The following is a 41670-nucleotide window of genomic DNA, read 5'->3' as shown; positions in this document are numbered from 1 at the left end:
GGCGGCGGCGATCAGGGCCGCCGCGACGAGGATTCCGGGCACCAGCGGGCGGGCGATCCGGGCGGCCAGGCGCTGGGCGGCGCCCTTGCGCGCCTGCTCGCGCTCGACGATGTGCACGACGCGGGACAGGGAGTTGTCGGCCACCCGGGCGGTGACCCCCACCTCCAGGGCGCCGCCGCCGTTGACGGTCCCGGCGAACACCTCGGTCCCCACGACGGCCTCGACGGGGACGGACTCACCGGTGACGGTGGAGGTGTCCACGGTGGAGCGGCCCGAGCGGACGACGCCGTCGGTGGCGATCCGCTCGCCGGGCCGGACCAGGAGCAGGTCCCCGACGCTGAGCTCGGCGGGGTCGACGGTGGCCTCGCGGCCCTCGCGCAGCACGGTGGCGCGGGGCGGGACCAGGTCGAGCAGAGCGCGCAGACCGTGGCGGGTACGGGCCACGGCATGGTCCTCCAGGGCCTCGGCCAGGGAGAACAGGAAGGCGAGCATGGCGGCCTCGCCCACCTCGCCGAGCAGGACCGCGCCGGCCATGGCCACGGTCATCAGCGTGCCCACGCCCAGCTTCCCGCGGACCAGGGCGCGCAGGGTGCCGGGGACGAAGGTCCGCCCGCCCGCCGCGACCGCCCCCGCGAACAGCACGGTCGGCAGGACCGGGGTCTGCGTGAGCCACTCGCTGACCAGTCCGGACAGCCACAGGGCACCGGCCAGGCCCGCCCACCGGACGGTGGCCGAGTTCCACCACGCACCCGGCGCACCCTCCGGTTCGGGAGCGTCCGCGCCGCAGGTGGGGTCGCCGCAGCCGTCGGTGTCGGCCGCCGCCCCGGCACCGGCGTGACCGCCGCCGGGGGTGACCGGGCGGGGGCGCCCGCGGGCGTCACCGCCCGAGCAGCAGGAACACGTGACCGAGGCGGGCGCCTGGGACGTCGGTGCGGGTGTCAGGTTCAGCGGTGGGCGGTCCCGGCGGGGCTCAGGTTCCTCGCCGCCGCAGCACAGGTCGGACACGGTTCAGCCCTCTCTGACAGCTGGTTCGGAGTCGGGCAGCAGCAGTGCCAGCAGGGTGTGTCCCGCGTCGGTGAGGCGGTACATGACGAGCTTGCCCTCGCGTCGGGAGGACGCCAGCCCGGCGGTCCGCAGCTGGCGCACGTGGTGGGAGACGAGGTTCTGCGAGGCCGAGCAGACCCAGGCCAGGTCGCACACGCACAGTTCGTCGCCGACCGCCAGAGCGCTGGCGATGCGCAGCCGGGTCGGGTCGGCCAGGGCCCGGGCGCGGTCGGCGGCGAGCCGGACGCCCTCGTCGGCGGGCACGCGGGCGCGGACCGCCTCGGCCTGGGGGAGGTCGAGGCAGAGGAGTTCGCAGGAGTCGGAAGACATACCAACAAACTAACGCTCGTTGATATGTTGGGTCAACGGGAGTCCCCGGCCCGATCAGGAGAAGTCCTCCCTCCCGACGTGCTTCCCGCACCGAGGCGGGCCCGACGCCCCGGCGCCGGTCGCCCGCCCGGGCCGGGGCGGCCGTCCCACCCGGCCGCCCCCGAACACCGCGGCGGTCCGCCGGTGGGGAGCGGAACGGTTCAGGGGGTGAGCAGCGCCTCGGTGGCGCGGCGTTCGTCCACCGCCCTGCTGCTCGACGCCGCGGCAGGGCCACAGGTCGGAGCCACGGACACAGGCCGCGGTGACGCGGTCTCCGGGGCCGTGCACGACGACGGCGCGCGTGCCTGCCCCCACGGTTCTCTGCCTCCTCGGCCCCCACCGCACCATCTCTCCCCCGTGGGTGGAGGTCCCGCCTGAGGGAGGCACTGCGAGGGGCTCCCCCGTGCCCGGGTCCCGGCTTACCGTGGACGGTATGGACGACCGAGCCGACGTGCGGGAACCCCTCGTCTCACGGCGAGCCAGGGTCAGCCCGGAGCAGGTCGGGCTGCCGACGGGCGGGAACCGTCGGGTGGAGGGTCTGCGCCGCAGCGAGGTCGCCGTCCTGGCCGGGGTGAGCGTGGAGTACTACACCCGGCTGGAGCGCGGAGCGGTCAGCGGGGCCTCCGGGCGGCGGGTCACCACGGGCGCGTCTCCCGTCAGTCCCGCGTGGCGGGCTCGGTGACGGGGGCGAGCCAGAGGCCGGTGAGGGCGTCGGTCAGTCCGACGGCGGCCCGGTGCCAGGAGTCCCTGGGGGTGTCGGCCCCCTCGGCCAGGGCCCGCTCGCGCTCGGCGATCGTGTGGACCATGAGCTGACGCGCCATGTCCTGGCGCTCCCGGCGGACCTCGGTCGGCATCTCGGGAAGGCACCTGAGCAGTTCCTCCCCCACCCGGACCAGGGAGGGGGAGTTGAGGGCCTCACCGGCCACGGTCTCACGGTAGGCGGGGTCGCTCATGGCCTGGGCGCTGAACCTTCCGTACCAGCTGGGCGTGCCCAGGTCGGCGAGGTGCTGGGCGAGGGGTTCCACCATGCAGGCGATCCAGTCCCTCACCCGGTCGGACCCGTCGAACCTCAGCACCATGCGCAGGCGCAGCTTCTCGATCTGTTCGTTGTGCCTGCGCACGATCGCGCACACCAGGCCGTCCCTGGAGCCGAAGTGGTAGCTGACCGCCGTGTTGTTCCCCTGCCCCGCCTCCTGGCTGATCTGGCGGTTGGAGACACCGGCCAGTCCGTGCTCGGCGAAGAGCCGCTCCGCCGCCGCCAGGATCGTCTCCCGCGTCGCGGCGACCCGGTCCGACCTCGTCACCCTGCCACTCACAGGGACCACCGTACCGATCCCGGACTCCGGCCGCCCACCGGCTCGGGCCGCGCCGGGGCCTGACCCCGTCCCCGTCCCCGGCCCCGGTCAGCACGGACGCTCCCCGCCGGATCGCGGGAGCCGTCGCCGAACGATCCGCCCACTGTGGCCCTCCTCACCTCTCCACCCGACAGCGGGCGCTGTCCGGGTACGTACTGTTAGTGTAAGTCATGCGCCTGACTTAAAAGTGGGCGCTTTCGTACGTCCGGAAACGGGGACCCACTCCTATGACCCATGCCCCTGGCGGAGCAGCAGCGCCCGGCGACGCCGCTCCTCCCGTGCGGCCGAACGTGATCGTCGCCGTCCTGGCCTTCGGCGGGATCGTCGTCTCGCTCATGCAGACCCTGGTCATCCCGCTCGTGCCCGTCCTGCCCGACCTGCTGGGCGCCACGGCCGGGGACACCGCGTGGGCGATCACCGCCACGCTGCTCGCGGCCGCGGTCGCCACCCCGACGGTCGGCCGTCTGGGCGACATGTACGGCAAGCGCCGCATGCTGCTGCTGAGCCTCGCCGTCCTCGTGGTCGGCTCGGTGCTGTGCGCCCTGGCCCACAGCCTGGTGCCGATGGTCGTCGGCCGCGCCCTCCAGGGGCTGGCGGCCGGGGTCATCCCCCTGGGCATCAGCATCATGCGCGACGTGCTGCCCCCCGAACGGCTCGGCGGAGCGACCGCGCTGATGAGCGCCTCGCTCGGGGTGGGCGGCGCGCTCGGGCTGCCCGCCGCCGCCCTCGTCGTGCAGGAGGCGGACTGGCACGTGCTGTTCTGGGTCGCCGCGGCACTGGCGGCCGTGGCCGCCGTGCTGGTGCGCACCCTGATCCCGGACTCCGGTGTCCGTACCGGCGGCAGGTTCGACCTGCCCGGGTCGGTGGGCCTGTCCGTGGCGCTGCTCCTGCTGCTGCTCGCGGTCTCCAAGGGCTCGGACTGGGGCTGGGGCAGCGGTGTGCCCGCCGCCATGCTCGCCGTCGCGGTCGTGGTGCTCCTGGTGTGGGGCTGGTGGGAGCTGCGTACGCCGCACCCGCTGGTCGACCTGCGCGTCAGCGTGCGACGCCAGGTGCTGCTGACCAACACCGCGTCCCTGGTGTTCGGCTTCTCCATGTTCGCCATGTCCCTGGTCATCCCGCAGCTGCTCCAGATGCCCGAGGTCACCGGCTACGGCTTCGGGCAGACGATCCTGGTCGCGGGCCTGGTGATGGCGCCCAACGGGCTGGTGATGATGGCGATGTCGCCGGTCTCGGCGCGTATCTCCCGGGCCCTGGGACCGAAGACGACCCTGATGGTGGGCGCCCTGCTGGTCGCGCTCGGCTACGGCCTGAGCCTGGTGTTCATGTCCGCCCTCTGGCAGCTCGTGATCGCCTCCACCGTCATCGGCGCGGGTGTGGGCCTGGCCTACGGGGCCATGCCCGCCCTGGTCATGGCGGCCGTGCCCCGAACCGAGACCGCGGCGGCCAACAGCCTCAACACCCTGATGCGCTCCATCGGCACCTCGGTGGCCAGCGCCGTCGCGGGCGTGGTCATCGCCAACGTGACCATGACCGCGGGCGGAGAGGTCTTCCCCGCCCGGGAGGCCTTCACCCTGGTCCTGGGCCTGGGCGCCCTCGCCGCGCTCACCGCCTTCGTCATCGCCGCCTTCCTGCCCGGGCGCAAGGCGACCGCCGAGCGACCGGACCGGCCCGAGCCCCTGCCCACGGCCCCCGACCTGCGCGAGGAGCCCTCTGAGGATGGCGGGGCCGGGCGCGACCAGGCGCGGGAACAGCCCGGCAAGCTCAGGTCAGTTCCTCGGCCCTGAAGGGACCGAGCGTGCAGCTGCACCACCCCGCTGGGCGCGGGGGAGCCCGCCGCGTCTGACCCGGCCACTCCGCTGGGGGTGGTCGGGTGGGACGTGTGACCTGCGCCCCGCGTCCCACGCCTCCCGGCCCCTGCGGGCCAGGACACGGGAAGCACCGCGGTCCGCGTGCTGGGCGACGCCGCAGCCCCGGCAGCCGAAGACGGCCTGTGAGGCCCGGTTCCTCCGGTCCACGTGGCCACGCCCCTGGCGTGCCGCGCTTCTCTACGGCGGCGCTTGTTGAGCAGGCGCTTGGCGGAGCGGGTGCCCTCGGCCTGTCAGGACCGGTCGGGCAGGTCGACCCCGGTGCCGCCGTGTCCGTGGTCAGTCTCCTCATGGGTGGCGGCGAGGGTTCCCAGCAGGGCGAGGGCGTCAGCCGAGGGGGTACCGGGTTCGACGGTGTAGGTGACGATCCACAACCGCTCCTCACCGGCCGGTTCGAACACGTCGAAGGTGACCTCGACGAGGCCGACGTCGGGATGGCGGAACGCCTTGGTGCCGGTGCGGTGGCTGTGGACGTTGTGGCGGTCCCAGTCCTTCCTGAAGGTGGTGCTGAGCGCCGACAGCTCCCCGATCAGCGCGGTGAGCTCCCCGTCCAGCGGGTTGCGCCCGGCCTCCAGGCGCATCATCGCGGAGGTGGTGCGCCTGGCCAGGGGCCAGTCGACGTAGTAGTCCCGGGCACGGGGGTCCAGAAAGACGAACCGCGCCATGTTGGGCGGGCGCCGTTCGGTGTCGAAGTGCGGCGCGTACAGGGCCCGGCCCAGGCGGTTGGCGGCCACCAGGTCCTGGCGGGCGTTGTGGACGATGGCGGGTGTGTCCATCGCGTCCAGCATCCGCTGCACCGAGGGCCGCACGGCCGGGACCGGCGGCTCGGCGGGGCGGGCACGGGCGCCGGAGGCGGCGCGGGCGAGGTCGAACAGGTGGGCGCGCTCGACATCGTCCAGCATCAGGGCCCGGGAGATCGCGTCCAGCACGCTGTCGGAGGCGCCGGCGATGTTGCCGCGCTCCAGCCGGGTGTAGTAGTCGATGCTTACCCCCGCGAGCATCGCGACCTCCTCGCGGCGCAGCCCGGGCACCCGGCGGTCGTCCCCGTAGGCGGGGATCCCCACCTGCTCCGGTGTCACCCGCGCTCGTCTGGTGACCAGGAACTCGCGCACGGTCTTCTTGTCCATAACCCCAGGTTAGGCAGGGCCGCCACGGAGTGGCAGGCCCTGCCGGACCCCCTCAGGTGAGGCTCCGGCGGAGCCCGCCGGTCGGCGCGTCCCCGGGCTCACTCCGTGAGGGCGCCGACCGGTTGCCTGAGGATGGTGCGCAGCTTCTCCGGCGCGACCCTGCGAAAGTCGCTGAGGTAGATCTCGTGGTGCCTGCCGAGCATGCGCAGCCCGTGGTCCGGGATGAACTCGTGGTGCATCCGCCGGAGCACGTCCGCCTCGCCGTCGAAGGAGCCGACGTGCAGCGTCTGCACGCAGCGCCCCTCCGCCAGCGACTCCAGGCGGACGTCGCCGAGGCGCGCGGGCCTGTTCTTCGCCGCGACCCGCTCCACGGCGGCGGCGAACATGTCCTGGCCGATCCAGTCCGGGACCATGATCATCATCGTCCAGTCCCACTGCGACTTGTCACGCGCCGCCGTGAAGGCGTCCATGTCCTCGGCCCACCACAGGCCCTCCAGGGGCATGACGACGTAGTCGCGCCCGAGGTCCCGCCTGCTGGCGAACTTGAGCTTGTAGGCCACCGGGTAGAGCGCCTCGACCGCCTCGGTGAAGGCCGGGGAGGTGTTGGGGTCCCCGTGGCCGTCGATCATGAGGTAGCGCAGGTCCGGCACCTCCGTGATCCGGAACCGGCCCCGTTTCGCCTGGTAGGCGTCGAGGGTCCTCTTGAAGTCAGTCTTGTCCGTCATCGGGCACCTGGACTCGGCTGGCGAGCCACGACCTCTCCGCCTCAAGGAGGCTCAGTGAGTACGAGAACACCTCGCGCGCCGCGTGCGCGAAGGGGGCCTGCGCCCGCTCGGCCTCCCGGACCGCGGCGATGCGCTCCTCCACCCGGGCCAGCCGGGCGCGCAGCGCCCCGGCGTACTCGCGCTCGGAGAGCAGGGGCAGGTTGGCCACACCCGCCAGCAGCGGATGCGCCACCGGGCGCGGCTCCCGGATGAGGTCGAGCGCGCCGCGCCGCGCCGTCCGCCTTCCGGCTTCGGTGGCGTGGAACACGCGGCGGGACTTCGCGGCGGCGGGGGTCTCCGGGACGTGGACCAGTCCCCGCTTCTCCAGCTTGGTGAGCAGGTAGTAGATCGAGGAGAAGCCGATGTCCGTCCACTGGCGGACGCCGCGGCGCTCGATGACCTGTTCCAGGTCGTAGCCGTGTTGGGGGCGCTCGATGACCAGGCCCAGGACGGTGAGTTCGGCGGGTGTCAGTTCCACGCAGATATTCTAGTACTAGAATAGAACGGTGGAGAACCCCTCCGCGAAGAGTTCTCGACCCCGCGGGACGCGTGGCGGCCCTCTGGCCGCAGGGACCCGCCGGACGGGGACGGACCCCGCGTCCTCCGCGCAACGGACGCACCCGCGCGGAGGGACGCGGAAGAGCCCCCTCAGCGGCTGTTCGCCTCGCGCACCCAGCGGTGCGTCAGGAGGCGGTCACCGTGGCGGCGCCTGCGGTTGTCGGCTTTGACGTACTGCTGCCACTCCGCGGTGCATCCGCGCCTGTGGCACCCGGAACAGCATCTGTGGCTCATCACCACCGAGTCAGGGTGGCTCCACTGGCACCGCGTGTCGGGCCTCGCACGCGTCGGTTCCGGCGGCAGGTCGCAGGGGCCGTGGCTGTGGTCGTGCAGCGCCACCGCCCCGTGTTCGCGCTGGCGCACCCACAGCGGTTTGGTCTTGTCCGTACGGGACATCTCGTTCCTTCCGGAACCCGCCGCCCTCTCCCGGACCCTCCGGGCGGGCGGCTAGGCCAACATCCCCATCACGACCACCTCCTCCTACGGCGTTCACGGAACGGACCAGCACACCCTAGGACATCCGGGCCCACGGCGACAGTCCGCTTCCGGAGGCCAGTCCCAGGACGTGCTCTGACCGGTGGACACGTCCGTGGGCACACTGCCGAAGCGGGCCTCGGGGAGTTCCGCGGGAGGTCCAGGCGCCCTCGGCCGCGACGCTCCGCGCGGTGGCGTGCGACCCGGCGCCGCCGCGATCCGGGACCCGGTCCACGGGGACGCGTCCGGCGCGGAGTCCGGCTTTCGCCGGGACCGCCGCGCCCCTCCCCGCCAAAGGCGCGCACGGAACGTAGCCTTGTGGTCACTTCACCTACGGGAGGACCTCGTGCCCCAGCCCGCACAGCAGCAGACCCCGCCCGGCCGCACCGACGCCATGGACCCCAGGCCCGACCACGGTGAGGAGACCTACCGGGGATCGGGGAGGCTCACCGGCAAGGCGACCGTCATCACCGGCGCCGACAGCGGCATCGGGCGGGCGGTGGCCATCGCCTTCGCCCGCGAGGGCGCCGACGTGCTCATCGGCTACCTGGACGAGCACGACGACGCGCGGGAGACCGGGCGCTGGGTGCGCGAGGCGGGCCGCAGGGCCGTCCTGGTCCCCGGCGACCTGGCGGACCCGGCCCACTGCCGCGCCCTCGTCGCGAAGGCGGTGGAGGAGTTCGGCCGGGTGGACGTCCTGGTCAGCAACGCCGCCTTCCAGATGACCCACGAGACGCTGGAGGAGATCCCCGACGAGGAGTGGGACCACACCCTGGCCACCAACCTCAGCGCGTTCTTCCACCTCGCCAAGGCCGCCGTGCCGCACATGCGGCCCGGCTCCTCGATCATCGGAAGCACGTCGGTCAACTCCGACGCCCCGCCGCCCACCCTGCTGCCCTACAACGTCACCAAGGCGGGCATCGCCAACATGACCGCCACGCTGGCCCAGATGCTGGCCCCCAAGGGCATCCGGGCCAACTCCGTGGCGCCGGGACCGATCTGGACCCCGCTGATCCCCTCGACCATGCCGCCCGAGCAGGTGGAGGGCTTCGGCTCCCAGGTGCCGCTGGGCCGCGCCGGACAGCCGTCCGAACTGGCTCCGGTGTACGTGATGCTGGCGTCGGACGAGGCCAGTTACGTCTCCGGTGCCCGCGTCGCGGTCACCGGCGGCAAACCGGTCCTGTGACGGGGACGGCCGTGGACTGGTACCCGCTGAGGGTGAGCGCTCCGGCCCGGCAGCTGGTGTTCGGCGGCCACGCCATCGCCCGCCACCTGGGCAGGGAGGGGCTGCCTGACTGGGCGATCGCGGAGACCTGGGAGGTCAGCGACGTCGACGGAAACGGCAGCACGGTACTCGACGGGCCCCTCGCCGGCCGGTCGCTGCGCGAGCTCGTCGCGCGGTGTCCGGAGGAGCTGGTGGGCGAGGGCTGGTCCGGGGAGGTCTTCCCGGTGCTGACCAAGTTCATCGACGCCTCCGGGACGCTGCCGGTGCACCTGCACGCCGACGACGCCACCGCCCGGCGGCTGGAGGGGCAGCCCAACGGCAAGACCGAGGCCTGGCACATCCTCGACGCGCCCCCCGGTGCCACCGCGCTGTGCGGGGTCAGGAGCGGGGTGTCCGGGGAGGAGCTCCACCGGGCGCTGCTCGCCCAGGACTTCGACGCCGTGCTGCGCCGTCTGCCGGTGCGGCCCGGCGAGACGGTCTACGTCCCGGGCGGCACGGTGCACAGCTTCGGCCCGCGGACCCTGGTCTACGAGATCGAGCAGACCTCCGACATCCAGCAGCACGCGATGCGCTGGGACATGGAGGACGGCTCACCGGTCCCGGACGAGCGGTGGCGCGCGAACCTGGAGGCGCTGATGGCCCAGGTCCGGCCGGAGCACAGGCCCGACTTCCACCCGGGGCTGAGGATCGGGGTCGGCGACAGGGTGGAACGGGTGTTCTGCTGCGCCGGACCGCACTTCGCGCTCGAACGCTGGCACGCTGGCACCGCAGAGCCCCTGCGCCACGCGTTCGCCACCGCGCAGGTCCTCACCAACGTCGGGGCGCCCGTCCGGGTGCGCGCCGGGGACTGGCAGGGGGAGCTGGGCCGGGCCCGGACGCTGCTGCTCCCGGCCGCGGTGGGCGAGGTGGAGATCGCGGGCCCGGCCGACGTGCTGTTCGGCTATCTGCCCGACCTGGTCCGCGACGTGGTCACCCCGCTGGCCGCCGCCGGTTATCCTCCCGAGGTCGTCGCCGCCCTCGGCGAGGGCCTGTGAGCCGACGGGCGGACCCCTCCCCCGCCCTCGCGGCGGCAGGGGTGGGAGCCGCCCGCGCGGTGGCGCGTCGGCGCCGCCGGGTTCAGCGGTCGAGGGCGTCGACGAAGCGGGCGGCCTCGGCCTCGGTCATCCCGGTCTCACGGGAGACCGTCGTGACGGCGTCGGCCGCACGGTCCTGGGCGAGCATCTCCCGGGCCCGGGGCCGAGGAGACGTTCGAAGAAACCGGCCATGGTCGGTGGTGCCTTCCCAGTCGGCCTCGGCGATGTGAGCGCCGCGAGGGTGCTCCGGAGCGTCCCCCGGTCCACCGGCGCGATCCCTGCGGCCACACCTCCGGTTCCCGAGCCGCGGCCCTGCTCCCGGAGACCTTCGGAGCGTTCTTCGCCGGACGCGGCACGGCCGTCGGCCTCGACCCGGCGTCGGCCTGGAAGGGCGGCAGCCGCCCCACGCGTGGTGGGTCGTACCGGCGCGCCCCTTACGGCCTCGCGGAGCCCGGCGCGGACATGGGAGAAACCCGGGCGGGCCCCAGCCGAAACCACACCAACAAACCCCTCGCATTGCCACCCCAAAGGGGAATAGCAATCAATAACCCCGCTGCGGGAAAACCCACAAGGCACCCCGGGGTTGGAACCTCGCGGCCTCCGGGAACACTCGACGCCGCGCGCCCTCATCACATCGCGGGCGTTCAGTGATCCTTCGAGGAAAAACCATGCCCGCTCGTCCGCTTTCCACAGCCGACGGGAACGGGCCCAAAGGGTGACCCCCGGCCACCGCACCGGAGTCGCGCAAACCTGACAGACACGACAGAGGGGGGAAATTGCCAAAGGAAGAGATCCAGGACATCGAGGAGTTCGTCGACCTGATCGAGAGCTGGTACAGGGAGGATTTCGAGGGCTTCGCCACCATGTACGACGCCGCGATCAGGCACGTGAAACCGATCCCCGAGGACGCACCGGAGGAGGTCCGCTACGACTGGCGCGGAAAGACGATCAACGACCTGTGCGAGTTCTTCCGGGAGTGGGACAAGTGGCGGCCGGGGGTCTCCAGCGGGCTGGACTACATCGAGAAGTTCAGCTGGATCAACTACGAGAACGACTACGGCATGGTCTTCGTCACCTCCGGCCCCGGGTACAGGATGACCGCCCTCTTCACGGATCTACAGGGTCGCTACATGGACTCCGAGGCATCCCTCGGCCTGGTGGACGAGTGGACGAGGGAACTCGGGCCGAAGATGGACGACTACGTCGTCCCGCCCGGCGGCTACAAGAACTTCAACGAGTTCTTCGTCCGAGGGGTCAAAGAGGGCAGGCGCCCGGTCAACGCGCCCGAGGACGAATCCGTGGTGGTCGCCCCGGCCGACTGCGTCATCAACATGATCGTCGACGAACTGACCGAGGAGACGCGGATCCCGGTCAAGACGGCCGCCATGAACGTCAGGCAGCTGCTCGACGGGTCCGACTACGCCAGCAGGTTCGTCGGGGGCACCGCGGTGTCATGCGTCCTGCTGCCCAAGTCGTACCACCGGTACCACTCCCCCGTCGCGGGGCGCGTGGTGGAATCACGCGACGACATCGGCGGAGTCTACTACGGAATGCGCAACTTCCCCGACTTACTCAACAAGGGAAACGTCGGATACGGGTACGACTACAGCATGTTCGAGTGCTTCCGCCGGGGTTATCTCGTCATCGCCACGCGAGGAGACGACAACGGTCTCGTCGGCATGGTCCCCGTCGGCCTGAACTCGATCGCCTCCGTGGAGTTCAGGCCGGAATTCGCCAAGGTGACTCCCGAGAACCCCGTCGACGTGGACAAGGGGGAGGAGATCGGTTGTTTCAAGTACGGCGGTTCGCTGAGCATCCTCCTGTTCGAGAAGGGCAGGTTCCCAGCGCTTCAGCTCCTCCAGGGCCAGCGCATCGGGAACTTCGAAGACCCGGAAGTGTCGCCAGCGGTCTTCACCGGTTCCTGGCGCACGCCCTCCCGGCGCTTCAGGGCCTGACCGCGGCCAGGCCCCGTCGGGCGGGGCCTGGCCGCCCTGCGTCAGTGGCGCGGGGCGGCCACGGCAGAGCCGGGAGGGGCGGTCAGCCACGCCGGTGCGGGCGCTGCCGACGCAGGCCGGGAGGTGGTCGGCCTCGCACCCACACCAGCGGAGCCGACGACGGCGCCCGGACCACCATGCCGCAGCGCGTTGGGCCACCGTCGCGCATCAGCCCGCGTGGTCTCCGAGGGCGGGCGACCGTAGCGTTCAATTCCCATCCATTGCAACGCCCGGGGTGGAGTTTGTTGCATTAGAACCAAAACCATTGCAACAATCTCCCCGCTACCACCTGCTGATACAGGGTTTTCACGCAAAGTCCCTGTTGCCACAACAATGAACGCAACGTAGCTTTTCCAACATCAGAAACAGCGGGCCGCACCAGCGCCGCTGAAGAAGAAGGAAAAACACGATGCACACCCTCCCCACCCCCGCCCCCATCACCACCGTCCTGAACCTCCCCGCCGCACACATCCACATCATCGCCGCCGACCGCACCGACACCACCGTCCAGATCCAGCCCGCCAACCCCTCCAAGAACCGCGACGTCCAAGCCGCCGAACAGACCACCATCACCCACGACGACGGCGTCCTGCACATCCAGGCCCCCACCCCCAAGCACCAGGCCTTCGGCCCCTCCGGCCGCGTCCACAACGCCCTCAAGGACGACGGCGCCACCGCCCTCGACATCCACGCCACCACCTCCCACGGCGACATCACCGCCCGCAGCCTCTGACCGGCGGCACGGCGATCCCCTCCCCTCAGTCCAACCGCGTCACCATCTCGAAGGAGCACCACCATGTCCGTCACCCCCAACGAGCAGAACCGCCCGGAACTGCACAAGACCATGCAGGAGATCGTCGACTCCGGTTTCGTTGGAATGCAGCTGCGCGTGCACGACGAGCGGGGCGAGTGGGTCGGCAGCGCCGGGGCGCGCGGACTGGGCGAGTCGGAGAGGCCGCCGACCGACGGGCACTTCCGGATCGGTAGCGCCACCAAGAACTTCGTCGCGACCACGGTGCTCATGCTGGCGGCCGAGGGCAGGATCGGGCTGGACGACCCGGCAGCCGACCACCTGCCCGAGTTCGGGCTGGACCGGCGGATCACGGTACGGATGCTGCTCCAGCACACCAGCGGAATCTTCAACCACACCGGCGAACTCTACGAGGACGGGACGTTCGCGCCGGGGGTCACCTGGGCGGGCCGGGAGTGGGTGGAGGACCGGTTCCGGACCTATCCGCCCGAGGAGCTGGTAGGGCTGGCGCTGTCCAAGCCGTCCCGGTTCGAGCCGGGGACGGACTGGAGCTACGCCAACACCAACTACGTGGTGGCCAGGCTGCTGGTCGAGCGGGTCACCGGCCGCTCGTTCTCGGAGGAGCTCCAGCGGCTGATCCTGGGACCGCTGGGAATGACCGGCACCGTGGCGCCGGGCACCTCGCCGGAGGTCCCCGAGCCGCACGCCCACGCCTACTACCGGTACGAGGAGGACGGCCGGGAGAGGACGGTCGACGTCACCCGCCAGAACCCCTCCTGGATCTCGGCCGGTGGTGACATGATCTCGACCACCCGGGACCTGCACACGTACTTCTCCGCGCTGATGGGCGGCAAGCTCCTGCCGACCGAACTGCTGGACCAGATGCGCACGCCGGAGGCGAAGGTCGGCTACGGCCTGGGGGTGTTCGTCCAGGAGACCGACGGCGGCACCGTCTTCCACCACAACGGCGGCATCGCGGGCTCGGCGGCGCTGATGTACGCCACGGCCGACGGCAGCAGGACCCTGACCGCCTCGCTGACCTATGTCGACGACGCCGGGATGTCCCTGGCGCAGACGTTCCAGGAGACGACGCGGAGGCTCGTCGGGGAGGTGTTCGGCGGCGGGCGGCCCGAGGCTGGTGACGAGGCCGTCGAGCAGGGCGCCGAGGCGGCCCAGCCGAGGGGTTGAGCGCCTCGGATCCGCGACCGCTGAGGACGGACTCCTCGCGGCGACGCACCGGGCACGACGTGAACCGGGCCGCGCCGGACCCGACGGGTTCGGCGCGGCCCGTCCCCTCTGCCCCGGGCGCCCGGTCGGGCGCACCGGCGGCTACGGGGACGAGCCCTCATGGCCGTACCCCCACCCCTGCGGAGAGGGCGTCGGGGAGCCGGTCGAAGCACCCGCCCAACGGCACTGCCCGGGCCGTGCTTGACACCGACGCTCCCGCTCGGGCATTCTCCCCGAGCGACACGAAACGGCCCGTCTCGCGCCGCCCCCTTGGAAGGAAGTGCATGGACGCTGACGTGATCGTCGTGGGCGCCGGTCCGACCGGCCTGATGCTGGCCGCCGAACTGCGCCTGGCCGGGCTGCGGCCGCTGGTGCTGGAGCGGTACCCGCAGCGTCGAAGCACCCCCAAGGCCGGTGGCCTCGGCGGTCAGATCCTGGAACTGCTGCGCCACCGGGGTCTGCTGGAGCGGTTCGAGGCAGCCTGCACCGGTCCCGTCCCGGCTCCCCGGTTCCCGTTCGGCGGTGTGCACCTGGACCTCACCCAGCTGGCCGATCCCCCGATGCACGCCCTGCCCCTCCCCCAGCAGCGGCTGGAGCAGCTGCTCGACGAACGCGCCGCCGAACTCGGCGTCGACGTCCGTCGCGGACACGAGGTGGTCGGGCTGAGCCAGGACGACGCCGCGGTGACCGTGGACGTGCGCGGTCCGGACGGGTCGTACCGGGTGACCACCCGCTACCTCGCGGGTTGCGACGGTGCGCGCAGCCGGGTCCGCGAGCGGGCCGGTATCCCCTTCCCCGGCACCACCTACCCGGAGGTCAACCGGCTGGCCCAGGTCGCCCTGCCCGACACGGTGACCGTGCTCGACAACGGCGACCTCGACGTTCCCGGATTCGGCACGGTCCGCGCGGGCTTCACCCGGACCGAACACGGCCTCCTCGGGGTCAGCGCGTCGTCGGACTCCGGGGTCGCCTCCCTCTACACCGTCGAGGACGAGGCCACCGAGTACGACGACGACACACCGATGACCGTGGCCGAACTCCAGGGCAGCCTCCGCCGCGTGCTCGGCGTGGACATGCCCCTGGGAGAACCGGTGCGGCTGTCGCGGTTCACCTTCAGGGCCCACCAGGCCGAGCGCTACCGTGACGGACGGGTCCTGCTGGCCGGTGACGCGGCGCACCTGTTCCCCGCCACCGGTGTGGCGATCAGCGCGGGCATGCTCGACGCGGTCAACCTGGCCTGGAAGCTGGCCGCCGACGTCCACGGCTGGGCGCCGGAGGGCCTGCTGGACACCTACCACGACGAACGCCACCTCGCCGGTGCCCGCACCATGCTGCACACCCGGGCCCAGGTGGCGCTGCGGCGCGGGCACGACCCGGCCGCCGAGGCGCTCCGGGAGGTCTTCCAGGAACTGCTCGCCGACGAGCAGCCGCTGCGCCGCATGGGAGCGCTCGTCGCCGGGTCCGACATCCGCTACCCGGTGCCCGGCGCCGACCACCACGCGCTGGTCGGCGCCTTCGCACCCGACCTCACCCTGCACACCGACCAGGGCATGACCAGCGTCGCGGAACTCATGCACACCGCGCGTCCCGTGCTCCTCGACCTCACCGGCCGCGGGGACCTCCACGAGACCGCCCGGGCCTGGCACCCGCGCGTCGACGTCCACACCGCCAAAACCGACGACCGGCCGGTCGACGTCCTCCTGATCCGCCCGGACGGCCACGTCGCCTGGGCCGCCGCCGTCGACGAACCGGCTGACGGCGCCGCGTCCAAGCTGCGCGAGGCGCTCTCCACGTGGTTCGGCGCTCCCTGAGAACCGGCCGTGCCCACCACCGGTGGCGGACGCCGGAACCCGCGTCCGCCGTCTCCCGGACCTGGCCCGGTGGGACTGGCCACTCCAGCACATCACCGAGCACGCCCGCACCATCATGTCCGGCGGCGTCGACGAACTGGAGGGCGCGGCGCCCGGGCGGGTGTGAAAGACGTGCCGGGGTCCGCCGCCCCGCCGGGTGGCGGACCCCGAGCAGTTCCGGCCGGCTCAGTCCAGGGTCGGGGGAACACCAGAACGCGGACTCGCGCCGGACTCCGGATTCCGCTCCGCTGTTCCGCGGCTTCCCAGACCCCCCGAACTCCCCCCTACTCCTCCAGTCCGCGGCGGATCTGCCCGGTGATGCTCGCGTCCTCGATGGCGCTGTCCCTGGCCAGCATCAGTGCCTTGGACAGGATCAGCGCCAGGCGGCCGCCGTCCTGTTCGAAGGGCAGGAACACCCCCGGCCCCCTCCCCCTGCCCGAGGGCACCACGCAGAGGTAGGAGTCGTCCGGTTCCATCAGGATGTTGGCGCTGCCCAGGTGGATCCGGTAGGAGCGCAGATCCCCGCGCACACGCAGGAAGCGTCCGTCGACCTCCAACCGGTCGGCCACGCTCAGCCGCGGCAGCAGACGCGTCAGGGCCTCGCGTCGTACGAGGGCGCTCTCGGTGAGTTCGCCGAAGGCCGCCCGACGCCAGTAGGGCAGGTGTGCACTCTCTCCCCGGTCGACCCACTGGGGGTCGGCGGCGATCGAGGACACGCCCACGGCCAGGTCCACGTCGCGCATCGCCTCGGACAGCACCAGCGCCGACACCTCCGTCAGCGGTGCGGGCTCCCCCTCCCCCGCGCGGTGGAAGCGGACCTGGTCGGTGCCGCAGTTGCGGACGGGATCGTTGTCGTCGTCGACCAGGGCGATGTCGAGGGTGACGCGCCATGAGGCCCCGCTCTCCCGGTCGGTGTAGACGCGCTCGGCGGGGCCGTCCTCGCCGCCGTGCCAACCGCCCAGCTGGTGAACGCTCCACCCGCGCTCGTTGAGCAGGGCTTTGGCCTGCCCGTACTTGAGGATGTGGGCGGCGTAGCGGTTGGAGTAGACCCGGGTGGCCTCCTCCGCGGGGGTGAGCAGGTAGATCTCCCGGTACGCCTGCTTGAGGGGCTGGGCGATCTCACGATCGGTCAGGTGCTCCCGCCACCGCCGCACCGTCTCCGGCTGGCTCCGCACGGGGTGCCACAGCCGCACCTGGGCGCCGTCGTCCACGGTCGCGGTGTGCGCGACCTCTGTCCCGTCGGGGTCGGTCAGACGCCAGTGGCCCCCGTCGGCCCCGGGCAGCCCGCACACCCAGGTCCGGCCGTCGTCGGCGCTCACCTCCCACAGCAGTCGCCGGGCGAGCGCGCCGGTGACCGGGTGGTCGAGGTAATAGCGGATCCAGGACGCGGCGTCCCACGCCCGCCCCTGGATCAGGAACTCCTCCAGCCGGACCCGTTCGGCCGCCACCACCTGGCGCAGCTCCTTGAGTTCGGCCCTCAGCGCCTTGATCCGGTCGGGGTGCGACGTGCGCAGGGCCGCGGGCGGGCTCGCGACCGGACGCCCCCTGGCGGAGGCGAAGCCGAGTGCGGCGCTGCCGTCCGCGGCCAGGGCCAGCGTGACCGGGTGCTCGCCCAGCTGGTCGGTCCGGGTCCCGGCCCGGCCCAGGCCGAAGTCGGGGACGGTGCGTTCCAGCAGTTGCTCCCCGGTGATGCCCAGCCGGTCGGCGATCTCCCCCAAGGCCCTGTCGATCACCTTGGACAGGGTCTTCTTCTTGACCCGCGCGCGGACGCGGGCGAGGACGGCGACCGCCTCGTCGGTACCGCGTTCGGCCAGGATCCGGACGCAGGCGGAGGCCGTGCGTTCGGAGCGCAGCAGCTTGGAGCCGCCCGGCCCGGTCCCGGTGAACACCGCGACCCTCTCCAGCAGGGGCGGCGACCAGGTGTCCTCCTCCGAGGCCAGCTCCCGCACCGCCCACACCAGGCCGTTGACGATGTTGTGCACGTGGATCAGGAAGTAGGCCGTGCTCGAACCGAAGTGGCCCTCCTCGGCCCGCGGCGTGCGCAGCACCACCTCGGCCAGGCGCCGCAGCACGTCCTCCGCGTCGGGGATCGCGGCCAACCTGCGTCGGAGCCCTTCACGCCACTCGCGGCCGGGTCGGGGACCGGGTGCAACCAGGAAGTGGACGAGCAGCTCCGCCAGGCCGGGACGGGTGACCAGCGAGGGTTCGCGTTCGCGCAGCAGGTCGCCGAACAGGTCCCCCTCGGGGAGGAGGTGGTCGACGGCCAGGGGGGCGCCCAGGCGAAGGAGCAGGAGGAGTACGCGCGCATGGGGCTCGGGTTCGTCGGGTTCGTAGGTGAACAGACGTCGCCTGCGTTCCTGGCAGCGGGCCCGGTACTCGTGCAGTTGTTGCGCGCACGGCGCCAGGACGTGGTCCTCCACCCGCTCGCAGACGTCGATGTGGGCGTACCCGTCGGTGAGCCCCTGCGCCTGCGCGTACAGAAGCAGGGAGAGCAGGGCGCTGTCCCAGGGCAGTGCCCTATGGCACAGGGTGAACGCGGCACGGTGGTGAACGCGGGAGAAGTAGTCGCTGTGGCGCCCCTGTCCGTCGACCTCGACGGGCCGGGGGTGCCGTGCGTTGACCAGGAACCAGACCGCCAGGCGCACCCTCAGTCCGTCGTCGCACCGGTCGATCAGGTCGCGCAGCGGGGTGCCCCGGTCGAGCGAGGAGACCCCCGTGTACCCCCGCCAACCCCGGTCGGGGGCGTGGGCGCGTATGACCCGGTCGCACTCCTCGATCAGCTCCGGCAGTCCGGGGGCGTGCAGGCGGCCCAGGACCTCCTCGACCCGGGCGGGCATCGTGCTCCGGTAGGCCCAGGAACTCCTCCCCCTGGCGTCGATGCCCGAAGCGAACTCCTCGGCGGTCCGTCCTGCCCACTGCCGTCCGGCGGGCGAGGGGACCATCGAGGTGAGGGGCGGGGCCGCGGTGGTCTCGGCGGTGGTCTCGGTCATGTCAGCCACCCACCAGCGGAACGAGCTGGACGAACACGATCTCGGGTTCGCCGGTCAGGTCGACGTACTCCTCCAGGGACTCCACCTGGCGGTCCCCGACGATGAGCACGAACCGCTGCTTCTCGAAGGCCCGCTCGGCCAGGTCGGCCTGTTCCTCCCAGTCCACGGTCGGCCGTTCGGTCCGCCGGGCCGCGGTGTTGAGCTGACGCTCGGCGGCGGTGGGGGTGACCAGGCCCTGGTAGGGGGCGGAACGGTCGAGGGCGTACCGGGCGACCTCCTCCCGCACGCGCATCCGGATCAGTTCGCGTACGCGGACCCGGTCGGGGAGGTCGGGCAGTTCGACAGCGGGGAGGCCGACGCCCAGGGGGCTTTCGACTCTGAGGAGGACTCTGGGCACAGGGGGTGGTTCCTTTCGCTGGCGTGGGGCCTCATGTGCTGGGCCACGCTAGCGGAGCGAACCGACAGGTTCGCCGGGCCCGGGCCAGACGGGCACCGACGGTTCCCGCGCGCACAACGATGGGCGGCGTCCGTGACGGACGCCGCCCACAGCGGTCGAGGGCTCAGGGGGCACAGGGCCAGGGGCGGCGGATGGCCGAGCCCGGTCAGCCCGTCAGGACGTACTCCCACCGCCCCGAGGGGTGTTGGCCGGGGAGCGCGGGGAAGACCGCCCAGCCTCCCGGGGCCTGGCTCGGCGCTGGCGGCGCCCGGCCGGGCCCCGGCAGGGCCTGCGGTGCCCACCGGTAGGGTGTTTCACGGTCTCCTCCTGATTGGTGCAGGTGGTGACCGCGCCCCGGCCCGGTGTTCACCCGCCGGCCGGGGCACCCTGTTCTCCGTCGCGCGCACGGGTGTCGAGGGCGGCCCCCGTGTCGCCCTCCGGGACGGACGGGGCCCTCAGCCGCTGGCGGGCGTGCTCTCGCCCACGTCCTCGCGCAGCTGCTCCAGGGTGTTCTTCAGCAGCCGGGAGACGTGCATCTGGGAGTAGCCCATGCGGTCGGCGATCTCGGTCTGGGTGTGGTCGCCGAAGAAGCGCAGCTTGAGGATCTCGCGTTCGCGTTCGGGCAGGCGGGCCAGGGCGGGCTTGAGCGACTCGCGCTGCACGATCCGCTCCAGGCCCTCGTCCTCGCTGCCCAGGTGGTCCTCCAGGCGGGCGCCCTCCTGACCGTCGGAGTCGGAGGAGTCGGGGGCGTCCAACGAGAGGGAGCGGTAGGACTCCGAGGCCTGGACGAGCTCGACGACCTCCTCCTCGTCCAGCCCCATCTCCTTGGCGATCTCGGCGTTGGTGGGGACGCGCGCGTGGGTCTGCTGGAAGGTGTTGAGCACCTGGCGCAGCTTGATCCGGTTCTCCTGGTGGCGCCTGGGGACGCGGATGGCCCAGGTGTGGTCACGGAAGTGCCGCTTGATCTCGCCGGTGACCGTGGGCATCAGGTAGGAGATGAAGGGCTTGCCGCGGTCGGGCTGGTAGCCGCGGATGGCCTTGACCAGGCCGACCATGGCGGTCTGCTTGAGGTCCTCCAGCGGTTCGCCGCGGCCGTTGTAGCGGCGGGCGAGCTTGTTGACCAGCGGCTGGTAGCGGACCACGACCTGCTCGCGCAGCCTGACCGCGCGCGGGTCGTCCTCCGCCAGGCCGTGGAGTTCGGCGAGCAGTTCCTCAGCCGAGGTCTCCTCTCCCGAGGCGAACGTGTGCGCTCTGGGGATGAGGGTCGTGTGGTCGGCGGCGGTCTGGGACACGGTGTCCTGGTTCAGCGTGGTGGACAAGAGGAAACCCCCGGTGCTCTGGTCCTGTGTGCTCCTGTCTGTCTGCCTGGGCAGACACCGGTGCTCTGACCCGCTCCCGACCGCAGTTCGGGTGCTGCGGCCCGGTGGGCGGCACCGGTGCAACCACTACCGTTCCCTCACGAACAACACCAAACTCCACAGAGCGAATTTTTGTTGTCGCACGGCAAGTATCAGCACAAGAGGGCTCTCATCAGCAGGCAAGGGGCACGCGAGGGGCGGTCTCGCCCATGGAACGCCAGCGGTGGTCCGCCCCGCCCGTGACCACCGCGGGAAGGCGCTCCCGGGCTTCGCACCCGGCCGGGTCGGCGCCCCAGGAGGTACGCGGCCCCCGTGAAGGCTGGGGGCCGCGCCCGGTGGTGGTGGCCGTCAGTCGAGGATGGCCGTCGCCTCGACCTCGACGAGCACGTCGGGTTCGAAGAGGTAGTCCACGCCGATGAGCGACGACGGCGGAAGCGGCGTCGGGAGACCGGTCTCCTCGGCGACCTCCGCGACCCCGGCCATGAAGGCGTCGATCTTGCCGGGCTCCCACGCCGTGACGTAGAAGGTCAGGCGCAGGACGTCGTCGAAGGTCGCTCCCGCTCCGGCCAACCCCGTCGCGGTGTTGCGCAGCGCCTGCGCCACCTGCCCGGCGAGGTCGCCCGGGGCCACCGGGGTCGCGTCGGCGCGGCGGGCGATCTGTCCGCTGACGTGCACGTGGCGCGTACCGGTGCTGACGGCGACGTGGTGGTACGGGGCGGGCTGCATCATGCCCTCGGGGGTGAAACGCTGAACGGTCATTCCTGTGTCCTCGCAACTGGTTCCGAATAGGTCTAATGTTGATACCTGGTATAAGAAGGAAACTGCAACGAGACTAGGTGTCATGACGGATACCGGGCAGGCAGCCCACGACGGCCTCGGGATCACCGCGCCGCACCGCGAGCTCCTCAACCAGGTCCTGGACAAGTGGTCGATGGAGGTGCTCAACGTGCTCTGCGAGCGCCCCTCGCGCTTCAACGAACTGCGCCGCGCGATCCCCGCGGTGACCCAGAAGTCGCTCACCGCGACCCTGCGCCGCCTCGAACGCAACGGCATCGTCCACCGCGCGGTCGTCGGCTCGCGGCCGGTCGCCGTCGAGTACCGGATCACCCCGCTGGGCAAGACGCTCCGGCACCCGGTGGACGTGCTGCTCGACTGGATCTCGGCGCACGCACCCGAGATCGAGCGGGCACGCGAGCGCTTCGACCTCGAACAGGACGGCGTGTGAACCCCGGTTCACCCCCGGCGGGTACCGGGGGCTGGCGGTGGCGGCCGGGTTCGGGGAACCGCCGCGGGGGTAGGACGGCGGGCGCGCGTCCGCCACCGCAGGAGGAGAGGGATGGACTTCACCGGCTTCACCGAGGAGACCTTCGCGTTCTTCGACGGCCTGGCCCGGGACAACTCCAAGGACTACTTCCACGGCCACCACGAGGTGTACGTGCGCGCCGTGCGCGAGCCCGCGCGCGCCCTGGCCGAGGCCCTGGAGGAGGAATTCGGCCCGATGAAGGTGGGCCGCCCCAACCGCGACGTGCGCTTCTCCCACGACAAGAGCCCCTACAAGACCCACGTGGGGCTGGTCAGCCAGTCCCAGGGGTCGGTCGGCTACTACCTCCAGCTCGGCCCGGAGGGGCTCTCGGCGGGCGCGGGCTACCACGCGATGTCGGGTGCCCAGGTGGAGCGCTACCGCGACGGCGTCGACGACGAGCGCCAGGGTCCGCGACTGGCGCGGATCGTCGAGGAGCTGACGGCCCGGGGCTTCGACATCGTCGGCGACACCCTCAAGACCCACCCCCGCGGGTACAGCGGCGACCACCCGCGCGTGCACCTGCTGCGCCACCGCTCCCTGGGGGCCGAGCGCCACGTGGAGCGCTCCGACGTACCGCTCTCCGCGAAGCTCCTCGACACCGTCCGCGCCGACTGGCGGGCCACCGGCCCCCTCATGGACTGGCTCGACCGGCACGTCACCAGCTGAGCCCGCCGCGCGGCGACGGGCCGCCGGACGCGGGCTCCCGCCACGCACGGGGGCGCGGTCGGCCCGGTATGCCCTGTTCAGGCGCTCATGCCGGAGGCCCCCGCAGCGGGGGCGGGTGGTGTGGAGGCGCGGGCAGCCCTCCTCCCGGGGCGCGGTGGTATCTTTCCCCCAACGACCTACCTGATCCGCAGGGGAGTCCGCGCTCGCGCGCGCCCTGACCACGGAGCCAGGCCCATGCACCCCTCCCCCGCCGTCACCGGCCCCACCGTCCAGTGGGACATGCTGGAGGGCACCGTCCCGCGCGGCCTCCTCGGACTGAGCGACCCGAACGTGCACCGCGTCGGCGACCGCTGGTGCATGTTCGTCGGCGGTTTCTCCACCTCCTTCCGCAACCGCCTGTACCGGGCCACGCTGCCGGTCGGCGCGGACGTGCGCCTCACCGGCTGGCGGATCGACGCCTCCGCGCACGGCCGCCCCCTCCCTCTGGTCCCGGACGCCCCACGCGGTGCCTGGGACGCCGGGGGGACGCACACCCCCTGCTACGTGCCGCCGCACCGGAGCGCGCCCGCACGCGTCTACTACGCCGGGCGGCGCACCGCCCGCCACCACGGACCCGGCAGCCTCTACTCGATCGGCGTCCTCGAACAGCGGGCCGACGGCTCGTGGCGCCGCCGACCGCACCCGGTGCTGAGCGGTTCCACGGACCGCCCCAGCGTGCTGGAACCCGCCGTCATCGCCGTCGAGGGTGGTTACCGCATGTGGTTCCTGGCCGCTCCCCACGAGGTGGGCCCCGGTGAGCAGCCCGACTTCGAACTGCGGGTCGCCGACAGTGCCGACGGCCTCCGCTGGTCCGCGTCCCGCACGTTCGCGACCCGCGGGGAGGGCTTCTTCGACAACGCCCTGCACCGCGGCCCCGACGGCTGGACGATGCTGCTGGCCCGGGGCACCAACCTGCACGGCACCACGCCCTTCCCCGACCAGGGGCTGTGGGCGACGCGGGCGCAGGCCCCCGCGGCCGACCGGGCGGCGTGGTCCCCGCCGGTCCGGATCCTGGACACGGACCGGCCCGCGACGCCGCGCTGGATGGGGCGGGGCGTCTGCGGTCCCAGCGTCGCGGCCACCGGGGACGGAGCGCTCCTGGTCTTCTTCACCGGCACGCACGCGGCCCGGCCCTGGTGGCGGGAGGCCGCCGGTCGCGTCGCCGCCCTGCGCCGCCCACCCGTGCCCGCCCCGTACTTCCTCGCCACGGGCGGGGCCCGGCTCACCCTCCCCGCTGAGGAGGCGTGAGCCCGAGCCCTCCCCCTGCCGTGCGGCCCGGCCCGCCGCTCCGGGCCGTGCCCGCGCGCGGCGCCCGGCCCCCGTCGCACACCGACACCACCCACGAACGATGTGCGCCTGTCACGGTTTTTCCGTGAGGTTCGCACCGTCATCCCATGACACGTTGTCACTGGTGGACTCGGCGGAGTGACAGCAGGCTGGGCACGTGCCTCCGGCGACGGCGGTCACGGCCCTTCCGCGACGGACGGAGGGGCGCCGTGCCAGCGGGAGCGCCGGTGAAATCGACATCCAGGAGGCTGGAGACATGGGACGAAGGCGGAACGCGGGCCGAAGCCTGCCCCCGATGGTGGCGGTATGTCTGGCCGGTTCGCTGGTCGTGGCGGCACCGGCCACGGCCGACGAACGGGGCGAGGCGCCGACGACGGAGCTGGCGTGGGGCGCCTGCCCCGAGGACGTCCCGGACGGGACGCACCCGCTGGAGTGCGCCACCGTGCCGGTGCCCGTGGACTACGACGACCCCGAGGGCGCCGGGATCGAGATCATGGTGTCGCGGCTGGCCAGCACGGTCCCGGAACAGAGGCGCGGCGTGCTGCTGCTCAACCCCGGCGGCCCGGGCGGGTCCGGGCTGTCGATGCCCGCGGACCTGGCCTCCCTGGGCATGCCCGCCAGTGTCCTGAACAGCTACGACCTGATCGGCATGGACACCCGCGGGGTCGGGCACTCGTCCGCGGTGAGCTGCGGCTTCACCACCGACCAGGAGTACTTGGGCAACATCCCGCCCTACGCGGTCGACGAGGCGGCGGTCACCGGACAGGCCGCGATCGCCGAGGCGGTCGCCGACCAGTGCGCGCAAAGCGACGAGATCGGGCTGATGCGCCACATCTCGACGGCGAACATGGCCCGCGACCTGGACCGGATCCGGGCCGCGCTCGGCGAGGAGGAGGCCAGCTACTTCGGGCTGTCCTACGGGTCGGCGCTGGGTGCCGCCTACGCCTCGATGTTCCCCGAGAGCACCGACCGGATCGTGCTCGACAGCAACATCGGCGACACCTTCCTCGACTACGACGGCATGCGCAGGTACGCCCTGGGCTTCGAGGAGACCTTCCCCGACTTCGCCGCGTGGGCGGCGGAGCGCGACGGCAGCTACGGCCTGGGCGGCTCGCCCGAACAGGTGCGGGAGACCTACTTCGAGACCGCCGAGCGGCTCGACGAGGAGGGGCCGGTGGCCGGTGTCAACGGCCACGTCTTCCGGCTGGCCGTCTTCGCGGGGTTGTACAACGAGCGGAGCTACGGGCGGACGGCGCAGCTGTGGCAGTCGGTGCGCCTCGCGGACGAGGAGGCGGTGCGGCGGCACATGGACGGGCACGGGTTCGGCGGCGCCGGTGCGGCAGCGGGCGAGCTGTCGCCCGGCGACAACCCCTGGTCGGTGTTCCTCGCGACGACCTGCAACGACGTCGAGTGGCCCGAGGACCTGGCCACGTACCAGGAGGGCGTGGCCGAGGACCGGGAGAGGTACCCGATGTACGGCGCGGCCACCGCCAACGTCATGCCCTGCGCCTACTGGAACGACGCACCGTCCGAGCCCGCCGTGGAGATCACCGGGGAGGGCCCGGGCGACGTCCTCATCATGCAGAACCTGCGCGACCCGGTCACGCCGCACCTGGGCGGGGTCCTGCTGAACGAGAAGTTCGGCCAGCGTTCCCGCCTGGTGAGCGTCGACGACAGCGGTCACGGCACCTACGTCTACGGCGACAACCCCTGCGCCTGGGACGTGGCCACGAGCTACCTGGTCGACGGCGAGTTCCCGGAGCGGGACGTCTCCTGCGGGGCGTCCGGGTCCTCCGGCCTGGGACTGGACGAGGAGGCACAGCGGTCGCGGACCGAGACCCTCGGCCAGCTGCGCGACAACGCCTGAACACCCGGTGGGGGTGACCGCCGCCCCCGAATCCTGAGGGGCGGGACGACATCGTTCGTTCCGCTCCTCGGCGCTCCCCCCGCGTCCGGTCGCACCCGGGGACGCCCGGCGTGCGCCCGCTGTGCGCCGACTTCGTCTACCCAGGTCCGGTCGCGCACGGAGACGCCCCCGGCGCGCCACGGGCGCGTTCCTTCGCCGGTGCCCGCGAGGACGCCGGGGGCTTCGGGCACCGGCCCCGCGGAGCGCACCGGTTCACCAACCGGTGAGCAGCAGGTGGTTGACCGCGAGCGCCGTGGCCGCCTGGACGGCCAGCCAGGCCCTGTGGTGGCGGCCCGGCAGGAGGGCGGCGGCCGGGATGAGCCACAGCACGAACGGCAGCCAGATGCGCTCGGTCTCGCCCTTGCTCATCCCCGACAGGGTGGCGGCGGTGATCGCGCACAGTGCGGCGGCCACCAGCAGGGCCGTCGTCGCGGTCTCCCGGGACGGCGAACGGCGCAGGCCGCGCACCGCCCCGGGCAGCCGCGCCAGCGCCCGGCGCAGACCCGCCGCGGTCGCGAGTCCGGTCGTCAGGCACGCGACGGCCAGGTTCGCCCAGACCCAGTAGCCGTAGGGCCGGACCGACGCCAACCCCTGGTAGTAGCGCTCCACGAGCAGCCGGTAGCCCTCCCACCACCAGAAACCGGCCGCCGTGAAGGCCGCGGCGACGGCCAGGGCGCCCAGCAGCGCGTAGGGCAGGGGGCGCGCGGTCCGCGCGCACAGGAGTACCGCCACGGCCGGGATCCCCATGAGGACGAGCCCGTAGGACAGGTACACCGACCACCCCAGGAGCAGACCGGCCGCCAGCGCGGTGGCGCGCGGCGCACGCGCGTCGGGCGCCGCGGCCACGGCGAGCAGGGCCAGGCCCCACGCGGTGACCGCCGCGAAGTACCCGTCCGCCGACGTGCCCACCCACACCGCGGCGGGCAGCAGCACGAGGAACGGGGCCGCCCTGCGCGCCGTCGACTCCGCACCGAGCGCGCGCACCGCGACCAGGACCGCGGCGGCGGCCGACCCGCCGACCACGACGCACCAGAGCCCGGCCCACGCCCCGCCGCCCAGACCGACCCGGTCCAGCGCGACGAACGTCAGGACGGCTCCCGGCGGGTGCCCGGCCACGTGCGTGGGCCAGTTGTCGGGCTGCCCGATGAGGATGTGCCGGGTGAACGTGCTCAGCGCGGCGCCCACGTCCTGGAAGCGGTCGACCGAGGACAGGTACTCGTGGGGGGACAGCAGGCGGCTGACGATCCCGTGCCGCCAGCCGTCGACCAGCGCGAGCGCGATGGTCCAGAGCGTGGACGCGGCCCAGACCGCCCACACCAGGGCGCGCCAGGGCAGGGCGCGCGCCGCCGCGGGCCCGCAGGCCACCACCGCCGCCGCCAGGGCCAGGGCGGGGACCGTGCCGGGCCCCGCGTGGGGGAACCAGGACGCGTACAGCGGCGGCCAGTCCACGTGGAGGACGCCGTGGGCGCGTTCGATCCGGGTGCCGACGACGGCGGCCGACGCGAAGAGGAGCACGGCCAGGGCCGCCACGGACAGGTCGGCGCGCAGACCCGTCCGGGAGGCGCCGACCGCGTCCCGGACCTCGCGCTGGCGGAGTTCGGGCCGCGTCACGCCGTCACCGCGGGACAGACGCGTCCCGGCGTCGGGTTGCCCCGCGGCGCGCGCAGTGCCGCGAACCGGCGTCCCCGCACCTGCCAGGCCTCCGACCACTCCCACCCTGCCCCCCGCGCGCACCGCCGCAGGGCTTGGAGCCCGAGCCGCGCCCACGGGAACGGGGCACCCGGTTCCCCCCGTCCGTCGGTGACCTGCACCGTCACGCACTCATGGACCTCGTGGGCGGCGGTCTCGACGATGAGCAGACCGCCGGGCAGCACGACCTCCCGCATCCGGGCGAGCAGGTCCCCGGGGGCTCCGCCGATACCGATGTTGCCGTCGACCAGCAGCGCGGTACGCCAGGCGCCCTCGCCGGGCAGGGGATCGAACACCGAGGCGCACACCGCCCGGCCGCCCGCCTCGACCGCGCGCGACACGGCCACGGGGTTCATGTCCACGCCCAGCGCCGTGCGGCCCCGGGCGGCGAGCGCGACGACCATGCGCCCGGGCCCGCACCCGGCGTCCAGGGTGTCGCCCTCGGAGCGCTCCAGCACGCTCTCGTCCGCGGCGTCGGTCTCCCCGCACCAGCGCTCGACGTCCAGGCGGAGCATCCACCCGTCGGGCCGTCGCAGGAAGAGGGGACCTCGGCCGTTGGCGAGCGCCTGGGAGTAGGGGTCGCACAGCCACGGAGCCGACCTCGTGTCGATCCCGGTCTCGGTCGTGCTCACCGCCGGCACCCCGCTCTCCCGAGCCCGACGGCCCTGCCGAAGCGGCTGTCGGGGACGAGTGAGGCCACCAGCGCGGCGTCGCGGGGCGTGTCGACGTCCGTGAGCACGTCCAGACCGCCCACGCGCAGCCCGGCGCCGACCAGCCGCGCGTGCTGGAACCGTCCGGTGTGCTCCGTCGACATCGGGACGCCGCGCAGCAGGCGGGGGTCGGGTTCGGCCAGGCCGAGCGCCCAGAAGCCCCCGTCCTCGCTCGGGCCGAACCACGCGTCGACGCGCTCCCACGCGTCCGGGGCCAGGGCGGGCGCCAGGAGCTCCCCGGTCACCTGGGGGGTGTCCATGCCGATCAGCAGGGAGGGGCCCGAGCACCGGGCGAACGCCTGCGCGAGCCGTTCGTCGAGCCCGCCGCCCGCCTGCGGGACCACCTCGAACCCCGGCGGGAGCCAGGGGCCGGGCCTCCCCTCCAGCACCAGGAGCCTCCTGCGCGCGGGCAGCGAGCGCACCGTGTGCAGGGTGTCCGCCAGGGCGGCCTCGGCGAGCGCGGCGGCCTCCCGCGGCGAGTACTCGGGGGTCAGCCGTGTCTTGACCCGCCCGGGAACGGGTTCCTTGGCGATCACCAGCAGGGTGGTGTCCCCTGCCGGGAGGCCGGGCCCAACGGTCCGGGTCATGGCCGCCCTCCCCTCGCGCGCGCACCCTCAGAGACCGGCGGCTCGCGCAGCACCCCCGTCATGTCGCGCACGGCGGTCCACGTGCCGCGCCACGTCCCCGTCACCTTGGAGGCCCCCGACCTGGGCAGGTAGGGGACGTCCACCTCGTCGACCCGCCACCCGGCGTCGGCGGCGCGCACGACCGTCTCCAACGGGTAGCCCGAGCGCCGGTCGGTCATCCCCAGCTTGAGGAGGTCGACCCTGCGGGCGGCGCGCATCGGGCCGATGTCGCGCACCCGCACCCCGGTCCGCGAGCGCAGCATCCGCGCGACGACGGCGTTGCCGATCCTGGCGTGCGCCGGCCAGGTTCCCCTGCGGACGGGGCGCCGCCTGCCCACGACCAGGTCCGCCCCGCCGACCCGTACCCGGTCCACCATCGCCGGGAGCAGGGCGGGGTCCAGGGAGGCGTCGCAGTCGCAGAAGCAGACGAACTCGGCGGTCGCGGCGGACAGGCCCGCGTGGCACGCCGCGCCGAAGCCCCTGCGCGGTTCGGAGACGACGAGGGCTCCCAGCTCCGACGCGATGTCGGCCGATCCGTCCGTGGACCCGTTGTCCACGACGATCGCCCGCCACCCCGGGGGGACGCGTTCCATGACCCAGGGCAGGGCGGACGCCTCGTCCAGGCAGGGCAGCACCACGTCGACCGGTGGCGGCGGGGCGCCGCCCGCCGTGTCGGGCGACGCCTGCGCCGGTTCGTCCTGGCCGTACTCGTGTGGTTCTCTGATCACCCTGGTTACGCTACGAAGTCATGTGGACACAGGGCGGGAAAGGCGGTCGCGACACGCGGACACACCGGCCTTCGGCACTCCGGATCCGGCCGAACCCCGCAGTTCGGCACGGGCGAACTCGGCCATCCCCTCGGCGAAACCGACCCTCGGCCGCCAGGACAGCTCCTCCATCAGGCGGCCGGAGGAGGCGGTGATGTGCCGGACGTCGCCGAGCCGGTACTCGCCGGTGACGCGGGGTTCGGGGCCGCCGTGCGCGTCCGCCAGCGCCCGGGCCATCTCGCCGATGGTGTGCGGCGTCCCGCTGCCGGTGTTGAAGGCGGACAACTCCCCCCGGGCCCTGCCCGGCACGGCCTCCAGCGCCGCCACGTTGGCCCGCGCCACGTCGCCGACGTGCACGAAGTCGCGCCGCTGGCGGCCGTCCTCGAACACGCGGGGCGCCTCGCCCCGGGCCAGCGCCGAGCGGAAGAAGGAGGCCACGCCCGCGTACGGGGTGTCGCGCGGCATCCCCGGTCCGTACACGTTGTGGTAGCGCAGCGACACCGCGCGTCCGCCGACGGCCCGGGCCCACGACGCGCACAGGTGCTCCTGCGCCAGCTTCGTGGTGGCGTAGACGTTGCGCGGGTCGCTCGGCGCGTCCTCCCCCACCAGGCCGGGCACGAGCGGGGCCGCGCACCGGGGGCACGGGGGGTCGAACACGCCCGCCCGCAGGTCGGCCTCCGCCCTCGGGCCGGGACGGACGTCGCCGTGCTCGGGGCACGTGTACCGCCCCTCCCCGTAGACGACCATCGAACCGGCCATGACGATGTCGCGGACCCCGGCCCTGGCCATGGCGGCCAGCAGGACCGCCGTGCCCAGGTCGTTGCAGCGGACGTAGTCGGGGGCGTCCAGGAAGTCCGGCGAGCCCAGTCCCACCATCGCCGCCTGGTGGCAGACCGCGTCCACGCCCCTCAGGGCGCGCCCGACGGTCTCGCCGTCCCGGACGTCGCCCACGACGTCGACGGTTCCGTCCTCGGTGTCCCTCCCGTTGTGGGCCTGGGGCAGGTAGGCGTCGAGGGTGACCGCCTCGTGCCCGGCCAGGCGGAGTTCCTCCGCGACCCTCGATCCGATGAACCCGGCACCACCCGTGACCAGTACGCGCATGCGTCCAACCTACGTTTCGCGCACGCTCCGTCACGGGTTCCGCCACGCACGTCGGGGCGTCGGCGCCGACGGACGCTTCGGCCCCGGGGTCCTGGGACTCGCCCCGCCCGGCCTGGGTCTCGTACATCCGGACCTGCGTCCGCTCCAGCGCGCCCTGCTGGGCGGCGGCGGGCTCGGCGTTGGTGTGCCCGGGCATGGGGAAGCAGCGGATGACCGCGTTGATCCGTCCGTCGCAGCCCTCGCGGATCCGCTCCATGACCGGGAACCGGGCACGGCAGGCCTCGCACTCGAAGTCGAGGGGCTCCACGACCGTCACCGGCGCCTCCTCCACCCGGTCGGGGTGGCGGCTGTCCTCGCGGACCAGGATTCCGGCCGGTGCGGTGGGCACCGTAGCGGTGGTGTGGCCGAGGTGTTCGGCGGCCACCCGGCAAGGTCCGCTCGGGCCTCCGGTCGCCGCGCGCCCACCGTCCGCGGCCAGGACGCGGCCGTGGACGGTGGGCACCGGAAGACGACGCGGCTCCTTCGGATCCACCCTGCCGGAAAGGTCCGGCTGCCGCACGGTGCGCCGTGCGGGCGGTGGCCTGCTTGGGCGCCGGTTCCATGGCGGTGGCGCTGGCGCACGCCGCTACGAGGACCTCAGCCCGGCGAACTGGTAGACCACACCGGTGAGCCGCTCGGAGGCTTCCCACAAACGCTTCTGCTGGGCCTCGTCGTAGGAGATGTCGCTGGAGTCGGTCAGTTTCGGAGGACCGGTGAACTCGCCGACACCGGACGGGCCGTAGTACTGCGCCCCGCTGACCTTGGGGTCGGTGGCCGCGAGCAGGATGGGCAGCGTGGCCGCGTCGACGGGGTGCGCGAACCACGAGTTGATCAGCCTGAGCCGCGGTGTCACCATCACCTTCATGAAGCCAGGCGCGTACTGGTAGAGATCCGTACGGGAAATGCCCGGGTGCCCCGCCACGGAGAGGGTTTCGGACCCAGCCGCCCTGAGTTGTCGCTGAAGGTGGTAGGTGAACATCAGATTCGCCAGTTTCGACTGGGCGTAGGCACCCATGGCGTTGTACTTACGGTTCCGCCATTGCAGGTCGTCGAAGTCGATGGTGCCCTGGCGGTGGCCGCTGCTGCTGACCGTGACGATCCGCGAGTCCTTCGCCGCGAGAACCCGGTCGAGCACCAGGCCGGTGAGTGCGAAATGACCCAGGTGGTTCACGCCGAACTGCTGCTCGAACCCCTCCTTCGTACGGCCGAGAGGGGGGATCATCAGACCCGCGTTGTTGATCAGGAGATCGATGCGTGAGTGGTTCTCACGCAGTCGCTGGGCGGCACCGCGCACCGAGTCGAGCGAGGCCAGGTCGAGTCCGAGGGTCTCGATTTCGGCTCTGGGCACGACGGCGCTGATCTGCTTTGCGGCCGCGGAGGCCTTTCGGGCGTCACGGCAGGCCAGGACCACGGAAGCCCCACGACCGGCGAGAACGCGGGCGGCTTCCAGTCCCAGACCGGTGTTGGCCCCGGTAATGACGACGATTCGCCCGCTTTGGTCCGGTATCTGATCCGCTGTCCACCGGTGGCTCTGGGCGCTACGGGAGGGCATGTCCGTCTCCATGATTGGTTTGGCGGGAGGGGTGGTCCGCACTTCGGGCCGGTCCGGCGACCCGTGAACCACCGGCAGGTGGGAGGTGTGGCTAACTCCGCGAGACGTTCGCGTGGCGGTCGATGCCGTAAATCCTGAGCCGAGCCCCGACACAGCGGTATCCGGCTCACATGCGCAGAATATACGGGACGGCCATCCCGATTGTCTAGGGCGCGTTGTGCGCGCCTCTGGTTCGCGCCACGCAAGCCCTCCTTTAGCCGATTTTCAGAACCGGCTGCTTCATTGGGGCCGTAAGTAAAGGGCACGACCTTCACGGAACGGCCAACCAGGTGCAACCGGGCGTCCTCGACGGCACGGCGCGAACCTCCGGCAAGCCGTCCGGGGATCGGCTCCCCCGGTTCCGAGACGGAACCGCCAGTCGTGCAGGGCCTCCCGCGCACCACCCGACAGCGAGGGAGAACCCCACCGATGCATGATGTCGTCATCTCCGGTGCCGGCCCGAACGGGCTGATGCTGGCCTGCGAACTCAGTCTCTCGGGCATCCGCCCCCTCGTGCTGGAGAAACTGCACGACCGTGGAAGGCGCATCCGCGCGCAGGGCCTCGTCGGGACCGTCGTCCAGGTCCTCGACTACCGTGGCCTGTTCTCCCGCATGAGCGACGCACCCGCACCCGAACCCACCCCGTTCTTCAACTTCGCGGGGCTTCCCCTGGACCTGCGCGCGTTGGAGGACAACCCCCTGCACGTCCTCACCGTTCCGCAGCCAGAACTCGAACGGACCCTGGAGGAACGGGCCCTGGAGCTCGGCGTGGACATCCGCCGCGGCCACGAACTTCTCGACCTGTCCCAGGACGAGGACAGCGTGACCGTGGAGGTACGCGGACCGGACGGCGACTACACCCTCACCGCGGGTTACCTCGTCGGCTGCGACGGAGCCCGGAGCACCGTGCGCAAGCGCGCCGGCATCGGCTTCCCCGACACCGGCAACCAGGACCTCATCTCCCGAGCAGCCGATGTCTCCCTCCCCGAGTCGTATGTCGGCGGAATCGCGGCGATGGACAGCCTCCTCCAGGAAAGCGCCTGGTTGGAGATGCCCGAGCGCGGCAGGGTACCGTTCGGGTTCACCCGCACCGACACCGGTTACTTCGCCATCGGCACGTTCCTTCCCGGCCGCTACGTCGTCGGTACCGTCGAGTGGGGCCGCTCCGCCATCGACAGGGACGCACCGATGACGGTAGAGGAGATGCGCGAGAGCACGGCGCGTGTCCTGGGAGAGGACCTGCCCATGGAGCCTCTTCCAGGCGACCCCGAGGACTACCGGCTGCACCGCCTCATCGGTGACACCCGCCAAGCCGACCGGTACCAGCTCGGCAGGGTCCTGCTCGCCGGTGACGCCGCGCACGTGCACCACGCCGCGAACGCCCCCGGCCTCAACCTGGGGCTGCAGGACACCGTCAACCTGGGATGGAAGCTCGCCGCCCGTATCCACGGCTGGGCTCCGAAGGACCTGCTGGACACCTACCACTCCGAGCGCCAGCCCGTGGGCGCGCGCGTCCTGATGCAGACCCAGGCACAAACCGCTCTCATCTTCCCTGGGCCCGACGTCACCGCCCTGCGCTCGGTGTTCACCGAGATGCTCAAGGACAAGGAGAACCTTCGCTACATCGCCAGGCTGATGTCGGGCGCCGACATCAGATACGACATGGGGACCACCGCGGAAGGCGACCCCGAGCACCCGGCCGTGGGCCGCTGGGCACCCGATTTCACGGTCACGACGCCGCACGGTGAGCAGCGCCTCTCCCGGATCATGCACACCGCCAGACCGGTGTTGATCGACCTCACCGACGGCTCGGGGGTGACGGACACGGTGAGCGGTTGGAAGGACAGGGTCGACACCGTCCAGGGCGCCCCTGCGGAGAACGCCCCGGCCCGTGCCCTCCTGGTACGCCCTGACGGCTTCGTCGCCTGGGCCACCGACGCCACGGCCCCAGGCGAGGACGACCTTCGGGGCCTGCGCGACGCGTTGGCCCGCTGGTTCGGAGTCGGCCGATGACCCCCTGGCACTGAAACTCCGTTCGGTCGGCTTCCTGAGCGTCCCCCGTTGGCCCGGGGGGCGCTCCCTCCCGTCCTCCGCCCCGTCACCGCCCCCGTCCCGGCCCCTCCCACGGGTATTGTCGATGGAGGGATACCCTGGAGTCCTGGTAGCGGCGACCCCGACCGATCACCAGGAGAACGCACCACCTCAAGAGCGGACCGTGGAATGGGCAACGATCACGAAAGATCCGTGGCGAACCCCTCTGCGGAACGCCCCCTGCGCGCCGACGCCCGCCGCAACCGCGAGCGTGTCCTCAAGGTCGCTCAGGAGGTGTTCGCCGCGGAGGGGCTCTCCGTGCCCGTACACGAGATAGCCCGGCGTGCCGGGGTGGGCACCGGCACCGTCAGTCGCCATTTCCCGACCAAGCACGAGCTGTTCAAGGCCATCCTGGTGGAACGCCTCGACCGGTACGTCCTGAAGGCCGAAGCCCTCATGGACAGCGAGGACCCGGGAGAGGCGTTCTTCTCCTTCTTCTCCTTCGTGGTCCTGGAAGGCGCGATGGACCGGGGGCTGACGGAGGCGTTGAGCGAACCGGGGTTCGACCTGGCCGTCATCACCTCCGACCCCGACCACGACGTCATGGAATCCCTCAACCGTCTCCTGGTGCGCGCCCAGGCCGCGGGGACGGTCCGCGACGACATGGAGATCGCCGACATCAAGGCCATCCTGGTGGGCTGCCTGTCCCGGCACCCCGCCACGGACGACGGCTCAGCGCAGCGTCGTCTCGTCGAAATCGCCTGCGAGGGTATGCGTACCCGTCGCTGACGCCGCCTCGGACGGTCACGCCCCGTGTCCGCAGGGGGTGTTCCCGTGGTGTCCGCGCGTGGCAGGTTCTCGGGCAAGCGCGTCCGTGCCCCGTGGGCGGGTCCGCGTCGGGTCGGTCGCCCCGTCCGCCACTCCCATCGGCACGCCGTGCCCGTGCTCGATCCCACCGGACGTGCGCTGAAGGTCCTCCACCGGTGTGGCGCGAGCGGCATCCGCCTCCCTTCGGGAGCGGCGGCCAGGGTCCCGCGGCGGGTGACGTTGACAGCGGCCTCGCTCCCGTTGCCGCCGTTTCCGCCCCGGCCAGTCGAGGGACGGCCGCGGGCCACGACCACGGCCTCTCGTCCGGGTCGCGACTGAAGGGCGTCCAACGTCCGCCTTCCCCGGGCCCCGCGGAGCCGGCCACCGCCGCCCAGGCCCGCTTAAGAAGCGCTCAGGTGTGAACTTAGCCGGGTCGGCGACGCTGCGGCCAGGAGCACTCGGGCGCGTGGGCGCCGGCGCTTCCGGCCACACACGTTCGAGAGGTGCCGACCACCCAACACCGCGCAGAGGAGTCCTCATGAGCCAGGCTGTCATCGTCGTCGGCGGCGGCCCCACAGGGTTGATGCTCACCGCAGAGCTGGGGATCGCCGGTGTACCGGCCATCCTCCTGGAGCGGGAGCCCGAACCCAGGTGGTGGTCCCAGGCGTTCGCCATCCACACCAGCACCTACGAGATGTTCAAACAGCGCGACCTGGACCGCTACCCCGACGCCCCCCGGTTCCAGAACTACAACTACGGCTTCCCCGGTATCGTCGCCATGGACGAGTCCAACATCCCGCGCATCGTTCCCCAGCGACTGGTGGAGGGCCTGCTGTCGGACCGGCTCGCCGACCACCCGTCCGTGGAGGTCCGCCGCGGCCACGAGCTGCTCGATCTGGCCCAGGACGCCGACGGCGTCACCGCCACCGTCCGCGGGCCCGAGGGCGAGTACACGCTGCGGGCCCCTTACCTGGTGGGCTGTGACGGCGGACGCAGCAAGGTCCGCAAGATCGCCGGTATCGGGTTCCCCGGCACCGACGCGACCCTGTGCGGGCGCACCGGTGACATGGAGATCCTCAACGAGGAGTACAGGGACGGGATCGCGCCGAAGGTCCTTCCCAAGGGGCTGTGCGCGGTGATCAAGCACCCCGACGAGCCGGGCCTGTTCCGCGGCACCGTCATCGAGTACGACAGCGAGCGTCCGAGCGAGGACGTCCCCATGACGGGCGAGGAGTTCCGCGAGGCGTTCCTCAAGGTCACCGGGATCGACCTGAAGATCGGCCGGACCGGCTGGCTCACCCGGTTCGGCGACGCCGTCCGGCACGCCTCCGACTACCGCGCCGAGCGCGTGTTCATCGCGGGCGACGCCGCCCACCTGCACTTCCCCTCCGCTGGTCAGGGCCTCAACACCGGCATGCAGGACGCGATGAACCTCGGCTGGAAGCTGGCTGGTGTGATGAACGGCCACGTCTCCTCCGAGATCCTCGACACCTACCACAGGGAGCGCCACCCGGTCGGTTTCGAGACCTGCGTGTATCCGCAGGCCCAGGTGGCGCTGATGCATCCCTTCGAACGTTCGGCGCCGCTGCGTCAGCTGTTCGGCGAGCTCATGCAGTTCGAGGACGTCAGCCACTACCTCGTGCAGCGTTCGTCGGGCTTGGGCATCCGCTACGCCATGGAGTACCCGGACGACGTGGCCGTGGACCACCCGTTGCTGGGCCTGCGCATCACCGATCTCCCGCTGGTCACGGACGACGGCGAGACGAGCACGGCGCGCCTGCTGCACGCCGGTCGCGGCGTCGTCCTCAACACCACCGGCGACCCGAAGGCCACCGCGGGCCTGTCGGGATGGGAGGACCGCGTCGACACGGTCGTCGCCCAGCCGGTCGAGGCCATCGACGCCGCCGTGCTCCTCATCCGCCCGGACGGGCACATCGCCTTCGTCGACCCCGACGGCGAGCACACCGGCGGTCTCACCGCGGCTCTGAACACCTGGTTCGGCGCGCCCTCGGTCGTGCCGACCCCGGCTTGACGCCACCGCACCACAACCGTTCAGCACGTCCACGCGGGAACAGTAGGGAGAGTCAGTTGCCGGGAATCGAGAACCAGAAGGTCGTGCTCATCGGCGGCACGATGGGCATGGGGCTCGCGGCGGCCGTGGCCGCCGCGGAGCGGGGCGCGCACGTCGTGGTGGCCTCACGCAAGCAGAGCAACGTCGACGAGGCCCTCGAACAGCTGCCCGCGGGCAGCGAGGGGTTCGTGCTGGACGCCTCGGACGAGGACGCCGTCCGGGAGTTCTTCCCGAAGGTCGGCCCGTTCGACCACCTCGTGTTCACCGCCGGGACGCACGTGTCGTTCACGGCCTTGTCCGACGTCAGCCTCGCGTACGCCCGCGCGTGCTTCGAGGACCGCTTCTTCATGCCGTTCATGGCGGCCAAGTACGGCAGCCCCCACCTCCGCCCCCACGGGTCGATCGTGCTGACCTCCGGGGTCGCGGCGGCACGGCCCGCGGCGGGGGTCGTCGTCCACTCCAGCACCTCCGGGGCCGTGGAGACGCTCACCCGCGCTCTGGCCGTCGAACTCGGACCGCTGCGGGTCAACGCGGTCCGGGTCGGACCGCTCCAACGGTCTCTGGACGACGACCCCGAGCGGGCCGAGCTGTTCGAGGCGATCCTGCGACGGCTGCCGGTGGGGCGCTTCGGGCAGTGGAGCGAGGTCGGCGCCGCCTACGTCCACCTGATGGAGAACGGGTACGTCACCGGGTCGGTGATGGACCTGGACGGAGGGTACGTCCTGGTCTGACCCCCGGGCGGACGGCGACGGACACGGAGCCGCCCCCGAAGCAGAACGGGCTCGGTCGGCCCGCGGTGGTTCCGCGGGCCGGCCGAGCCGTTTCACGCGGCCGGTGGTCCGGCGGTGAAGGCACCGGGTCACCGCCAGGGGCGCGCCAGCCAGCCGTGGGCGGCCCGCGCACGGCATGCGCGGGCCGCGGGGTCAGGAGTCCGCCGACATCCCCAGCTCGTTGTCCAGAACGTCGAACAGTTCGTCGTCGGTGGCCTCGCTCAGGTCCTCCTCGGTGTTCTCGTCGATCCCGCGGGCGGCCTCCGTCCACTGCCGCAGCAGCGCCTGGAGCCGCTCGGTGACGCTGTCGTGCCCGCCGTCGGCCGCTGACGCCGAAGCCAGAACCGCCTCCAGGCGGTCGATCTCGGCGAGCAGCGTGCGTTCCGTCGTCTCCTCCTCCGGGACCAGGCGGGTCCGCAGGTACTCGGCCAGTGCCGTGGACGTGGGGAAGTCGAACACGAGCGTGGACGGCAGCCGCAGGCCGGTCGTACCGGACAGCCGGTTGCGCAGCTCGACCGCCTTGAGGGAGTCGAACCCCAGGTCGAGCAGTCCGCGCTCGGACTCGACCGCGGTCGGATCGGTGTGCCCGAGCACGGTGGCGACCTGTGTCCGGACCAGCTCCAACACGGCCGTGTGTCGTTCCGCCGTGTCCAGGGCGGCCAGTCGGGCCGCCAGACCCGCCTCCTCCCCGGCCGGTGCCTCGGCACGCCGCAGCGGGACGCGGACGAGGTCCGCGAACATGGGCGGCAGGCCGCCCTGACGTGCCAGTTCGCGCAGTGAGGCTGTGCTCAGGCGTACCGGGACCACCGCGGGGTGCTCTGCGGCGACCGCGGCGTCGAAGAGGGCCAGGCCCTGTTCGTTGGTCATCGGGGCTATACCGGTGCGGCGCATGCGGGCGACGTCGGCCTGGTCCAGGTGGCCGGTCATACCGGTGGACTCGGCCCACAGGCCCCAGGCCAGCGACGTCGCAGGCAGACCGTCCGCGCGCCGCCGTTGGGCCAACCCGTCCAGGAACGTGTTGGCCGCCGCGTAGTTCGCCTGCCCCGGATTGCCCACCACCCCCGCGATCGAGGAGAACAACACGAACGCCGACAGATCCAGGTCCCGGGTGAGCTCGTGCAGGTTCCACGCCGCGTCCACCTTCGGACGCAACACCCCCTCCAACCGCTCAGGAGTCAGCGCGGAGACCATCCCGTCATCCAACACACCCGCACAGTGCACCACCCCCGTGAGCGGATACTCCTCGGGAACCTCACCCAACAGAGCCGCCAACGCCTCCCGGTCAGCCGCATCACACGCGACCACCCGCACCCGAGCACCCAACCCGGCGAGCTCAGCCTCCAACGCCTCAGCGCCCTCAGCCGCCAAACCCCGACGACTGGTCAACACCAGACTGCGCACCCCGTGCCCCACCACCAGATGACGCGCCACCAAGCCGCCCAACGCACCCGTACCACCGGTGACCAGCACAGTCCCCTCGGTGTCCAAGCGCGAGGCTTCGGCCACGACCGTCCCGGACACACGCACCAGCCGTGGTGCCAGCAGTTCCCCGTGGCGGACCGCGACCTCGGGCTCACCGCTCTCCACCACCGCGGGCAGCAGGTCGAACGCGTCGTCCCCGTCGACGTCCACCAGGACGAAGCGGCCGGGCTCCTCGCTCTGGGCCGCGCGGACCAGACCCCGCACCGCCGCCTGCGCCAGATCGGTCACCCGGTCGCCACCCGTCCCCGTCTCGACGGCTCCCCGGGTGACCACCACCAGGCGGGCGGCGGTGTAGCGGTCGTCGGACAGCCAGAGCTGGAGTGCTTCGAGGACCTCGCGGGTGGTGGACCTGGTCGCGGTGACCGGGTCCGTGTCCGACGCCCCGGGGCACTCCAGGACCACGATGGACGGCACGGAGCCGTTGAGCTGGTCCAGGGTGGGGTAGGGTCCCGCCGCGCGGTCGGTGAACGCCCCGGACACCGGAGTCCACTCCACGCGGTACAGCGGGTCACCGCCACCGGTCGCACCCAGTCTGTCCGTGGCTATGGCCCTGACCGAGAGCGCCGCCACGGATGCCACGGGGGCACCCTCGGTGTCCGTGGTGGTCACCGCGAGCCCGCCGTCCTCAGTGGGAGACAGGGTGACCCTGAGCGCGGACGCCCCCACGGCGTGCAGAGACACCCCCCGCCACGCGAAGGGCAGGGGTACCGTCCCGGGTTCGCTGTCGGCGCCGCTCCCCACGAACGGGTGCAGAGCGGCGTCGAGCAGGGCCGGATGGATGCCGAACCCCTCGGTACCGGTGCCGTCCGGAAGAAGGATCTCGGCGTGGGTGTCGTCACCGAGCCGCCATGCGGCACGCAGCCCCTGGAAGGCGGGGCCGTACTCGTACCCGCGCATGGCCAGGTTCTCGTAGAACTCGTCCAGCGCGATCGGTTCGGCGCCCTGCGGCGGCCACACACCGGACCGCGGGTCCACGGCTTCCCGTGCACGGGTGAGCGCGCCGTCGGCATGGCGTGTCCACGGCCGTTCCTCGGCACCGTCCACCCGTGAGTGGACGCTCACCGGTCGGCGTCCGGCGTCGTCCTCGCTGCCCACGAAGACCTGGATCTGGACCTGCCCCTGTTCGGGCAGGACCAACGGGGCCTCCAGCGTCAGCTCCTCCAGATGCGCGCGGTCGACCTGTTCACCCGCGTGCAACGCCAGTTCCACGAACGCGGTACCAGGCAACAGCACGGTGCCCATCACCGCGTGGTCAGCCAGCCACGGATGCGTCGCCAACGACAACCGCCCCGTGAAGACCAACCCCTCCCCACCGGCGAGCGGTACCGCCGCGCCCAGGAGGGGATGGTCGGACGTGGCCAGCCCCAGGCCGGTCACGTCACCCCTGGAGACCGGTGCGTCCAGCCAGTACCGCTCGCGCTGGAAGGCGTAGGTCGGTAGATCCACGGTGGCGGACACCGGAACCGTGGAACGCTCAGGGAACCAGTCCGGAGACAGACCCGCGGTGAACGCGCCCGCCAACGCCGTCAACCACTGACGCACACCACCCTGATCACGACGCAACGTCCCCAAAGCCGCAACCACCGGCGCCCCCGCCACCACCTCAGCGGTATCCCCGACCGCAGTCGTCAACACCGGATGCGGACTGCACTCCACAAACGCGTGATGCCCCGACTCCACCAACAACGCCACCGCAGAAGAGAACCCCACCGGACTCGCCAGATTCGCGTACCAGTACTCCGCATCCAACTCCGGACCTTCGAGAAACTCACCCGTCACCGTGGACAGGAACGGAACCTCCGCCGAGCCGGGCCGGACCGGACCCAACCGGTCCAGGATCTCCTCCCGCAACACCCGCACATGCGGCGAATGCGAGGCATAATCCACCGGGATCACCCGCGCCCGCACCCCCTCGCCCTCACACTCACGGACGAACCGGTGCACCTGGTCACGGTCACCCGCCACCACCGTCGCACCCGGACCATTCACCGTCGCCACATGCACATCCGAGAACTCCCCGGACCTGATGCGCTCGGCCACCTCGTCCTGACCGAGAGGGATGGACGCCATCGCTCCCGTCCCCGCCAGACGACGCAACGCGTCCGCACGCAACGCCACCACCCGCGCCGCGTCCTCCAACGACAACACCCCACTGATATGAGCCGCCGCGATCTCCCCCTGCGAATGACCCACCACAGCATCCGGACGCACCCCGTGGTGCTCCCACAACCGCGCCAACGACACCATCACCGCGAACAACGCGGGCTGAACCACCTCCACCCGATCCAACCCCGGAGCCCCCTCGGCCCCCGACAACACCTCCAC

The 41670-nt window shown here is 72.2% G+C and carries 34 protein-coding genes and 3 pseudogenes; 17 read left to right on the top strand and 20 right to left on the bottom strand.

Annotation, left to right across the window (positions count from 1 at the left end; translation table 11 throughout):
- The coding region (locus FYW99_RS30625) for a P-type ATPase actuator domain-containing protein (RefSeq protein ID WP_150255909.1) at positions 1 to 1005 on the bottom strand (1005 nt) is incomplete at its 3' end.
- 3 nt (positions 1006 to 1008) lie between these two features.
- Positions 1009 to 1374: an ArsR/SmtB family transcription factor gene (locus FYW99_RS30620; protein WP_150255907.1), complete on the bottom strand. Its 366-nt coding sequence runs from the start codon at positions 1372 to 1374 to the stop codon at positions 1009 to 1011.
- Positions 1375 to 1846: 472 nt separating this feature from the next.
- Between FYW99_RS30620 and FYW99_RS30615 the strand changes: the two are divergent.
- Positions 1847 to 2038 (top strand): annotated as a pseudogene (locus FYW99_RS30615) (transcriptional regulator); the annotation flags it as partial.
- A gap of 31 nt (positions 2039 to 2069) precedes the next feature.
- On the opposite strand, the gene FYW99_RS30610 reads toward FYW99_RS30615, so the two are convergent.
- Positions 2070 to 2738 carry a TetR/AcrR family transcriptional regulator gene (locus FYW99_RS30610; protein ID WP_223839828.1) on the bottom strand — a complete coding sequence of 223 codons (669 nt, stop codon included), beginning with the start codon at positions 2736 to 2738 and terminating at the stop codon, positions 2070 to 2072.
- A gap of 257 nt (positions 2739 to 2995) precedes the next feature.
- On the opposite strand from FYW99_RS30610, the gene FYW99_RS30605 reads away from it, so the two are divergent.
- Positions 2996 to 4552, top strand: coding sequence for an MFS transporter (locus FYW99_RS30605; RefSeq protein WP_394350389.1), 1557 nt, complete (start codon positions 2996 to 2998; stop codon positions 4550 to 4552).
- A gap of 314 nt (positions 4553 to 4866) precedes the next feature.
- Here FYW99_RS30605 and FYW99_RS30595 read toward each other — a convergent pair whose 3' ends face one another.
- From FYW99_RS30595 to FYW99_RS30580, 4 genes are all read right to left on the bottom strand, one after another.
- Positions 4867 to 5760, bottom strand: coding sequence for a helix-turn-helix transcriptional regulator (locus tag FYW99_RS30595; RefSeq protein WP_150255902.1), 894 nt, complete (start codon positions 5758 to 5760; stop codon positions 4867 to 4869).
- A gap of 98 nt (positions 5761 to 5858) precedes the next feature.
- Positions 5859 to 6485, bottom strand: coding sequence for a GyrI-like domain-containing protein (locus FYW99_RS30590; RefSeq protein ID WP_150255900.1), 627 nt, complete (start codon positions 6483 to 6485; stop codon positions 5859 to 5861).
- Positions 6469 to 7002, bottom strand: coding sequence for a PadR family transcriptional regulator (locus tag FYW99_RS30585; protein ID WP_150255897.1), 534 nt, complete (start codon positions 7000 to 7002; stop codon positions 6469 to 6471). Before FYW99_RS30585 ends, FYW99_RS30590 begins: the two co-directional genes overlap by 17 nt.
- Positions 7003 to 7172: 170 nt before the next feature.
- On the bottom strand, positions 7173 to 7478 hold the full coding sequence (locus tag FYW99_RS30580) for a hypothetical protein (protein WP_150255895.1): 306 nt from the start codon (positions 7476 to 7478) through the stop codon (positions 7173 to 7175).
- A gap of 424 nt (positions 7479 to 7902) precedes the next feature.
- On the opposite strand from FYW99_RS30580, the gene FYW99_RS30575 reads away from it, so the two are divergent.
- The 7 genes from FYW99_RS30575 to FYW99_RS30540 all read left to right on the top strand — a co-directional run bounded on the left by FYW99_RS30575 (position 7903) and on the right by FYW99_RS30540 (position 15803).
- On the top strand, positions 7903 to 8742 hold the full coding sequence (locus FYW99_RS30575; protein WP_190394882.1) for an SDR family oxidoreductase: 840 nt from the start codon (positions 7903 to 7905) through the stop codon (positions 8740 to 8742).
- Entirely contained in the window at positions 8739 to 9815 is a 1077-nt protein-coding gene (locus FYW99_RS30570; protein WP_223839826.1) for a class I mannose-6-phosphate isomerase, read from the top strand. The genes FYW99_RS30575 and FYW99_RS30570 overlap by 4 nt, the downstream gene beginning before the upstream one ends.
- An 815-nt stretch (positions 9816 to 10630) precedes the next feature.
- On the top strand, positions 10631 to 11809 hold the full coding sequence (locus FYW99_RS30560; protein ID WP_150255893.1) for a phosphatidylserine decarboxylase: 1179 nt from the start codon (positions 10631 to 10633) through the stop codon (positions 11807 to 11809).
- A 448-nt stretch (positions 11810 to 12257) separates the two neighbouring features.
- Positions 12258 to 12581, top strand: a complete 324-nt coding sequence (locus FYW99_RS30555; protein ID WP_150255890.1) for a hypothetical protein — start codon at positions 12258 to 12260, stop codon at positions 12579 to 12581.
- Positions 12582 to 12644: 63 nt separating this feature from the next.
- Entirely contained in the window at positions 12645 to 13787 is a 1143-nt protein-coding gene (locus tag FYW99_RS30550) for a serine hydrolase domain-containing protein (protein ID WP_150255888.1), read from the top strand.
- Positions 13788 to 14110: 323 nt separating this feature from the next.
- Entirely contained in the window at positions 14111 to 15637 is a 1527-nt protein-coding gene (locus FYW99_RS30545; protein WP_150255886.1) for an FAD-dependent monooxygenase, read from the top strand.
- 22 nt (positions 15638 to 15659) lie between these two features.
- Entirely contained in the window at positions 15660 to 15803 is a 144-nt protein-coding gene (locus FYW99_RS30540; RefSeq protein WP_223839824.1) for a hypothetical protein, read from the top strand.
- Between the two features lie 157 nt (positions 15804 to 15960).
- Here the strand turns inward: FYW99_RS30540 and FYW99_RS30535 are convergent, their stop codons facing one another.
- From FYW99_RS30535 to FYW99_RS30520, 4 genes are all read right to left on the bottom strand, one after another.
- Entirely contained in the window at positions 15961 to 18666 is a 2706-nt protein-coding gene (locus FYW99_RS30535) for a DUF4132 domain-containing protein (protein ID WP_150255884.1), read from the bottom strand.
- Between the two features lies 1 nt (position 18667).
- Positions 18668 to 19063 carry a hypothetical protein gene (locus FYW99_RS30530; RefSeq protein ID WP_150255882.1) on the bottom strand — a complete coding sequence of 132 codons (396 nt, stop codon included), beginning with the start codon at positions 19061 to 19063 and terminating at the stop codon, positions 18668 to 18670.
- A gap of 494 nt (positions 19064 to 19557) precedes the next feature.
- Positions 19558 to 20421, bottom strand: a complete 864-nt coding sequence (locus tag FYW99_RS30525) for a SigB/SigF/SigG family RNA polymerase sigma factor (protein ID WP_150255880.1) — start codon at positions 20419 to 20421, stop codon at positions 19558 to 19560.
- A 387-nt stretch (positions 20422 to 20808) separates the two neighbouring features.
- Positions 20809 to 21219, bottom strand: a complete 411-nt coding sequence (locus tag FYW99_RS30520; RefSeq protein WP_150255878.1) for a RidA family protein — start codon at positions 21217 to 21219, stop codon at positions 20809 to 20811.
- Between the two features lie 82 nt (positions 21220 to 21301).
- Here FYW99_RS30520 and FYW99_RS30515 point away from each other — a divergent pair, with 82 nt between their 5' ends.
- From FYW99_RS30515 to FYW99_RS30500, 4 genes are all read left to right on the top strand, one after another.
- Positions 21302 to 21685 carry a winged helix-turn-helix transcriptional regulator gene (locus tag FYW99_RS30515; RefSeq protein ID WP_150255876.1) on the top strand — a complete coding sequence of 128 codons (384 nt, stop codon included), beginning with the start codon at positions 21302 to 21304 and terminating at the stop codon, positions 21683 to 21685.
- 111 nt (positions 21686 to 21796) lie between these two features.
- Positions 21797 to 22429, top strand: coding sequence for a DUF2461 domain-containing protein (locus FYW99_RS30510; RefSeq protein ID WP_150255874.1), 633 nt, complete (start codon positions 21797 to 21799; stop codon positions 22427 to 22429).
- 234 nt (positions 22430 to 22663) lie between these two features.
- The gene (locus tag FYW99_RS30505) at positions 22664 to 23716 is read left to right on the top strand and encodes a hypothetical protein (RefSeq protein WP_223839822.1); all 1053 of its coding nucleotides are present in this window, start codon (positions 22664 to 22666) and stop codon (positions 23714 to 23716) included.
- Positions 23717 to 24050: 334 nt separating this feature from the next.
- Positions 24051 to 25622: an alpha/beta hydrolase gene (locus tag FYW99_RS30500; protein WP_150255872.1), complete on the top strand. Its 1572-nt coding sequence runs from the start codon at positions 24051 to 24053 to the stop codon at positions 25620 to 25622.
- A gap of 252 nt (positions 25623 to 25874) precedes the next feature.
- On the opposite strand, the gene FYW99_RS30495 is transcribed toward FYW99_RS30500, so the two are convergent.
- The 7 genes and pseudogenes from FYW99_RS30495 to FYW99_RS30465 form a co-directional block, all read right to left on the bottom strand.
- Positions 25875 to 27272, bottom strand: a complete 1398-nt coding sequence (locus FYW99_RS30495; protein ID WP_150255870.1) for a hypothetical protein — start codon at positions 27270 to 27272, stop codon at positions 25875 to 25877.
- Positions 27269 to 27982, bottom strand: a complete 714-nt coding sequence (locus FYW99_RS30490) for a class I SAM-dependent methyltransferase (protein WP_223839820.1) — start codon at positions 27980 to 27982, stop codon at positions 27269 to 27271. The genes FYW99_RS30495 and FYW99_RS30490 overlap by 4 nt, the downstream gene beginning before the upstream one ends.
- A complete protein-coding gene (locus FYW99_RS30485; RefSeq protein ID WP_150255865.1) occupies positions 27979 to 28647 on the bottom strand; it encodes a TIGR04282 family arsenosugar biosynthesis glycosyltransferase in 669 nt (222 codons plus the stop codon). The genes FYW99_RS30490 and FYW99_RS30485 overlap by 4 nt, the downstream gene beginning before the upstream one ends.
- Entirely contained in the window at positions 28644 to 29414 is a 771-nt protein-coding gene (locus FYW99_RS30480) for a glycosyltransferase family 2 protein (protein ID WP_150255862.1), read from the bottom strand. The genes FYW99_RS30485 and FYW99_RS30480 overlap by 4 nt, the downstream gene beginning before the upstream one ends.
- Positions 29415 to 29432: 18 nt before the next feature.
- A complete protein-coding gene (locus FYW99_RS30475) occupies positions 29433 to 30554 on the bottom strand; it encodes an NAD-dependent epimerase/dehydratase family protein (RefSeq protein WP_150255860.1) in 1122 nt (373 codons plus the stop codon).
- A 64-nt stretch (positions 30555 to 30618) separates the two neighbouring features.
- Positions 30619 to 31056 (bottom strand): annotated as a pseudogene (locus tag FYW99_RS32695) (DsbA family protein); the annotation flags it as partial.
- A gap of 123 nt (positions 31057 to 31179) precedes the next feature.
- The gene (locus FYW99_RS30465) at positions 31180 to 32145 is read right to left on the bottom strand and encodes an oxidoreductase (protein ID WP_150255858.1); all 966 of its coding nucleotides are present in this window, start codon (positions 32143 to 32145) and stop codon (positions 31180 to 31182) included.
- A 468-nt stretch (positions 32146 to 32613) separates the two neighbouring features.
- On the opposite strand from FYW99_RS30465, the gene FYW99_RS30460 reads away from it, so the two are divergent.
- From FYW99_RS30460 to FYW99_RS30445, 4 genes are all read left to right on the top strand, one after another.
- Positions 32614 to 34197: an FAD-dependent monooxygenase gene (locus FYW99_RS30460; protein ID WP_150255856.1), complete on the top strand. Its 1584-nt coding sequence runs from the start codon at positions 32614 to 32616 to the stop codon at positions 34195 to 34197.
- A 231-nt stretch (positions 34198 to 34428) separates the two neighbouring features.
- Complete coding sequence (locus tag FYW99_RS30455; RefSeq protein WP_223839819.1) at positions 34429 to 35004, top strand: TetR/AcrR family transcriptional regulator; 576 nt, start codon at positions 34429 to 34431, stop codon at positions 35002 to 35004.
- A gap of 556 nt (positions 35005 to 35560) precedes the next feature.
- On the top strand, positions 35561 to 37054 hold the full coding sequence (locus tag FYW99_RS32690; RefSeq protein WP_150255854.1) for an FAD-dependent monooxygenase: 1494 nt from the start codon (positions 35561 to 35563) through the stop codon (positions 37052 to 37054).
- 56 nt (positions 37055 to 37110) lie between these two features.
- Positions 37111 to 37824, top strand: a complete 714-nt coding sequence (locus FYW99_RS30445) for an SDR family oxidoreductase (protein WP_223839817.1) — start codon at positions 37111 to 37113, stop codon at positions 37822 to 37824.
- A 192-nt stretch (positions 37825 to 38016) separates the two neighbouring features.
- Here the strand turns inward: FYW99_RS30445 and FYW99_RS30440 are convergent, their stop codons facing one another.
- The gene (locus FYW99_RS30440; protein WP_223839830.1) at positions 38017 to 40791 is read right to left on the bottom strand and encodes a type I polyketide synthase; all 2775 of its coding nucleotides are present in this window, start codon (positions 40789 to 40791) and stop codon (positions 38017 to 38019) included.
- A gap of 60 nt (positions 40792 to 40851) precedes the next feature.
- A pseudogene (locus FYW99_RS33150) lies at positions 40852 to 41664 on the bottom strand (acyltransferase domain-containing protein); the annotation flags it as partial.
- Positions 41665 to 41670: the final 6 nt, after the last annotated feature.

Source organism: Nocardiopsis deserti (assembly GCF_008638355.1).
In the GTDB taxonomy this organism is placed as follows: domain Bacteria; phylum Actinomycetota; class Actinomycetes; order Streptosporangiales; family Streptosporangiaceae; genus Nocardiopsis; species Nocardiopsis alborubida.
The sequence above is the reverse complement of the archived record's forward strand: the minus strand, read 5'-3'. Positions and strand labels throughout refer to the sequence as shown.

Coding starts and splice junctions, on each gene's coding strand:
- FYW99_RS30485 (WP_150255865.1), bottom strand. CDS start 28,647: ATGACCCGGACCGTTGGGCCCGGCCTCCCGGCAGGGGACACCACCCTG.
- FYW99_RS30550 (WP_150255888.1), top strand. CDS start 12,645: ATGTCCGTCACCCCCAACGAGCAGAACCGCCCGGAACTGCACAAGACC.
- FYW99_RS30620 (WP_150255907.1), bottom strand. CDS start 1,374: ATGTCTTCCGACTCCTGCGAACTCCTCTGCCTCGACCTCCCCCAGGCC.
- FYW99_RS30460 (WP_150255856.1), top strand. CDS start 32,614: ATGCATGATGTCGTCATCTCCGGTGCCGGCCCGAACGGGCTGATGCTG.
- FYW99_RS30510 (WP_150255874.1), top strand. CDS start 21,797: ATGGACTTCACCGGCTTCACCGAGGAGACCTTCGCGTTCTTCGACGGC.
- FYW99_RS30515 (WP_150255876.1), top strand. CDS start 21,302: ATGACGGATACCGGGCAGGCAGCCCACGACGGCCTCGGGATCACCGCG.
- FYW99_RS30595 (WP_150255902.1), bottom strand. CDS start 5,760: ATGGACAAGAAGACCGTGCGCGAGTTCCTGGTCACCAGACGAGCGCGG.
- FYW99_RS30475 (WP_150255860.1), bottom strand. CDS start 30,554: ATGCGCGTACTGGTCACGGGTGGTGCCGGGTTCATCGGATCGAGGGTC.
- FYW99_RS30505 (WP_223839822.1), top strand. CDS start 22,664: ATGCACCCCTCCCCCGCCGTCACCGGCCCCACCGTCCAGTGGGACATG.
- FYW99_RS30545 (WP_150255886.1), top strand. CDS start 14,111: ATGGACGCTGACGTGATCGTCGTGGGCGCCGGTCCGACCGGCCTGATG.
- FYW99_RS30465 (WP_150255858.1), bottom strand. CDS start 32,145: ATGCCCTCCCGTAGCGCCCAGAGCCACCGGTGGACAGCGGATCAGATA.
- FYW99_RS30500 (WP_150255872.1), top strand. CDS start 24,051: ATGGTGGCGGTATGTCTGGCCGGTTCGCTGGTCGTGGCGGCACCGGCC.
- FYW99_RS30605 (WP_394350389.1), top strand. CDS start 2,996: ATGACCCATGCCCCTGGCGGAGCAGCAGCGCCCGGCGACGCCGCTCCT.
- FYW99_RS30580 (WP_150255895.1), bottom strand. CDS start 7,478: ATGTCCCGTACGGACAAGACCAAACCGCTGTGGGTGCGCCAGCGCGAA.
- FYW99_RS32690 (WP_150255854.1), top strand. CDS start 35,561: ATGAGCCAGGCTGTCATCGTCGTCGGCGGCGGCCCCACAGGGTTGATG.
- FYW99_RS30555 (WP_150255890.1), top strand. CDS start 12,258: ATGCACACCCTCCCCACCCCCGCCCCCATCACCACCGTCCTGAACCTC.
- FYW99_RS30590 (WP_150255900.1), bottom strand. CDS start 6,485: ATGACGGACAAGACTGACTTCAAGAGGACCCTCGACGCCTACCAGGCG.
- FYW99_RS30535 (WP_150255884.1), bottom strand. CDS start 18,666: ATGACCGAGACCACCGCCGAGACCACCGCGGCCCCGCCCCTCACCTCG.
- FYW99_RS30520 (WP_150255878.1), bottom strand. CDS start 21,219: ATGACCGTTCAGCGTTTCACCCCCGAGGGCATGATGCAGCCCGCCCCG.